The organism is Amaricoccus macauensis, from assembly GCF_049800915.1.
In the GTDB taxonomy this organism is placed as follows: Bacteria; Pseudomonadota; Alphaproteobacteria; order Rhodobacterales; family Rhodobacteraceae; genus Amaricoccus; species Amaricoccus macauensis_A.
Map to the genome: position 1 here is coordinate 114,518 of NZ_JBNAFY010000006.1, position 55,665 is coordinate 170,182.

Below are 55,665 nucleotides of genomic sequence, written 5' to 3' on the forward strand. Positions count from 1 at the left end.
AATGCTAGGCGGTATCCTGTCAGAAGCCCTCTGGGCGTTGGGTCCACTGTTCCTTATCCCGATTGCCGCAGTGATCGTGAGCCTCGTCGCCCAACGGGCGGTGGTGTTCTCAGGCGACAAGATCAAACCAAAACTCTCTAAGATCTCTGTTCTGAAGAACGCAAAGCAGAAATTCGGGCCCACGGGCCTCATGGAATTCTTCAAGCAGTTCGTGAAGCTGAGCGCGATTTCATTGACGCTCTACATCTTCATGAAAGGCGATCTCGACCGGATGATCGGCGCGGCCAGAACGGACGCACGGGTTACTGTGACGCTGATGCTCGACTCCCTGAAGATCATCTTGAGCGCGATTTGCATAATGGCGGCGGTCATCGCGGCACTCGATCTTTTCTGGCAACGGTATGATCACGCGCGCAAGCTGCGCATGTCCTACCAGGATCTCAAGGAAGAGCTGAAGCGATCGGAGGGCGATCCGCACATGAAGGCCCAGCGGCGTCAGCGTGCCCAATCCATCGCAACAAACCGGATGCTGCTCGATGTGCCAAAGGCAGATGTCATCATCGTCAACCCAACCCATTTTGCGGTGGCTCTGAAGTGGTCACGAGAAAAAGGGTCGGCACCGGAATGCATAGCGAAGGGCGAAGACGAGATCGCACTCAGAATTCGCGAAATCGCCGAAACTGCGAAGATCCCGATACACAGCGATCCACCTACCGCAAGAGCACTCTTCGCTTCGGTCGAAATCGGACAGCAGATCTCGACGGAACACTACCGTGCCGTTGCTGCCGCGATTCGCTTCGCTGACCACGCCCGCAAGAGCGCCAGGGAAAGGGGAGATCTATGAAACCCAAACAGCTGCGCCAATTGACCGCGCTCGCCGAGGCACGCAGATCGCGGGATCTCGCGGCATTGGAAGCGGCAATGAATGAGGATCGTCGTTTAGCCCAAGCCATCGACCACTACGCGAAGTCGCCGGCACTGGACCTCAGAGAAGACGGAGGTGCTTTCCAGTTCAATCAGATGGCCCTGCGACAGCAATGGGCTGACCGCAACATCGCTCTGGCGCGTCAGCAGCGGGTCGAACTTGCCAAACGAATTGCCGGATTGAGGAAGAAGGCAGCTTCCAGTCTCGGCAAGCACGAAGCTCTCGAGAAACTGACCGAGCAGGCGAACAAGTCGCAGGCAGAGACAGAGCGCACACGGACCGAACGCGAAGCACCCGTGCCGCAGCCCCAGAAAGGCTGGGGCGAGACGTACTAATAGAATGGGTGGCAAGAAGCGCGGACGGATACGAACGCTAAACGTCCTGCCGGTTGATCTCTGTGATCAGGACCTCAGTCACCAGTTCGCTCCCCATAACCGACTGTGCGGCACGCAGAAGTGCTGTCTTTAGATCTTCAATCTTGCGACCGGCGGTGAAGCTGCCGCTGAACCCACCCGTATTCGAATGCTGGAACATTGCATCAAGAAGCCGATCGCGCAGCCGCGGTTCCATGGCAAGTACAAGGTCGGGGTTTTCGACAGTCGCAGCGACCGAGAGTGAAACCACCACCATCGAGACCACTTTTTCTCCAGACGAGAAAACGGGAATGACAAAAGGCTTCTCGAGAGGCACGTAGATTGCCTCTGCCTCGTCCTCATCATGGTTGCCTGCATCATCGGGCTCGAAGGGATCGACACCTGCCACGTCTGTGCAATCTTCGACGGAAACGGGTCCATGATCGCCGTCTGACTCCATCTCCGCGGCGCCATCACCTTCATGAAGCGCGTCGCCACAAGCCGCAAGGGCGTGTTCGCCTTCCGGTGGTGGTGGCTTCAGTGCGAAGCCCGCCCCGACGCCCGCACCCAATCCAACCAACGCCAGTGCAATGGGAACCAGCAGTTTCATAGGCAAGCGCTCCTTAGTACGGAATGACTTGGTCGATCACCTGTTGCCCCCAGCGCGGCTGCTGGACATTGGTGATCTGGCCGCGGCCGCCATATGAGATACGTGCACCGGCGATCCGGTCGTAGCTGATCTCATTGTAGCGGGAGATGTCCTCGGGCCGCACGATTCCCGCGACCAGAAGGTTGCGCAACTCGTTGTTGACCCGTACTTCCTGGTCGCCCTGTATGACGAGATGACCGTTGGGCAGCACATCGACTACAGTCGCCGCAACCCTCAAGGAGATGCTCTCGTCCCGGGAAACCGAACCGGAGCCGCTGAAGTTCGAGTTTGACCCCATCTCCAGGTCGGGTGTGAAGGAACCCACATCGGGGCCAAGCTTCGGGCCGATCCCGAAGAACGCTCCGACGGATGCGCTTTCGCTTCCGGAGCGAGAACGATCTGTTTCGTTGTTGATTTCAGCCTCGTCGTCGATCTCGATCGTGACCGTGAGAATATCACCCAGCTTCCGGGCACGCTTGTCCCCCAAAAGACCGCTCGGGCTTGTACTCCATAGAGAGCCACTCTGATAGGCGAATCTTGCGGGTTCCGGCGCCGGCACTGCCAATGCGGCACGATCAGCCGACATCATTCCATTTGCGGCATCGTAGTCCGATCCGATCTCACTCAGTTCGGGCGGTTTGCCGATAGGTGTGCAGGCGATCAAACCACAAGAGAGCGCGGCACATGCGAAGGAATGGAAGCGGCGGCGCATCATCTTGCAACCCTTATGGTTCCGTTGGGGGCTACTGATCCCGTCACGACCTGACGGGAAGAGAGGTTCATCACACGGATCTGATCTCCGGGACCGCCACGATCGAGCGAGCGACCGTCGGTCGCGATATTGAGGGGACCTTCGGCATAGATCATTTTGACGAGCTGATTCCGCTCGACAATTGCCGGAGCGCCGATCTGCCCCTTCAGAATAGGTCGACCGGGATAAAGCGAGACCTTTGCCTCCTGGCCGACGACCGCTGAAGCGTCGTGATACGCACCCGGGGCATCCTTGTCTTCCGCAATCGCTACGTCTTCCGGACCGATCACCTGCGCTCCGCGAATTGCCCGGATCGGCACAACAGCCTGAGCCAGGGCAAATTCAACTGGCAGCGCGGCGGCCATCAGGACCGCCAGCGCCGCATTCGCGCAGTTCCGGAGCGTCAGTGGCATGATTTACCTGATCTGAACCGTCGAAGAGAGCATCTGGTCAGCTGCAGTGATGACCTTGGCGTTGAGCTCGTAGCCCCTCTGCGCCTCGATCAGATCCGTGAGTTCCTTCACCGCGTCGACACTCGAGTCTTCCAGATAGCCCTGACGGAAGATCCCGCGTCCGTCCTCCCCGGGAGCACCGACATTGGGTTGGCCGGAAGCTTCGGTTTCCCGGTAGAGATTCGAGCCAAGAGCCTCGAGGCCCTTGTCATTGGAGAAGGTCACGATGTCGAACTGGCCGATCAGTTGTGCCTCGATCTGATCCCGGAAATAGACATAGACTTCGCCATCAGCATTGATTGCAATTTCAATTGCCTCTTCAGGGACCGTCACACCAGCACCAACCTGAAAGCCATCCGAAGTCACGATCAGCCCGTCGCCGTTGCGCTTGAGTGCGCCATCGCGGGTATAGGCCTGCTCGCCGCCAGGGAGGGCAATCTCGATATACCCACCGCCATCAATCGCAAGATCCAGCGAAGCGCCGGTTTCGGACAACGACCCTTGCATGACATCCATGGATACGGCCGCGGTTCGGACACCGAGACCAAGCTGCACGCCGGCCGGGATCACGGTCCCCTCTGCCGAACTGATGGAACCGGGCTGAACCGCCTGCTGATAGTGCAGGTCGGCAAATTCCGCGCGGCGGGCGTTATACCCCGTGGTATTCATGTTCGCGAGGTTGTTGGAGATCACCTCGACGCGGCGCTGCTGGGCTGACATACCGGTTGCCGCAATACTCAAAGCACGCATTTTACTAACTCTCCCAATACTTCAGGGTGTGTGGGGCTCAACTACCCTGGCCGAGAACCTGTACGACCTGCTTGATCCGCTCATCCTCTTGCTCGACTAGTTTCTGACCAAATTCGTAGGCCCGCTGAACCTCGATCAGTTGGGTCATCTCCCAGACCGCATTGACGTTTGACTGCTCGACGAAACCCTGCACGATATTGGACGCACCAGGCTCCACGGGTGCCACGTTTCCGTCGACTCGGAAGAGTGTGCCTCCTTCACGAAAGACGGTTGTGGGATCCTCGGGCACGACAAGCCCAAGCTGGGCAATCGGCTGACCATCACCCGAAAGCGTCCCATCTGGCGAAAGGTTGATGCTGGCGATCTCAAAGGGGATCAGGACCGGACCACCGCCTTCGTCAAGCAGTTGATGGCCATCCATGTTGACGACCTGGCCATTTGCATCACGTGTGAAAGCTCCTGCGCGTGTAAGGCGCTCTCCCGCCGGGGTCATGACGGTAAAGTAGCCCTCTCCTTCAATCGCAAAGTCGAGAGACCCGCCCGTGGGCGACAGTGCTCCCTGAAGAAGGTCGGTATAGCGTCCCCGTGCATCCGTCATGGCGACACTGCCGCCTTCAACCGGAAGCATCTCGACCATTTCCGCGAATACCACGCCTTCTCGCTGGTATCCGGTCGTGGAAACGTTCGCGATATTGTTGGCGACCGTCTGCATCGCTTTCTGGAGTCCCGCCTGGCGGGTCAAAGAGACATAGCCTGCAAGATCCATCGACTTCTCCGCTTTCTGCGCCTGGCTGCCCGGGAGATACCGGTGCAGGACGCAACTTGAACCGCCTTGGTAAAGATTCAGTCAAAGACGGAAATTCACTGCTTTGTTTAGGCAAACGCGCTGCAGACAGCGCATTCATTGCCATTGGGCCTCTAGAATCACCCGGCGTCAGGCACCCGTGATCAGAGGGATGATCTTTTCCTGGAAGAGGCGCACAAGCATTTGGCTCGCAAAGCTCATCGAAAACCAATAGGCGGCCAGAATTGCAGCCAGCTTAGGCACGAAGGTGAGAGTCAGCTCTTGGACGGACGTAAGAGCCTGCAGAAGGCCGATGACCAAACCCACAATCAGAGCGACACCCAGAATGGGCAAAGCAATGATCAAAGCGGTCCAGAGGCTCTCCCGCAGGATATCTAGCATGACAGGCTCAGTCAGCATGACCGCACCATTTGGAGCCCTCTTCCGTCATTAGACGGGCATTCGCAGAATTTCCTGATAGGCTTCGACAACCTTGTTGCGGACCGCGACGGCCGTCTGAACAGCGAGATCGGTCGCGGCCATCGCTTCGACGACAGCCTGCGGATCGGCCCGACCTGCAAGTCCTGCCTTTACCGTTTCCTCGCCTGCACGGAGCGTTTGCATGAAGTCTTCGGTGGTTGTCTGAAAGACCTCGCCCGCAGTCTTGGCTTCAGCCTCACGGGGCTCGGGCCGCGCAGCCATCTGCGCCTTGTTGTAGAGTTGGGAGGCGAGCGTTGCGTTGACGTCCATGACTAGGGATCCCTTTTTCATCTACGTAGCAGTTCGAGAAGCGACGAGTTCATGTCTCGCGCTTGCTCGAACATCCTCAGGTTTGCCTGGTAGCTACGGTTCGCTTCCCGCGAGTCCGCGACCTCTACCATCAGCTGTACATTGGAACCCTCGACGAAGCCCTGTTCATCGGCCAGCGGATGATTGGGTTGTAGGGTTCGCTCGACCGGTGACTCGTCGAGCCGGACGCGGCCGGTAGCTACCGCGCGCGTCTCGTTGGTGTGGTCATAGACTTCTTCAAATGAAACGACTTTCCGCTGATAGCCCGGTGTGTCGACATTGGCGATATTCTCTGCCGATAGCCGGATCCGCGCCGCCTGAGCACGCATGCCACTCGCGGACGCCGCCATAGTACGCATCAACTCATCCATCTGGCTTACCTCGTAGCTCAGCGCCCAAGTGAGGTGCGCATGATTTCCATAGATTTCTGGTAGACGCCGAGCGCGAGCTTGTGATGCTCACGCACATCGGTCGAACGCATCATCTGATCTTCAAGCGAAACGGTATTGCCGTTCGGCGATTCAGCACCAAAAGCCGTCAACTCGAACGGCCTATAGTTTGGATTGTCGGCGCCGAAGGCGATATGGCCCGGTCGTGTGGTCTTTGCCTCGAAATGGGGAACACTGTTGTTCAGTGTTTCCTCAAAACTGGCAATGTCGCGCGCCCGATAGCCAGGTGTATCCGCATGGGCTATGTTCTCCGCAATGACCTGCTGCCGGGCGGCGGAGTGCGTTGCAAGCCCGCTTGCGAGACGCAAAACATTCAGGTTCATATCCATGAGCCGGCTTCTCCCGCGTGATACGACGAAACCTGCTCTTAACCTACTCATGGTTTACAAACTGTAACCGCAGGTAGCGAGGATAGGCCCGATGCTCACTGATTTTTCCGCGCTCAGCACGGAAATCTCCCGTATTTCAAATACGCGACGAGTCGGACGCGTCGTTGCCGTCAGCACCGATTCGCTTGAGATCGCCGGACTGGTTCATCAGGCACGAATTGGCGATCAGATCGCGATTATGCTGAAGAATGGAACGGAACTCGGAGGCGAAATAGTGGGCGTATCGGAAAGCCGAGCGCGCGCCATGACCTATGCTCCTCTTGATGGGGCAGCCATCGGCAATCCGGTAACGCTGCTTGGTCCCGCTGGAGTTCATCCAGATGTCAGTTGGATGGGCCGGATCGTCGATGCGTTCGGACACCCAATGGATGGACGGCCGCTCTCCCAAGGTACGGCAAGTGCGAGCCTGCGCCAACCACCGCCCGAACCCGCCCTTCGAAAGGCCATGGGCGCGCGCGTCTCGACGGGGTTGGCAGCTTTCAATTCCGTCCTGCCACTCGCACGTGGACAGCGTATCGGCGTCTTTTCCGGTTCGGGTGTTGGCAAGTCCACACTGCTTGCCGATCTAGCGCGCGGGATCGAGGCCGATATCGTTGTGCTTGCCCTGATTGGTGAACGCGGTCGCGAGTTGCGCGACTTCGTCGACAATGTGTTGGGGCCCGAAGGCATGGCACGGTCAGTGGTCGTCGCGGCAACTTCAGATCAGGCTCCATTAATCAAGCGCCGTGCGGCATGGATGGCGATGGCATCTGCAGAAGTATTTCGCGACCAGGGCCATCATGTCCTCCTTCTAATCGATTCGCTGACACGCTTTGCGGAAGCCCATCGGGAGATCGCGCTGACGGCTGGAGAATCGGCTACGCTCCGCGGCTTCCCGCCCTCAGTATCCAATCTTATCGCTTCACTCTGCGAGCGGGCTGGCCCCGGCACTTTCGGCAAGGGCGACATTACCGGAGTTTTCAGCGTACTCGTTGCCGGTTCGGATATGGAAGAACCCATCGCGGATATTACCCGCGGCGTGCTCGACGGCCATGTCGTTTTGGACAGAGAGATAGCGGAGCGCGGTCGCTTCCCGGCAGTGGATGTCCGCCGGTCTGTGTCCCGCTCCCTGCCGGGCGTTGCCACCGAGGCCGAGAATGCAATGATCGGAAAGGTTCGACGCGTTTTGACGGCCTACGAGAATTCAGCACTCATGATCCAGACCGGCCTCTATGCAAAGGGCAGTGACCCGGCAATTGACGAGGCTATCAACCTATGGCCGAAACTTGATGCATTCTTCGCGGAACGTGCGGAAGATGGAATCGAGGCAACCTTCGAAAGGCTTGCCTCGTTGCTGGAAACCGCACCCGGCCAAGCCGGCGGTTACTCGTCGATTCCGTAGAGCAGATTGATAATTCCGTAGGACGCCGAAGAATGGTTGCCCTGTAGTATCTTGAGCGCGTTGGCACCGGGACCCTGCGGATTGTTCCAGCCTTCTTCGATCTGCTGAAATGCCAGGAAGCGCGTGATGAGCTTGTCGACATTGGCCTCATCTTCCAGCGCCGAAAGACTCCCATCGCCGAGAAACTGCTCGGCCTTCCGTTCCATCATCCGGGCCTGCTGGTCGATGTCGAGGTTAACGAACTGCGACGGCAATCCGAACGCACCCTCGAAGAATGTGCGCAGATCCTCATCTCCGAGCACAGTGTACCAGGATTTCGCCTTGGCCTCCTCGTCGCCCTCGGCCGCTGCCTCGGCCCCGGTCAGCATGTCGATGCTGCGCTCGAACGCCATGACCGTTCCCAGATAGTCCTTTTCCTCGGAGACGGCGGTCTCGAATTTCCGCTCTTTGAAAGCGGAAATGATCTTGTCCGCGAAACCCTCGGTCGCGGTCTGCACTCCGGTCTCGTTGCCGAAGCCGAAATCTTCCGCCATCTCCTTGTACCCGTTCACCGTTATACGATTGGCAAGCGAGTCTTCGTCGTCCGTACCGCCCTCCAGAACTGTACGAACGAGCGCCTTCTTGTAGGTGTCATCTTCAAGGCCATAGGCCGTCAGGGCGAATTCCAGAAGTCGGTAGTCGCCGATGAGATCTTCAGCGGTCTCGACCTTACCGATGTTCTCCTTGAAGTAGGCAATCTCCCGCTGCATGAGCGCATCGTTTTCGAAAGTTGCCTTCTGCGCTTCCTGAGTGCGCTCCAAGTAGCGCCACCCGGCAATGCCCGACAAAGGAACCTGTACCTGGTATGCCATGACCTCTCTCCTGCCCTATTGCCCCGAGGCAACGGCCATCAGTCGGGTTTCGCGCGGAAGAAGACACCGTAGCGCCTTCAGCGCCTGGTAGAACCGGCCTTCGATCACCGAATCGGTCGCGGCGACGAGATGGTCTCGGCTATCTTGGTCGAGGAAAACCTGGCTGAGCTGCTCAATACCGTTCAGAAGCTGCGGTCGCGCATCTTCCGGATCGGCCTCGCCCGCAAGAACGAGCTGGGCGATGTAGCAAACCCGCTTGACCGGTGTGTTGGCCTCGTTGGGATGGATCGCATCACGAAGACGGAGCACATTCGCATCCGGTGTCATGATGTTGATGCGGGTCCGACGATCACCGTTTTCCATGACAACGCCGTTGATCATGATACGCTCGCGCGGACCAAGCTTGAGAACAAGACCGCTCATGCCGCCACCTCGACCGATCCTCTCAGACCACGCATGATCGAGGTATTGATGTCGATGAGCGGCTCAATGCTTTCCCTGCCACGAAGCACTGCCTTGCTGTGCTTCTGAACGAAGTCAGCCAAGGAAAGCAGCTGAACCCGCAAATCCATTGGGAGTGAATTCCCGTCCTCACGCAGATCCTGCGAGAGGATCGCCCAAAGTCTCTGATTGACAAAAACCGCTTCCGCGAGTGCCGGGAATGCAGACTTGTCGCTCTCGTCGACGGCCTTGAGGGAACTGGTTACACGAGCGAATGCTGCATACTCAGCACCCCGGTCGGTCCGGACGGGTGCGGCGGCAGCGGCATATCCGCTTAGGGCGTTCTTACTATTGCTCATCGGAAACCTCAGGAATCACATACGGCGACTTCGTCCGCGGCCGGGGAGGTCAGGACAATTCTTGCTACCCGGAAAAACGGGGCGGGATATTTCCCGCCCCGCTCAGGTCCATTACTGGAACAGCGACAGGATTGCCTGCGGTGCCTGGTTGGCGATCGACAGAGCCTGCGTGCCAAGCTGCTGCTGCGTCTGAAGAGCGGTCAGACGGGCAGAAGCTTCTTCCATGTCAGCGTCGACGAGCGCGCTCACACCGTTGGTCAGTGCGTCCGACTGCTTGGACAGGTAGGAAGACTGGGTCTCGATGCGAGCCTGCGCGGCACCGAAGGCAGCTGCGGCTGCGTTCACGGTGTCGAGTTCGGCATCAACCGCATCCATGTCGGCCTGCGAACCATCGAAAGCAAGGCCGGTCAGGGCCGATGCAACGGCTTCGAGGTCAACCATAGCGATGGTCATGGTATCGACCGTTGCCAGGGTGCCCGAAGCATCGCGAACAACAGCCATCGTCACCGTCTGGCTTGCGCCGTTCGTGCCGTTGGTGAGGCTCGCGCCGTTGAACTGGGACGACAGAGCAATCGAGCTGATCGTCGCAGCCAGAGCTTCGATTTCGGTCTGCAGGGTAGCCTGTTCTTCAGCGGTCGCACCAGCGGCCTGAACAACCTTTTCCTGAGCCTGGATGAGCAGGTCAGCAACCTGTTCCGTTGCAGAACGGGCTACGCCAACCATCGCGTCAGCCTTGTCGAGGTTCTCGACAAGTTTGTCGAAGATGGCGACGTCTTCCTTCATGGTCGAAGCAATCGACCAAGTCGCAGCGTTATCCTTCGAGTTGGAAACCTTGAGGCCGGTCGAAACTTCGTTCTGAACGCCCGCGAGGTCATTGTTGATCCCCTTGAGGGTCTGGAGAGCAACCATTGCGGAGGAGTTGGTGAGAATGCTGGACATAAGTCAGTTCCTTGATACAAGCGGTGCCTTCGACACCGCGTAGGGTTTACAGGCCCCGCACCACACGGGACCGCTACTCGCCATTCTGACTTTGCGACTACTGGTCAGTTCCCAACCTCGCCGCGCCGGCTCATCGCCGCATGCAACGGACATACAGCGAACACGGTTGCGCAAATCCTAACGGGGCCCCGAAATCGGCTCGGCAAACCCCTGAGAATGCTTAGATTTTTTCGGGAATTTAATTAAGTCACGGGTGCATCTTCATGCGAGAAATCGTCATCCCCTTGAAAATGCAAGCTTGCTTCCGGGCGAAGCCCTGCGATTTTCTGATTGTTTCATCTGTCCATCACGGAGTTCAGCTAGGGTCTGATCGGCAATTTTACGGCTTTCTGGGTACCTTGCGGCAGTACAGCTCCAACCTGTGATGCACGATTTCATATCCCAGCTCGGCCGCGATCTCCTTCTGGAGCGCCTCGATGCGATCGGAAGCAAACTCGATCACATCCCCTGTTTCCAAGTCAATCAGGTGATCGTGGTGGTCCGAATGCGCATTCTCGAACCTGGCCGGTCCCCCGCCAAACGCGTGGCGCTGGATTGCACCTGATTCTTCAAGGACCCGCATGGTCCGATAGACGGTTGCCAGAGAAATACGGCTGTCCTGCAATGAGGCACGGCGATGAATCTCACCCGCGTCCGGATGCCCGCCGATCGAATGCAGGATCTCCAGAATGATGCGTCGCTGACGAGTCATCCGCAGCCCTGCCGAACGGAGCAGTTCTTCAGACTCATCAATCGCGGTCATATCGTTCATGGTCCGAACCATACACCGAAGCTTCCCGGCTTGGGAAGCTCTTGATGCAAATGATTTGCAATTGCATTGACAGCTAGCTTTCGATTGCTAATCTCCGCCTCGACTTGTTCCAAAAGGGTAGGTGTTCCATGCGCCGAATCGGCACTCTTCTGATTTCAATGATTGCGGTCAGCACCGCGCTGCCGGCCTTAGCCGATGAGAAACTGAAAGTAGCAACGACATTCACGATCATCGCCGACATGGCCCGAAACGTCGGAGGTGAAGCAGTCGAGGTCGAATCGCTGACGAAACCGGGCGCCGAGATCCATTACTATCAGCCGACACCGGGCGATATCATCCGGGCACGAGACGCCGACATGGTGCTGCTTAATGGGTTGAACCTTGAGCAATGGTTCGAGCGGTTTCTGAGGAACCTGGGCGATATCCCCTCTGTAACGGTCACGGAAGGAATCGAGCCACTGAGTATCGTGGAGGGACCGTACGAAGGCAAACCCAACCCCCACGCGTGGATGTCCCCGGATGCGGCGATCACATATGTGGAGAATATTCGCGCGGCCTTCGCAGAAGCGGATCCTGAGAATGCCGAACTCTACGCAGAAAATGCCGCCGCATACTCTGACCAGATCCGAGCCCTGACCGATCCGATCCGGAAGTCCTTCGCCGACATTCCCGAAGAGCAACGCTGGCTCGTCACCTCTGAAGGGGCATTCAGTTATCTGGCGCGCGACTTCGACCTGCGGGAACTCTACATTTGGCCGATCAATGCAGACCAGCAGGGGACCCCCCAGCAGGTACGCAATGTCATCGATACAGTTCGAGAAAACAACATTCCGGTCGTGTTCAGCGAAAGCACTGTCCCCCCCGACGCCGCAGAACAGATTGCACGGGAAACTGGCGCTGAATACGGTGGCGTGCTTTACGTTGACAGTCTCTCGGAAGCGAACGGGCCTGTCCCGACCTATATCGAACTGATGCGAGTGACGACTGGAACTATTGCGGAGGGGCTTCTGCGTTGAAGGATACTTCAGCCCATGAAGAAGGGCTCCATCTTACCGATGTGAGTGTCACGTATCGATCTGGTCTGACGGCGATCGAGGGCGCAAGTTTTTCGATTCCACGCGGATCGATCACGGCGCTCGTGGGTGTAAACGGATCGGGCAAATCGACCCTCTTTAAGTCGATCATGGGATTTGTCCCACTCTCCGCGGGACAGGTCGATATCCTCGGCCGCCCAGCCCGTGCCGCTCTCTCTGACAACTTGGTGGCATACGTTCCCCAGGCAGAGGAAGTGGACTGGTCCTTTCCCGTTCTTGTCGAAGACGTGGTGATGATGGGCCGATATGGTCACATGAACTGGCTGCGGCGTCCAAAGGCCCGCGATCACGACCTCGTCGCATCATCACTCGCACGGGTAAATATGCTCGAGTTCCGCAAGCGACAGATCGGTGAGCTCTCGGGCGGGCAGAAGAAGCGCGTCTTCCTCGCCCGTGCACTGGCGCAGGAGAGTCAGGTAATTCTACTTGACGAACCTTTCACGGGCGTCGACGTCACGACCGAGGACCAGATCGTTCAACTCCTGAAGGACCTTCGCGAGGAGGGACGTGTGATGCTCGTTTCGACCCACAACCTCGGGTCGGTGACGGAATATTGCGATCGAGCCGTAGTGATCAATCGTCGGGTGCTCGCTGCCGGTCTGACGGAAGAGGTCTTCACGCAGGCAAATCTGGAAGAAGCCTTTGGCGGCAAGCTCAGGCACTTCGTGCTCGGAGGGGCTGACCTGCACCACGACGACGAGGATCGTCGGCGCGTTACGGTTCTCACTGATGATGAACGACCCTTTGTCATCTACAGTGAGGACGAAGCCGATTCAGAACTCCGGCGCCAAGCCACCGCGGAAGGCAATGGATGACGTTTCTGCTGGAGCCTCTCGACTACAACTACATGGTCAACGCCATATGGGTGAGCGGCTTGGTTGGTTGTGTATGCGGCTTCCTTTCTGCGTTCCTCATGCTGAAGGGCTGGTCGCTGATCGGTGACGCGCTCAGCCACGCGATCATTCCTGGTGTAGCTGGCGCCTACATGCTGGGTCTGCCCTTCGCGGCTGGTGCGTTCATTTCCGGCGGTCTGGCTGCGGCAGCGATCCTCTCGCTTTCATCGATCACTCGACTGAAGCAGGATGCGGTAATCGGCATTATCTTCACATCCTTCTTCGCGCTCGGCCTCTTCATGGTGTCACTGAACCCGACATCGGTGAATGTGCAGACGATCGTAATGGGCAACATTCTTGCCGTCACACCGGCAGACACGGTTCAGCTCGTCATAATCTCCGTTGTCACGCTGGCCATCCTGCTGGCGAAATGGAAAGATCTGATGGTGGTTTTCTTTGACGAGGCTCATGCGCGCTCCGTCGGGCTGCCTGCCACGACGCTCAAGATCGTATTCTTCACCCTCCTTGCAGCGGCAACCGTCGCAGCGCTCCAGACCGTCGGCGCGTTTCTCGTCATCGCAATGGTGGTAACACCCGGCGCCACGGCCTATCTCCTCACGGATCGGTTTGATCGACTGATCATGCTCAGCGCGGCCATCGGGCTGCTCACCTCGGTTGTGGGGGGCTATGGAAGCTATTTTCTCGATGGTGCGACTGGAGGCATCGTGGTTGTTCTGCAAACACTCGTGTTCCTCGCGGCATTTGTCCTGGCACCGAAACACGGGATGCTCGCGGCAAGAAGGCGGGCTCGGCAGGGAGATAGCTGAGAATGGAACTCGTATTCCTGCCCTTCCAACTCGACTTCATGCAACGCGCCTTCTTGGTGACAGCGCTTGTTGCACTGCCAATGTCGCTTCTTTCCTGCTTTCTCGTGTTGCGTGGCTGGTCGTTGATGGGAGATGCAATCAGTCACGCCGTCCTGCCGGGCATCGTCGTGGCCTACTGGTTTGCGATACCACTGGCTATCGGGGCCTTTCTCGCCGGCATGCTATGCGCATTGGCCACCGGCTTCGTGAAAGACCACAGCCGGATCAAGGAAGACACCGCCATGGGCATCGTCTTTTCCGGCATGTTTGCGCTCGGGATCGTACTCTATATATGGACACCCACTGACGTACACCTCGATCACATCCTCTTCGGTGATCCACTTGGCATCAGCTGGGACGATCTATGGAAAACCGCGCTGCTCGTCCTGCCGATCACGGCTGTTGTACTTGCCGCGCGTCGAGGTCTTCTCGTTCATGCATTCGACGCCCAACACGCCCGCGCCATCGGTTTGCCCACTGGCTGGCTGCACTACGGTCTCTTGGCACTGGTATCCCTGACTGTCGTCGCGGCACTTCAGGCCGTGGGGATTATCCTCGCCATTGCATTCCTCATCACGCCCGGCGCCATCGCGTCTCTCTGGGTAAAGCGTTTTGGACCGATGCTGGTTCTGGCCTGCGCGGTTGCGCTCGTTTCAACTCTTGTCGGGGTTTATGCCAGCTTCTGGCTGGATAGCGCGCCAGCTCCCACGACAGTGCTGGCCATGATGATCGCTTTCGTAGGAAGCCTCATGGTGCCGGGGCGAGAACGCGCAACACAACAGAGCCAGAAAGCCTAGCCTACTCTGCCGCGGCGAAATCGCGCGGTGGCCCAAGCGCGGAAAGGGCCATGAAGGCTGCTACGACGAATAGTCCTGCCTCAATGGCGAATACGATCCCATATGCCAGATGCTGCTGCTCGAAGACCAGACGCATCGTATCGGCACCAGCCGCGCCGATTAGCCCGCCAAGCCCGGCCGCAACCGCCTGAGCCCCACCCCAGACGCCCATTCGGGCACCTTCCCGGCCCCCTTCACGACCCCCGGCCAGTTGCATCATCGCTCCAATGGCGGAGACGGCGAAGACGCCATTCGCAAACCCAAGGAAAAACACAGGCACAAGGAGGAGTGTGCCAGATCCCGTCGCCCCTACTACGGCGATTGCGGCAAGCGCGCATGCCGACCCGATACAACCGACGGACGTCCAGAAGCGCAAGGAGCCGATCCCGAACCCTGTCGACAATCCGCCAACCGCGATGACCCCAAGCAAGACCGCGCCGTTCTGCATACCGGCCATGGAGGTCGAACTACCCGGCGAAAAACCGAAGACGTGACCCGCATATGGTTCAAGGATCAGTTCCTGCATCGAATAAGCAATCATCGAGAGGAACACAAAGAGCGCAAAGCGCCGTGACGACGGTTCTGACCAGATTTCGGCAAGGGCCACGCGAAAGGGCGTACGCGAAGGCTCATGCTCCTTTTGGGTGCCTGCCTCAGTTTCGAGACGGGCAATCGAAAGAACGGAAACCGCCAGAGAAAGGGCGCAGACCACAGCCACGATCCGAAGAAGCCGCCCCGGCGAGTAGGGATCCAGAAACTGTCCCATCAATGTCGCAGTAAGGGCTATTCCGCCGATCATCATGAGCCAGGTGATCGTTGCGGCCGCAGCTCTCCGTTCAGGTTGGGTCAGGACGGCAAGCAGCGCAAGCAATGTAGTGGCCGCCGCACCTGCTCCCGCACCGATGAGCGCAAAACCCAGTGCCGCAAGGGCCAGACCTGCGCCGATTTGCGTCCCCGCAAGAACGGTGCCGAATGTAGCCAGCATCCCGCCTGCGGCAAGAACCGCCACGCCGCCAATGATCCATGGCACCCGACGCCGACCGGAGTCCGAACGAAAGCCCCAGTAGGGCCTCGACAGCTGAAGGGCATAGTAAAGCGCCACCAGCAAACCAGGCACGACGGCAGCCAGGTCAAGCTCCACAACCATGATGCGGTTGAGTGTCGAAGTCGTCATCGCGATCACGGAACCGATCGCCATCTGAACAAGTCCGAGGCGAATGATGCCGGTCCACGACAAGCCAGCAGAGCCGTCGGGCCCGTATGTCACGAGAACTCTCCTCCTGACGATTCGCCATGGGTCGGCGGCCTGGCCGGAAAATTGAGCCGTACTTGACCGAAATCAAACGGCGAGTCGCTTGGCGACGTCAGTATGCACCTCTGTTTCGGAGCGAATGCAAGACCAATGGCGTAGAGCCAGTCCAGTAAAAATTCTGGCAAGACGGGGCTTGTTCCCTAGAATGCATGTCGCTTCATTCGATATAAGACACCGACGGGTGGACATGGCGGCCAACAGATGTCATTTCCTCCTGACCCTGAACCCACGCCTGTCCCCTTCTGGTGGACAGGGGCACGAAGGCAAAAGGTTAGACTGATGGACTATGATGCCCTGTTCCGCCAGCATCTGAATCAGCTACAGGACGAGGGCAACTACCGTGTCTTCGCTGAACTGGAACGGGAGAGGGGTTCTTTTCCCCGCGCGCGGCGCCACTCCGATGGCACCGTCAGTGATGTGACGGTCTGGTGTTCGAACGACTATCTCGGCATGGGACAGCATCCTAACGTGGTGGCTGCGATGCATGAGGCCGTGGACCGCTGCGGTGTTGGAGCGGGCGGAACCCGGAACATCTCGGGCACCAATCACGATCATGTCCTGCTCGAAGCCGAACTCGCCGACCTTCATCAGAAGGAAGCGGCGCTGCTCTTTACCTCCGGATACGTGTCGAACTGGGCGTCACTTGGCACATTGGGGGCCAAGCTGGATGGATGCGTCATTCTTTCTGACGCTTTGAACCATGCCAGCATGATTGAAGGTATTCGTCACTCCCGCGCTGAAAAACGCATCTGGAAGCACAACGATCCCGAGGATCTCGACAGGAAGCTGTCTCAGATCGACCCCGACCGACCGAAAGTGGTAGCATTCGAGAGCGTCTACTCGATGGACGGCGATATCGCACCCATCGAGGAAATCTGCGATGTGGCAGATGCCCATGGGGCAATGACCTACCTCGACGAGGTCCATGCTGTCGGTCTCTACGGCCCGCGCGGCGGCGGGGTTGCGGAAGAGCGTGGCCTGATGGACCGCGTGACACTCATCGAGGGCACGCTCGGGAAGGCTTTCGGAGTCGTTGGCGGCTACATCACCGGTTCGGCACCCCTGATCGATTTCATCCGTTCGTTTGCAAGTGGCTTCATCTTCACCACCGCGCTTCCGCCGGCAGTCGCGGCCGCGGCTCGTGCCAGCATCAGCCACCTCAAGACCAGTCAGATCGAGCGGATGCGCCAGCGCCGCAACGTGGAGAAGCTCCGCGCACGACTCGATGCCATCGGAATTCCGCATCTTCCAAACCCGAGCCACATCGTGCCGGTGATGGTGAAAGACCCGGTCAAATGCAAAATGATCTCCGATATCCTGCTGAATGATTTCGGAATCTATGTTCAGCCGATCAACTATCCCACAGTGCCGAAGGGGACGGAGCGCCTGCGGTTTACTCCGTCGCCCGTGCATACGGATGAGGATCTCGATCGGCTGATGGCGGCCCTGACCTCGCTCTGGAGTCAATGCGCCCTCGCGCGCGCCGTTGCCTGACCGCCACATCCCTTCCTACGTTCACGCGCCAGTTGTCTGCCGCGCTTTGGCGTGACACTCTTGCGCGGGGAAAACGGAGGGGAACATGATCAGATTAAACGTGCCTTGCGCAGTCGCCACCTTGCTGGCGGTTGTGCCTTGCGTAACCGTGGCACAGGAGGCACGGCTGGTGCGCATGGCGACCGGCAGCCCGGCCGGCGTCTATTTTCCAGTCGGGCTCTCCCTTTGCCGTCTGGTCAATGAGAATCGCTCGGAACACAAAATTCGATGCGCTGCGGAAACGAGCGAAGGTTCACTGGACAACCTCGAGAAACTGAGAGCGAAGGATGTCGATCTTGCAATCGTACAATCCGACGTTCAGGCTGCGGCTTCGACTGGCGACAACGCCTTTGACACCATGCGCGCTGTCATGTCGCTCTACCCGGAAACGGTAACGATCGTGGCGGGATCCGACACCGACATCGACAGCCTTGCGGCACTTGAAGGCAAACGCATCAGTGCCGGACCCATGGGATCAGCCCAACGTGCCATGTGGAACACGCTCATGGCGGCCGAAGGCTGGACCGAGGAGAGCTTCGCCGACCTGCTGGATCTGTCGCCCGCGGATCAGGCATCTAGCTTATGCGAAGGACAGATTGACGCCTTCGTGACGACAATCGGACATCCGGCGCTTACGGTGCAGGAGGCTACTCTGGGCTGCGACGCGGAGATCGTCCCGGTGGAAAGCCCCGAGATCGAACAGTTCGTGTCTGAGAGTTCCGCGCTTGTGCAGGCCGAGATCCCCGGCGGACTCTATGCCGGACATGCGGAACCAATACCGAGCTTTGGCGTCACGGCGACGGTCATCACCCGAACCAATGTTTCGGAAGAGATCGTCTATACCTTCGTTTCGGCCGCGTTAATCAACCTGGACCGGCTTCGGCTTTTTGATCCAGCGCTGGCGGATCTTGAGATAGAGACCATGGCAAGCGCCGGCCTCTCCGTCCCCCTACATGACGGAGCCGCACAGGCCTTCGATGCAGCGGCGAACCCCGTTCCCGCCAACTGACTAATTTAGGGCCTAAACGGTGACACTCTGGGGTTCTTCCCGTGTTTCGTGAACGTTGCGATCGAGACGAAGGCGCCCGCGGGCAGCCTGCTCGACCAGACCGTCCATGGCGAGTGCGGCGGCCCCGCGCGCCCAGATGCGTTCGCCCCATTTGTGTATCTGGATCTCGGGGCGGGAACGCTCCGGCACCACAGTCAAGCTCTGCATCTGCTCAAGAACATTCTGGCTGTAGAGATAATCATACTGCATCCGTTCTCCGGAAAAGATGATCAGGCTCGGATCGAAGACATTGACGAGATTGGCCAGACCAAGAGCAAAGAGACTGCCTGCACGCTCGAACACACCGCGCGCCACGGGATTGCCCGCCATCGCTTCCTGATAGAGCAGATCGAGTTCGGTTCTGGGCGTGACATCGTGCGAAAGATCCCGCCCCAAAGCCACTCCAGCTTCACGCGCGATCGCGTAGTCAGCGACATAAGCCTCGAGACAACCACGCTGCCCGCAGCGGCAGAGCATTCCGCCATGCTGAATCTTGGTGTGCGCGAATTCGGTTCCGATCCCCCGAGCCCCCCTGAAGATCTTGCCATCCAGCACGATACCGAGGCCAATCCCCTGCTCGATCGTCAGCACGATAAAATTGTCGATGCCCCGCCCGTGACCAAACCATTTCTCCGCGAGAGCGACGAGGTTTGCATCATTGTCGAGCGCCACGGGACAGGAAAATCGCCGCTCGATCAGGTCTCCGAACGGAGCATTCCGATCCCCGAAACATGCGCTCCAATGGATGACACCGGTATTCGAGTCCACGAAACCTGGAACCCCCACACCAAGCGAAGCGAGTTCTTCTTCCCGTCTTCCGCAAAGCGCTAGCGCCTCGAGAACCGTGTCGCGAAGCAGGTCCGCGACATCGCCTGCTGTCCTCGACAGGGGAGCCGCCAGTTCGCTAACGACGTATGACAGTTCTTCTCCGGCAAAATCGGTCAATGTAACCGTGATCTTTTCGGCAGAGATTTTCGCGCCCCCGATCAGAAACGCATCGGGGCGCACCTGCAACAGCACCCGGGGCCGACCGCGACTGCCCGCACGCACGTGCTCAGGATCAACGGTCTCCTCGACAAGCCCCTCAGCAACGAGATCCGCAGTGATAGACGTCACCGTTGCGGCGCTTATGCCGGTCTCGCGCGCGATATCCACGCGGGCGATGCGACTGTGGTTGCGGATTGCAGCCATTATCGCGCGACGGTTCTGCGCACGCAGACCTTGGACCTGTGTCAACTGAACTGGCAAGGTTTCGTCCCTGTGAGAGCAATTGTTCAGATGGCACTACAAATATTCAGAGCCCACCAAGCGCCGACCTGCAAATTTTTTGCTCACTATAGCTTGCAGTTGCAGTGCCAATTTGTCTCATAAATTAATCACTGGATGACAAATTTGTCAAACTAAATTCATTTCGAGAATTATTTACTGTCAAAAACCGGCAAATTGCCATTCAGCACGCAGGGACCTCCGAGCAAACTAGCGTGTTCGGGTTCCACGGCGGGGTGACAGAACGTTCGATCTGGGATAAACAACCTTTACTCATTTTGGAGGTCGTCATGGAAAACACCCGGATACCACGCTGGTTCTGACCAGGCCGGACAGGCCCGCCGGGCCATATTCCATGCAATTCCCGCTGCCAATATCCTCCAATCGAGTGCTTTTTCATGTTTGCCTTCTTCGAATCGCTCGTCGATCCGTATCAGCGTTACACTGAGGATGAGACGCCCTCCCGGCGCCTGATACCGTATATCGCTTCCTTTCTGAGGCCCGCCCGCGGCGTGATGTTCATGGCGTTTCTCGCGGTCATGACGATCAGCCTCATCGAGGTCTGGCTCATCCGATATACCGGGCAGGTCGTGGATAGCCTGTCGGAAACCGGTGCCGAAGGTGTATGGCAGGCCCATGGGCTCGAGTTGCTTGGGGTCGCGGTCTTCATCCTGCTGGTTCGCCCCGTGGTACAATTCATTGCGGATGCGCTGCTCAACCAGTCCCTGATGCCCAACATAGGTGCGATGGTCCGCTGGCGGAGCCACCGGCACCTCCTCCGCCAGTCGGTCGGCTGGTTCCAGAACGATTTTGCGGGGCGTATCGCCAATCGGGTGATGCAGACCGCGCCGGCCGTTTCGGAGGCGACCTTTCAGACCTTCGATGCCATTGTCTACTCGACCGTCTACCTCACCGGTGCGATCTGGCTCCTGTCCGAAACCGATCCGCGACTCGCCATCCCGCTCGTGTTCTGGTTCGGTCTCTATGTCGCGCTGATGGCGTGGATCGTGCCTCAGGTCGGACGTGCTTCCAAGGCGGCCGCAGACGCTCGTTCTCAGGTGACGGGCCGCATCGTCGACAGCTACACGAACATTCAGTCCGTGAAGCTCTTCGCCCATGGCCGGGTCGAGGAAGCCTATGCCGGTGATGCGATCGAGGCTGCCCGCAAGACCTTTCAGGGCCAGATGCGGCTCATCACCAAGATGGAATTAGGGCTGACGCTTCTGAACGGCATTCTTGTCGTCTCGGTCGTCGGACTGGCAATCCATCTCTGGCATGGAGGCTATGCCACGATCGGCACCGTCGCCGCCGCCACAGCCCTTACTTTGCGGCTTTCCGCAATGACGGGTTGGATCATGTGGGCGCTCTCGGAGCTGTTCGAGAACATCGGCACAATCCGGGAGGGCATGGAGACCATCGCGCAGCCCGTTGACCTGCCCGATACGGAGGGCGCCACGGCACTTGTTGTGGACAAGGGCGAGGTTATGTTCGATCGGGTGAGCCATCATTATGGAAAGGGCGAAGGCGGCCTGCGCAGGGTGTCGCTCTCCATCGCCCCAGGCGAACGCATCGGGCTCGTGGGGCGTTCGGGGGCGGGGAAATCGACCCTTGTGAACCTTCTCCTGCGCTTCTTCGATGCCGAAACCGGCACGATCCGGATCGACGGGCAGGATATCCGTGCGGTTACGCAGGACAGTCTGAGGCGCAACATTGGCATGGTGACGCAGGATCCTTCCCTGCTTCACCGCTCCGTCCGCGACAATCTGCTCTATGGAAAGCCGGAGGCGAGCGAAGCGGAAATGATCGCCGCCGCGAAACGGGCCGAAGCCCATGACTTCATCCTCGGTCTGCGCGATGCCGCCGGCAACACGGGATATGACGCCATGGTCGGAGAACGGGGAGTCAAGCTTTCGGGCGGGCAACGGCAAAGGATTGCGCTGGCACGCGTGATCCTGAAAAATGCGCCCATCCTGGTGCTGGATGAGGCAACCTCCGCACTCGACAGCGAAATCGAGGCCGCGATCCAGACCAGCCTCTACGGACTGATGGAAGGAAAGACCGTGATCGCCATTGCGCACCGCCTGTCGACAATTGCTCATATGGACCGGATAGTCGTTCTGGAGGATGGCGCTATCGCGGAGCAGGGCAGCCACAAGGAGCTTCTGGCGCGGGGCCGGTCCTATGCAGCCTTTTGGCAGCGGCAATCGGGCGGCTTCCTTGCCACCGAACCGGAACCGGAGGGGGCCGAGTGAAATTCCTTTCGGACATCATTTATGCCTTCCGTCATGCGGATGGCCCGCCACCGGACCGGCTCCTGCCCTTCCTGCGATGGGCGCTCGACGGCGCTTTTCCGGCCATTTTCCTCATGCTGGGCCTCAGCATCGCCACCGGCCTGACGGAAGTGGCGGGCGCGGCGATCATTGGCTGGGTGATAGATGCGGCGCTGGCGCGCGGACCGGAGGGTCTGTTTCCGGGAATCCTGCCAGGACTTCTGGGCGTGGTGGCATTCTTCCTGATTCTGCGGCCCTTCGTGATGGGTGGAGGTGCTGCCGTCACGGCGCTGACATTGCAGCCCAACATCTATCCCCTCGTTCTTTCACGGATAAACCGTCATGTGCTCGGTCATTCCCTGAGTTATTTCGACGATGACTTTGCCGGGCGCATTGCCCAGAAGGCGCAACAGACCTCGCGCGCCACGACAGAGGTCGTGACCGAGATCTGCAACACCTTCGGCTTCGCGATCAGCGCCGTAATCGGGGCCGCCACGGTCATGGCCCTGGTGAGTTGGCAACTTGGCGTGATACTGGCGCTCTGGGTAGTGGGATATGTCTTCCTGATCCAGTACTTCCTGCCGCGCATCCGATCCCGCTCGAAGGCCCGGGCTGCGGCGCGCGCCGTGGTGACCGGCCAGATCGTCGATACGGTCTCGAACATCGCGACCGTCAAGCTCTTCGCCCATGGCGCCTTCGAGGATCGCGCGGCGCTCGATGCGCTTTCGGGGTATCGCGACAGCGCCATCGGGTTCGGGCGCGTTGCAACCGGGTTCCGGTTCCTCCTGATGACCCTCGCGGGGCTACTGCCCGTCGCGCTGATATCGGCTTCGCTGTGGTTCTGGTCCCAAGGTACCGCGAGCGCGGGCGACATCGCAGCGGCGGGGCTCATCTCGACCCGTCTCGCGCAGATGTCGGGATGGGTGAGCATGGTGGCCATGGGGGTCTTCGCCAATATCGGCGAGATTGAGGATGGCATCCGCACGCTCAGTCCCCCGCATCGGGTGGTCGACCGGCCTGATGCGCAGCCGATCGAGCGCGCGCGCGGTGCGGTGAACTTCGAGCACGTGCGCTTCGGATACGGGCGCAAGGAAGCCGCCATCGAGGATCTCTCGCTCCATGTCTCACCTGGCGAGAAGGTCGCGCTGGTCGGTCGGTCGGGGGCCGGAAAGTCGACGCTCGTTTCGCTGCTCCTGCGGCTCTACGATACCGAAGCCGGGCGGATCACTCTCGACGGCACCGATATTCGCGACCTGACCCAGGATGGACTTCGGGCACAGATCGGCATGGTCCGGCAAGAGACCTCGATGTTCAACCGCTCGGCATTGGAGAACATCCGCTATGGCCGACCCAACGCCACGGACGAGGAAGTTATTGCCGCGGCCAAGCGTGCGGAAGCCCATGATTTCATCCTCGGAATGCGGGACTTTCTTGGTCGCGAAGGCTACGACGCGCATCTCGGAGAGCGCGGGGTCAAACTCTCTGGCGGGCAGCGGCAGCGGATCGCGCTGGCCCGCGTGATCCTCAAGAACGCGCCGGTTCTGGTGCTCGATGAAGCCACATCCGCGCTTGACAGCGAGGTCGAGGCCGCGATCCAAGGCACACTCGAGACGGTGATGGAAGGCAAGACCGTAATCGCCATCGCGCACCGGCTTTCGACCATCGCCCGGATGGACAGGATCGTGGTGCTCGATGGCGGCAGGATCGCGGAAGAAGGCAGCCATGCCGAGTTACTTGATCAGGGCGGGCTCTACGCCGGCTTCTGGGATCATCAGTCGGGCGGGTTCATCAACCTTGCGGCGGAGTGACGCGGGCCATGCCGCGGCTCGATCAGGCGCTTGTCGAGGCGGGGCTGGCGGAAAGCCGGGCGCGGGCGCAGGCTCTGATCGCCGCGGGTGTGGTCGAGATTGACGGCAGGCCGGCAGCAAAACCGGCGCAGAAGGTCGGCCCCGATAGCAGGGTCAGGCTCACCGAAGATCCCCTGCCCTATGTTTCGCGCGCTGCCCTGAAGCTCAAACATGCGCTGGACACGTTCGGGCTCGATCCCGGTGGCGCGGGGGCGCTTGATCTCGGCGCCTCGACTGGAGGGTTCACCCAGGTGCTTCTCGAAGCGGGCGCGGCACAGGTCTGGGCCATTGATGTGGGCCATGGGCAGCTTCACAAGAAGCTTCGAGGCGACCCGCGCGTGCAGGTCATCGAAGGTTTGAACGTGCGGGATCTGACCCCGGAGCAAGTGCCCCCACCCGACTGGATCGTTTCGGATCTTTCCTTCATTTCGCTCGAGAAGGCACTGCCGCCCGCACTCGACATGGCTGGGCCCGGCGCGACGCTGGTTTGCCTTGTGAAGCCACAATTCGAAGTGGGTCGCGCGCATGTCGGCAAGGGTGGAATCGTGCGCGATCACGGCGCGATAGAGGCCGCGCGCGAGCGAATCCGTCGGTTCATCGAACGATCGGGCTGGACCGTGATCGGAGAGTGCGAAAGCCCGATCCGTGGCGGTGACGGAAACGTGGAGTTCCTCCTCGCGGCCCACAAATCAACTCCAGACCGCTAGACCGAAATCCGGACCACCCAGGCTCCAGGCGTTCCGAATGCCAGTCACGGTGCGGTGACGAGACCGTCACGTCCGGGATGTTCTCTTGTGGATCATCACCGTCACGAGGAGCTTGTGATGAACATGCCGCAGAGAAAATTCGAGCTGCAAGCCAATGCGAGCCGGCTCACGCTCGCCACCCGGATGAGGCCGGAAGCCGCGATGGGTCTGGCCACGGCGCGCCTCATGGTTCACCCGGCGTTTGCCCGCGCGCCCTTCGGGCATATCGCCCGCGCGCTAGCCGGGCAGGTCAACCGAGGACACTATGCCTTCGCCATGCGAAGCGGACAGCCGGTGGGGTTCGTGGGCTATGGCCTTGTTTCGGAAGCCGTCGGCGAGGGCTGGCTCGCGGGGAACCGCGCCATCGGCACCGCGGAGGCCGTGGGCGGCGATTGCCTGCTGCTCAATTTCTGGCAGGCGGATGATGCCGAGGTTGGGGCTTTCCTTCGTTCAGCCCTCCGCATGACCCTGCCCGCTATCCGCCGCATTTATGCCAAACGTCACTACCCGGACGGCCGCACCCGGCCCGTGCGGCTCGAACTCGCCTGATTTCCTGAGAATTTTCCCTGAGAACAGCGAAATGGATGTTCCATCATGACCCGAGTCAATGCGGCCCTCGCGCGGGAAGGCGTCACATTTCTTGACGGAAGTTTCGACTATGAAAGACATGCGTTTGATGACTTCCGTTATCCAAACAGCTCACGAAATTCTGGAGGGGGAACGAGCTGGAACGAATATTTCTGGTTCGACAAGGAAGAAAACATCGTCAGTGCATTCGGGCATGACATGTATATCCTCAATTCATACCCAGGCGGATTTGTAGACCGGCTCGAAATCGCATTCGACAAGAATGACCATGTCATTCGAGATGACGGCGACCCTGACACAAACGATTTATATCTGCGCCCTGATGTCACCATCGACAAGCTCACGCCAAAGGATCTTGCCGGCGAAGAGGGCGAAGCCATCTTTTATGAAATTACTGGCCACCAGAGCGATGGAAGCTTCCACAATTATCTCATGAGCCATGATGATGAGATCACCGGAAGCGACTATGACGACGCAATCAAGGCCGGGGGTGGGGCGGACGACCTTTGGCTGCGGGATGGCGATGACCTTGGCATTGGGGGTGAAGGCGACGATTTCATCACCGGAGGGCTGGGAGATGACTGGCTCGAGGGTGACACTGGCAACGACCAGCTTCATGGCGAATTCGGTAAAGACACGCTCAGTGGCGGCAGTGGCAATGATACCCTCACCGGTGGCAGCAACAACGACACACTCAGCGGCGGATCTGGCAACGATACGCTCAGTGGCGACGGCGGCAACGATACGCTCAACGGCGGGGCAGGCAATGATGACCTGACCGGTGGAGCCGGTGCCGACCTGATGAATGGCGGAACGGGAAGTGACCGCTTCATTTTCGAGGCCGTTTCGGACTCAACCAGCCGCAAACCGGACATCATTCGCGATTTCGATTTTGACGGATTCGAGCGAGACAAGATCGACCTGAGCGAACTCGGTGTAACCGGCTTAACGTCCCTTGGCTCATTCGGTGGTCCGGGCGCGTATTTGGTCGGGGCACGGAATGTCGGAACGGATACCCATCTGCTGGTCAACACGGATTCCGATGCGACTGTCGAGATGAAAATCATCGTTCGGGACGGGTTCGTCACGGCACAAGACTGGTCCGAAAGCGATTTCATCCTGGCCTGACCGGCGGCCAGGCATTTTTAAATCCCCCTTTGAAATTCGATCATCAGGAGGTGACGAATGACCAGAGTAAACGCACATGACGCGAGAGAGGGCTTGAATTTGACGCCCGGAAGCTTCGCCTTCGCGGGACGGTATGTTTCGATTTCCGGGCAGAAGTCCACATGGCTCGATGAGGACATAAACCACATCACCGCCACCGGTTCGGAGCTGAATTCGAACGGAACCCAACCCAGTCACGGTTTTGTCGAGCGCCTTGAAATCGACCTCTCCTGGAACGACACCAGCGATCCGGATGTCACGATCAGCGGGATCACGCCGGACCATGCCGAAGGGCGTCTGGCCCCCGCGAGCCTTGCGGATCTCACCGCACCGGATCACGGAGCGTTTTTTGACGAACTGATGGCCTTCGACGACAACGTCATCGGGAGCGGCCACGACGACGTGATAAAAGCCGGAGGTGGCGCGGATACATTGTCTCTGGGCTGGGGGGATGACCTCGCCTACGGACAAGAAGGCAACGACCGGATCACCGGGTCCGGAGGCCGTGATACGCTCTATGGCGGGGCTGGCGATGACAGCCTGTTCGGGGATGCCCCGAGCCCCGCTAGCGATATTAATGGAATTGGTGGTGACAGTCTCTATGGCGGGAGCGGGAATGATCTGCTCGACGGCGGACTTGGGCTCGATCTGCTCGACGGCGGCGGCGGCAACGATTTGCTGATCGGCGACCGCGGAGGGCCATGGTTCGAACCGTACTCGAGCTTCGCAACAGACACGCTGCTCGGCGGGGCAGGAAACGACATTCTGATCGGAGGTTATGGCGCAGACATCCTAACCGGCGGCACGGGCAGAGATACCTTTGTTTTTGAGCGTGAGACAGATTCAACACTCTACAATCCGGATATCATTTCGGACTGGAGCGCAAACGACCGGATCGACCTGAGCGACCTCGGCGTAAGGGAGCTCATCCATCCGGACGAGCCTTGGGCACCTGGCGGACACAGGGTTGTTGCGCGCGACGTGGGAACCGAAACACACCTTTACGTCAATACCGACACCGATCTGTTCGCCGAGATGAAGATCGTTCTCCAGGATGGCGACAGCACAGCGCGCGATCTCAGCTACGATAACTTCATTCTGGCCTGATCGGGGCCGTTAATGGCCGCCCCTTTCCGTAGAAAAATATTGGTTTCCGGGCGGGCGCTTTATCTGCCTCCCGGCACGACCTCGCCCCCTGGGGCGAGAATTTTCCCTGAAATCAGAGATAAAGGAAGTATTTCATGACGAGCGTAAATGCGAGCAATTCGACAGAAGGCGTCAGCTTTGCGATCGGGAACTATGCCTTTTTCAGGCAAGATTTTGCATTGAGTTCAAGTGAATACTCCTGGATCGATCGGCAAGGCCACGACATCAGTGCGCATGGCAGCTTTATCGATACAGAGGGAGCGCCGCCCAGCTCCGGCTTTATCACCGAGATCGAAATTGATCTTTCCAATAACGATTTCAGCGATCCCGATGTACTGATTACCGACATTACCGCGGACGACGGCTTCGGCGGTCTGTTAAGTGCGCGGCTCGCCGACCTGACCAGTTCGGATGCCGGTGCGTTCTTCAACGAACTGATGACATTCAACGATGACATCACCGGAAGCGCCTACAGCGACACCATGAAGGCCGGTGGCGGCGCCGATGAACTGGACCTCGGGGGCGGAAACGATTTCGGATATGGCGACGCCGGAAACGACACGCTGCGGGGCGGCAATGGCAATGACATGCTGTTTGGCGACAGCATTGAGCTTTTCGGCCCCAGCGGCACGGGTGGAAACGATGAGCTCTTCGGCGGAAACGGCCAAGACACGCTGAACGGCGGCGGCGGAAATGACGACCTCAATGGCGGAGCAAACAATGATCTGCTGATCGGCGGTGCCGGAAGGGACATCATGACAGGCGGGGGCGGTAGCGACGTTTTTGAGTTCCGAAGAGTGACCGATTCTACCAACTCCAACCCCGATACCATCTCGGGTTGGAACGCAAATGACCGGATCGACCTGAGCGACCTCGGCGTGACCGATTTCACGGTTCTGGGCGCGGGCGCGACACCGGGCGCGCATACGGTCGGGGCTCGGGGAATGGGGCAGGATACCCACTTGCTGGTGAACACCGACGGCGATGCGGCGGTGGAGATGACCCTAATCGTCCAGGACGGTTCCGTGCGAGCGGTGGACTGGAACGCAGGCGATTTCATCCTCGCCTGATGGGCGGTTGGCGGAGAGCGGGGCGCAGCATGCGCTCCGCTTTTTCGGGCGCGAAACGCGGTATGGAAACGATATGGATTCCGTATGGTTTGCGTATGGTTTCGGTATGGCTACCTTTTAACAGTTTGATCACCATTTCAGGCAGATCGAGAGGGCCGATGGCGCCCCGCAGCTTACCCTTGCCCACACCGGAGGGTTCGGCGGAACCACCGTGCTGTGCGCCTGAACAGGGTATGGAACCGGACGGCTGCACAAGCATTACGCATGGATACTACTATAACGCGTAATGTGTAGCGTCGCGAGTTGCTAATCGTATTGAGTGTACCCAAGCTTGGGTTGGCCTGGCGGTGCCTTGGGCGTTCGGGTCGCAGCTACATTTATTGAAACACGGGAGTGGTGTCGGACTTACGGGTCCATGAAACAGCGCTCCGCCCTGCTCCCGTGAAACCAACAGACGGGGGTCAATCACATGTCAGGCGAAAGCAAGTTCGAACGCGTGATCGGGAGCCGCGATGTCATCGCACTGGCTTTCGGCGCGATGATCGGCTGGGGATGGGTCGTCCTTGCGGGGTCGTGGCTCAGCAATGCCGGGACATTCGGCGCGGTGACCGCCTTTGCAGTTGGTGGCGTTGCGGTCGTGCTCATTGGGCTCACCTATGCGGAACTGGCATCCGCCATGCCGCTGACCGGCGGGGAACATGTCTATTCCCACAGAGCGCTGGGGGAGGTCGGCTCTTTCATTTGCACCTGGGCGATCATATTCGGATACGTATCTGTGGTCGCGTTCGAAGCGGTCGCGCTTCCCACGGTGGTCGAGCAACTGATCCCGGTCTACAAGCAGGTCCACCTCTATTCCGTTGCCGGTTCCGATGTGTACCTCACCTGGGCGATGCTCGGTAGCGCCGCTGCAGTCTTCATCACCTGGATCAACATTCGCGGCATCAAGACCTGTGCCCTTCTGCAGCGAACCGTTCTGCTGCTGATCTTTCTCGGCGGGGCCGCACTCTTCAGCGGCAGCCTCTTCGATGGCAGCCAGGCAAATGCGGAACCGCTCTTCACCGGCGGGGCCGGCGGCATCTTCGCAGTGCTGGTGATGGTGCCCTTTCTCTTCGTCGGTTTCGACGTCATTCCGCAGGCCGCGGAGGAGATCAATCTGCCCCCGCGCAAGATCGGCACCTTGCTCATCTTCTCGGTGGTTCTGGCCGTTGTTTGGTATATGCTTGTTGCCGTTTCGGCCGGTCGCGCTCTCGACGAGGAGGCCCGCGCAGCGAGCGGGCTGGTCGCGGCTGATGCCGCCACGGCGGTTCTCGGGGGCGAATGGGGCGGCATGCTGGTCATCCTCGCCGGAATCGGCGGGATCATCACGAGCTGGAACGCTTTCCTGATCGGCGGCAGCCGTGCGATCTACGCGATGGCGGAGGCCCGAATGCTGCCGGCATTCCTCGCGAAGCTACATCCTGTTTACAAGACGCCGGTCAATGCGATCTTGCTCGTCGGCACGCTTTCGGTTTTCGCGCCGCTGCTGGGTCGTGGAGCATTGGTCTGGTTCGTCGATGGCGGCGGGCTCGGCATCATCGTTGCCTATGCGATGGTCGCGCTTTCGTTCATCGTGTTGAGGCGCCGGGAACCGGACATGCCTCGGCCCTTCCGCGCCGGAAAGGGCCCCTGGGTTGGCTACGCCGCACTCGTCCTTTCGATCGGACTGACGCTGCTCTACCTGCCGGGTTCGCCCGCAGCACTGGTTTGGCCGGTCGAATGGGGCATCGTCGCCTTCTGGTCCGTGCTAGGCGCGGTCTTCTACGCCTATTCGCGGTTCACCTACGGCCGCGCCGTCATGGAGCACTGATCCCGCGGCATTCACGTCTCAGCCAGTAGCGCGCGCAGGTCGAGCGGGCGGGTGACCATCGAGAGGTTCCCGTCCGCATCGTGCGGCCAATCCGCGCGCGGACGATCCCAGTAAAGCTCGACGCCGTTCTGGTCCGGGTCGCGCAGATAGAGCGCCTCGGAGACCCCGTGATCGGAGGCGCCGTCGAGCGGTATGCCGGCCGCCTGAAGCCGCCGATAGGCATCCGCGAGATCCCGGCGCTCGGGATAGAGAAACGCAGTGTGGAAGAGACCGGTATGACCGGGAGGCGGCGGGGTCGCGCCCGCACTTTCCCATGTGTTCAGCCCGATATGATGGTGATACCCTCCTGCCGAGAGGAAAGCGGCTTCGCGGCCATAGTATTGCTGGACCTCGAACCCCAGAACGCCGGAATAGAAGGCGACGGCGCGGTCGAGATCCGCGACCTTGAGGTGGACATGACCTACACGGGCACCGGAGGCGATTGGTTTGCTCATAACATTTTCCGTTTGTTGCTAAAATTAGTATAATGGATGTTATGGCTGAAATAAGGTGCCAATTTGGAAACTGAAGGTTTCTCCGATGCATGATGCCCAGGGCATTCTGATTGAACGGCTTGGCCAGGATGGCGACGGTATTGCGGGAGAGACGCGCATACCCGGTGCGCTGCCGGGAGAGGTCTGGTCGATCGAGCCGCCAGCGCTCCTGCGCGGCGCATCGCAGGCGCGAGTGGAACCGAAATGCCCGCTCTTCGGCTCATGCGGCGGATGCAGCCTGCAACATGCGAGCCCGTCCTTTCTCGCGGCGTGGAAGGGCGATGTGATCGCGCGCGCCCTTCTGGCACATGGGCTTGAAACGGAGATCCAGCCGACGCGAATGTCTCTGCCCTGGTCCCGGCGCCGGGCCGGGCTGTCCGCACGGCGAACGAAGAAGACCGTGCGCGTCGGGTTTCATGCCCGTCGCTCGGAGGAAATCGTGCCGCTGACCACCTGCGAGGTGGTGGAACCCGCGATCCTTGCCTCGATCCCGGTGCTGGAGCGGCTGACGGTGATCGCGGCTCCCCGCGCGCGGGAGATCCGCATTCAGGTCACGCATGGCCCGGCAGGGCTCGATGTGGATCTGCGCGAGACGAAGGAACTGGACGGAAAGGCACGGGCCGATCTGGCGGCGCTTGCGCGGGACGCAGGGATCGCGCGGCTGAGCCTCGCGGGCGAGACGCTTTTCCTCGCCCATCCGCCAATCCAGCAGATCGGTCGGGCGCGGGTGGTGCCGCCCCCCGGCGCGTTCCTTCAGGCGACGCAGCAGGGGGAAGCCGCCCTGACGGATGCGGTTCGGGAGATTGTCGGAGAGGCCAGGCGGGTCGTGGACCTGTTTTCCGGCTGCGGGACCTTCGCGCTGCCACTGGCCGAAGGGGCTGAGGTTCATGCGGTGGAAGGGGCCGCGGATCTGACCGGCGCGCTCGATCGAGCCTGGCGCGGCGCGACAGGGCTCAAGCGTGTGACCACCGAGGTGCGGGATCTCTTCCGCCGCCCTCTCATGGCCGATGAACTGGACCGGTTCGATGCCGTCGTCATGGATCCGCCGCGCGCCGGTGCCGAGGCACAAAGCGCTGAGATCGCGCGGAGTCGGCTGTCTACGCTGGCCTATGTTTCCTGCAATCCGGCGACATTTGCCCGCGATGCGGCGGTGCTTGTCGCATCGGGTTTCCGGCTCGAGTGGGTGCGCCCGGTGGACCAGTTTCTCTGGTCGGGGCACGTGGAACTGGTCGCGCATCTTGTGCGATAGCGACCTGACGCCCTGCCCCTCGAAAGATTTGAGACAAAATCCGGCGGCATGTGATGCAGGTTTTGCCTTGCCTGCTTGACTTTTTCCTTCGCAAGCGGCGGCTTCTCTGGCATAGTTCGCGCGACGTGCAATCAAAAAAGACACGCGAGCAGTGAAATGACAGGCAAGAAACGCGTGCGGCGTTTCGTTCTCCTGGGCTTTGTATTGGCCTTGAGTGCGTGTGGAGGGACCAAGAAGCCGCCCTCGACCGTGGTAGACGCATGCCGCATGAAATCCGAAAGACCCCAGTGGTTCCGGGCGATGGAGCAGACCGAGCGGAAATACGGCGTGCCCGTTTCCGTCCAGATGGCGACAATCGCGCGAGAGTCGAGTTTCCGGCATGATGCCCGCCCGATGAAACGGGTCGGCAGCAGCATCTTCGCCCGCGAGGTGCCGCGCTCCAGCGCCTACGGCTATTCGCAGGCGCTCGACGGGACTTGGGAGTGGTACAAGAACGAGACGGGACGGAGCCGGGCAAGCCGGACCAACTTCTCGGATTCCTCCGATTTCATCGGTTGGTACATGACCCAGAACGCCCGCGCGAACGGCGTTTCCCAGCAGGACGCATATCGGCAATATCTGGCCTATCATGACGGGATTACCGGCTATGCCCGTGGTTCCTATAGGAAAAAATCCTGGCTGCCGGCCGTGGCGCGCGACGTTGAGGCCTGGGCGGCGCGTTATGACAGCCAACTTAAGAACTGTCGGTAACTGTAGATTTTGACGATGGCCGCAGAACTCGCCTATCGTCGCAGCGCAACAGGTCAGGAACGCGCTGATGGACAGGCTGGCGGAAATGGAGGCCTTCGTGACGGTGGTCGATGCGGGCGGCTTCACCGAGGCCGCGCGCAAGCTCGAGGTGTCCAAGTCCGCGATTTCCAAGAGTGTTTCGGCACTTGAGGGGCGGCTTGGCGTGCGCCTACTCAATCGGACCACGCGGCGGGTGAACCCGACGGATGTGGGCCTGGCCTACTACGATCGCGCGCGTGCGGTGATCCGCGATGCACGCGATGCGGACAGCATGGTCACGGCGATGCAGGACATGCCCAAGGGCTCGCTGCGCATTTCGGTGCCGGTGAGCTTCGGTATCGGCGGGTTCTCCAAGGTCATTGCCGGGTTCCTCGCTGCCTACCCCGAGGTCGAGATCGACATGGTGCTCGACGACCGGTTCGTGGAGCTGGTCGCGGAGGGTTATGATCTCGCGATCCGCATTGGCACGCTGGCCGACAGTTCGCTGAAGGCGCGCAAGATCGCGGAGGCGCGCATTCATCTCGTGGCCTCGCCCGAGTATCTCGCGGCTCATGGGACGCCGATCACGATCGAGGCGCTGAACCAGCACGATCTCCTGCATTATTCCTATCTTTCGACCGGAAATTTCTGGCGGCTGCGCAGTTCGTCAGGTCAGGAGCGGCAGATACGCGCTGGCGGGCGGTTGACGGTCAACAATGCCAACTCCCTGCGCAAGGCGGCGGAGACCGGGATCGGCATTGCCTGGATTCCGAATTTTGCGCTCGGCGACAGCCTCACTTCCGGCCGACTGGTGGAGATCCTGCCGGAGACCGCGAGCGAGCCCTTCGGGGTCTATGCGGTCTATCCGCCGGGGCCGTTTCCACAGCCGAAGCTCCGGGCGCTCATCGACTATCTCGTGGAGCATTATCGCGGCCAGGGCCCCGATCAGTGGGAGGGATAGGCCCTCACGCTCTTTCGCGATAGTGGTAGCGACCGATTTCGACAAAACCGAGGCCAGAATAGAGGGCGATTGCGGGTTCGTTGGAGGCGCGCACCGCGAGGGCCAGGGTATCAGCGCCTTGCGCTGCAGCCCAGCTTGCCGCGGCACGGGTAATGCGTGCGCCGAGCCCGTGGCGGCGGGCCGAGGCGCGCACTTCCAGCGCGTGGAGCATGGCAGTGGAGCCACTGACCGCCACGAAAGCCGCGCCCTCCGGTCGGTCGCCAGCGCGGCCCATGATCCAGATCTTGGGCAGCTGCACCCGATCCATGATCCGGAGTTCGGCCGGACGCGATCCCGCGTCGCGCCAGATTTCCTCCAGGGCCATCAGCGGACCGGCGCAGAAGATGGTGCGTTCGTCGCAGCGGTCGAGAGCGAGGCTGCGCACGGGCGCCTCGACCAGAATGGCCGGGTCGCCTACCGCGTAGCCCTTCCCTGCAAGCTCCGTATCGAGTGCCGCGTGTTCCGGCCAGATCTGGAAACAGGGGCTCTGGCCCCACCCCGTCATCGCCGCTTCGGCCTCTTGCACCGACCAGTCAAGGGATTGCAGCAGCGCCGAGGAGACCCGCCGTCCGCCGCCCAGGCCCTGACGGATGAGGAACCCGCCCGCGCTTGCCGTTGCGGCCGGTGGCCAGGTTGCGTTGAGGTCGAGGGCGTGGCTCACGTCGTCTCTTCGGCTGCGCTGATTGCGGGAGAGACGATCACAGTTTCGGGTCGGATGGTAGAGGTGTCTCGCCTCAGTGCAGGCTCAGGAGCACCTCGATGTCGCGCTGGCCCAGCGGTTCCATCAGCGCGCGTTCCTCGGCATTGAGATGGGCGCCGCCAGCGATGTAGCTGCGCATCTGCCGCGCGATCTCGCTGGCCGACTGATAGTAGAGGTCGGGGTATTCCCGGCTCAGCTCCGTGATCAGCCGCTGGAGCAGCTTCTTCCGCTTTTCGGCGTCAAGGTCTTCCCGCTTTTCCTGCAACATTGCCCGGTGCGCTTTCCCGTCTACTTCATCCTTTGACAAGATAGGGGGCGCGGACGCCGCGTCGAGGCCCCCTACGGGCATTCGGCGGGCAATCGACTGGCAGGGAAGGACAGGCGACGGATGATCGGGAGGTTCGCATCGCTTCTGGGGCGCGGTCGGTCAGCGGGGGAGCAGGAAGCGGGCACGGTTTCGGCCCCGGCTGTGCCCTTCGCCGAGCGGGTGCGGGCGCTCGACCGGGATCCCTACTTGATGGTCGCGGATGCGGACCTCAGGGTGATCTCGGTCTTCGACGATCTGAGATACGACCGGGCCGATCTGGACATTCTCACGGGGTCGATGCGGGCGCGCGCGCTGAAGCGCCTCGTGCCGCTGGGATTCCGGCAGGTTTCGGGCTCGGTGTTCGAGAACCGGGTGGAGGACATTCGCTTTCTGCTGCCGAAATTCCATGCGCTCGGAGCATCACCCTTCGACGCCACGCGCTACGCGACCCGGCGGGAGCAGGACTACTTCATCCTGACGCCGACGCAGTGCGCCTGCCTGATGGTCGATAGCTATCCGGTGGAGGAGGCCGTGGACCGGATAAAGGCGCTGATCGTGCGGCACCCAATCAATCTCTACCGCATTCTCGATTTCCTGGAACGAAAGCCCGTGCATCAAACCTTCGAGGGGGCTATCGGCCATCTGAAGTTTGTCCAGCGCGAGGCAGTCGAGAGCGAGCCGCTGAAGAGCCGTCGCGCCCTGGGGTGAGCGTGCGCCGATCTAGTAGAGCTGAGACGAATGCTCGACGGTGCGGACGAAGACATCGTTGTCGGCACAAAGCTGGGTGATGGTGCGGGGCGGGGCGATGTCGGTGAAGAAGCCGTTGAGTTCGGCCAGAGAGGCGATGCGCACGGGTGCGGCCATGCGGAACTTGGAGTTGTCCGCCACGAGGTAGCTCTTGCGGGCGTTCTTGATGATGGCCTGTGCCACCCGGACCTCGCGGAAATCATAGTCCAGCAGCGAGCCGTCGGGATCGACCGCCGCCGAGCCGATGATCGCGTAGTCCACCTTGAACTGGCCGATGAACTCGGCGGTCACTTCCCCAACCAGTGCCCCATCCGAGCGGCGCAGCATCCCGCCGGTGACGATGACCTCGCAGTTGGGCGAGGTGGCGAGGATGTTGGCCACGTTGAGGTTGTTGGTGACCACCATCAGGTTCCGGTGCTTGAGGAGCGCGCGGGCCACGGCTTCGGTCGTCGTGCCGATGTTCATGAAAATCGAGACGCCATCGGGGATCTGCTCGGCGACCATGCGCGCCATCATTTCCTTGGCGTCGGATGCCAGCGAGCGGCGATCCTCGTACCCCAGCGCGATGACACCCGAGGGTATCGTGGCGCCGCCATGGACACGGGTGAGCTGGCCGATGTCGCACAGCTCGGCCAGATCCCGGCGGATGGTCTGGGCGGTCACGTTGAACTTCGCCGCCAGTCCCTCGACCGTGACCTTGCCTGACTCCCGCGCCATGGCCAGGATCTCGGAGTGACGGAAATTCTGCGCCATATGGGTAGGGTCCTCTTTTGGCTATTTAATCCGCGGTCCGGCCTGCTTGCAACAACTCGCATGGGTTCTGTCTTCGAACCACCGCCAGACCCGCGAAACCGGATCCGTCGAGCTCAAATCGCCCCTTGGCGTGTGCCATGGCTTGCAGGGACGCGGAAGGGGCGTTATCCCGAACAGGCTTAATTCACGAATGGCCCGATCCGGGACATCTCCCCGCGGGTTCCAGCGTGTAGGACGCAAATGCATTTCCTGCTGCAGGTCGGCAACGGGCCGGTCACTGCAGTCTGAGTAGACAGGCGTTATGGAAGGGGGAACTCAATGGCAGTCAAGGTAGCCATCAACGGCTTCGGCCGCATCGGGCGGAACGTGCTGCGGGCGATCGTCGAATCGGGACGTGACGACATCGAGGTCGTGGCGATCAACGATCTCGGCCCCGTCGAAACCAACGCCCACCTGGTGCGCTACGACAGCGTGCACGGCAAGTTCCCGGGTACGGTGACAGTCGATGGCGACACGATCGACGTCGGTCGCGGTCCGATCAAGGTGACCGCCGAGCGCGATCCGAAGGCGCTTCCCTGGGGTGACGTGGATATCGCGCTGGAGTGCACCGGCATCTTCACCGCCCGCGACAAGGCGGCCTTCCACCTCGAGAACGGCTCCAAGCGCGTGATCGTCTCGGCACCGGCCAGCGGCGCGGACAAGACCATCGTCTACGGCGTGAACCATGATGCGCTGACCAAGGACGACCTGGTGATCTCCAACGCGTCCTGCACCACGAACTGCCTCGCCCCTGTCGCCTATGTGCTCAACAACGCCATCGGGATCGAGAAGGGTTTCATGACCACGATCCACAGCTACACGGGCGACCAGCCGACGCTCGACACGATGCACAAGGATCTCTACCGCGCCCGTGCCGCCGCACTTTCGATGATCCCGACCTCGACCGGTGCCGCGAAGGCCGTGGGCCTCGTGCTGCCAGAGCTCAACGGCAAGCTTGACGGTGTCGCGATCCGCGTTCCCACCCCGAACGTTTCGGTCGTGGACTTCAAGTTCATCGCGAAGAAGTCGACCACCGTCGAAGAAATCAACGCCGCGATCGAGGAAGCTGCGGAAGGCCCGCTCAAGGGCATCCTTGGCTACACCAAGGAAAAGAACGTCTCGACCGACTTCAACCACGACCCGCATTCCTCCATGTTCCACATGGATCAGACCAAGGTCATGGACGGCACGCTTGTCCGCATCATGTCCTGGTATGACAACGAGTGGGGCTTCTCGAACCGCATGGCCGACACCTCGGTCGCCTTCGCGAAGCTGATCTGATCCCTGCCGGCCCATTGGCCGGAATCCAATGCTTCAAGGCCGCGCCGATTTCTCTGCGCGGCCTTTTTTCGTGAGCGCAAGGCGGATGGAACGGCGGGAATGGCAGGGTGCAGGAATGGCCCCCGGCTGTTATACTTGCATCGAAGAACCATGTACCCGCGGCGCAACAATCTCGTGCTGCATTGCGATATGAGCATTTTTTGCTTACGCGAGCAATTGCTCAGGTATAGAGGGAGCCATCATAGAAAAGCAGGGGGATGGATGCATGAAGCCACGGATACTCATTCTCGGCGGCGGGTTTGCCGGCATGTTTGCGGCCAAGGAACTCTCCAAGACCCTTGGGGATCGGGCCGACCTCGAGCTGATCAACGGCACCAATCACTTCGTTTTTCAGCCGCTCCTGCCGGAGGTGGCTGCGGGTTCCATCACCACCCGTGACGCGATCGCGCCGCTGCGGCTGCTGCTGCCGAACGTCAAGATCCGTCAGGCGCAGATCTACGACGTGGACACCGAGAAGAAGATCGTGACCATCTTCCAAGGCCAGCAGCGGCGCTATACCGAGGTGAGCTATGATCATCTCGTGGTCTCGCTCGGCCAGGAGGTGGATCTCTCGCGTTTTCCGGGGCTGAGCGATCATGCGATCACCATGAAGAACGTGAGCGACGCCTTTCGGCTGCGCAATCACGTCATCGACAAGCTCGAACATGCGGACATCACCGCCATGCCGGAGGTCAAGCGCGAGTTGCTGACCTTCACGGTGATCGGCGCGGGCTTCTCGGGGATCGAGACCGTGGGCGAGATGAAGGAGCTGATCGACCGGTCGCTGAAATTCTATCCCAATATCGATCCGGGCGAGATCCGGGTGGTGGTGCTCGAATTCGCCGATCGAGTGCTGGCGGAACTGCCCGAGAGCCTGGCTCAATACGCGCATGGCGCGCTGGAGAAGCGCGGGATCGAGATCAAGCTCAAGACAGGTGTGGCGCGGGCGACGGGCACCTGTGTCGTTACCTCCGATGGCGAAAAGATCGGCACGCGCACCATCGTCGCCACGATCGGGAACGCCCCTGCCCCGCTTCTGGGCAAGATCGGCCTGGAGACGGCCCATGGGCGTCTTGCGGTGGATCGGACGCTCAAGGCACGCGGCGCGGAGAATGTCTGGTCGCTGGGAGACTGCGCGCTCATTCCCATGAAGGAGGACGCCAAGGACCGACGAGATTTCGCGCCACCCACGGCGCAGTTCGCCGTGCGCGAGGCCCGGTTGCTCGCCAAGAACCTTGCCGCCAGCATCAGCGGCGCCAATCTCGTGCCGTTCGACTACACGTCGAAAGGGTCTCTGGCCTCGCTCGGTGGGCGACGCGGTGTGGCGGAAGTCTACGGGATGCGGCTCACGGGGTTCGCGGCCTGGCTCCTCTGGAGGGCCTATTATCTCGGCTTCCTGCCGGGCTTCGGGACCAAGCTGCGCGTCCTGCTCAACTGGCTGAGCGACACCGTGCTCTCGCGCAACACCGTGCAGGTAAAGACCCATCTGCAGGGCGGGTCGGAATACGTTCATTACCTGGCGGGTGACCGGATCTTCGAACGGGGCAGCAGGGCGGATGGCTTCTACACGGTGATCGAGGGAAAGGTGGAGCAGCGCATTCCCGGAGCAGACGGCGAGGAAATCGTGCGAGTTCTCGGACCGGGCGATCATTTCGGCGAACGAGTGCTGCTTGGCAGCGGCCTGCGGACCGGCACCGTGCGGGCCATCGAGGATACCAAGGTCATGGTATTGGCGGCCGATGACTTCCAGCGGCTCACGAGCGCCTTCCCGGCCCTGAAGGTCTATTTCGACAAGCATGTCGAAAAGATGACGCGGGTGCGTGCGTCCGGTGGCGAGACGGAAGTGAAGCCCGTGGAAACGCAGGGCGCCAGCGAAAAGAGCGCGGTCTAGACCGGACCCGTTTCAGACGGGCTTGCCGTCTGAATGAGCGATAGGCAGGAGCATTCCGACGGCTTCGGGGCGGCGGCGCGTCGCCCCGAAGCCGTCTCATCCTCTTGCCGGACCTCTCAGCGGCACTTCGCGGTCGAGCAATCCCCGAGCCGGGCCATCAGGATGTCGAGCGGCGGCATGACCGGGCTGTAGCTCGGGTGGAAGAAATCGGCGTAGAATTGCGGGAACGGGTAGCCGCTCTCGCACTCCGGATCCGAAAGTTCCTGGATCGCCTGCTCGACGCCTTCCCTTTCGGGCAGCTGGATCACAAGGGTTTCCTCGTCGCCCTGCGCAAATTCCAGGCGGGTGATCCGCTCCGGAATCTCGGCGATGCCGCGCAGCTCCTTGCGGAGATCCTGCACCGTTTCCGGCCGGTTGCGCTGCCCGGTGGCCCAGTCCGTCACGAGCCGGCCCATTTCGACATGGTCGATGATCCGGATCGCCTCTTCATGCGAATCCGTATTTGCTACGCGATGGTCAAACATACTCTTCCCTCCTTCGGTATGCCGACTGCCTGCCCCCCCAGTATTCACGGCGTGCAGTCTTGCCCCATCTGCAAACCCGTAGTGGCTTTGCAGATATTCGATCATGGTGCCGATCTCCTCCGGCACTCGCCCTCCGAAGACGCGGCAGCGCAGCGCCTCGAAGGCATCGTTTCGTTCCGCGGGAACCAGTGCCGCGGATATCGTTTCGCCCATGATCAGTGATCCGAGCGCGCCGAGGCTGCGCCCGCCCGCATCCGCTTCTGCCTCGAGCATGAGGAAGAGCGGCAGCGGGGGATCCTCGGCCAGTCTCTTGAGTTGCGCCCCCGCAAATCCCGCGTTCACGAGCCAGGATTTCAGCGCCCGCCGCCATACGGTGTCCTTTCCAGCAAAACGGCCCGCGACCAGTTCGGGATGATGCTCCCGCGCCAGACGGGTGAGCGAGGCGACCGAACGGACACTTCCGCTCGATGCGGCGATGAGGTCATTCAGGACCAGGTATTCGGGCGTGCCCGCGCGCATCAGACCGCCCCAAGCGGCGAAGGCCCGTGGAACATGGGGCCCGATCGGCGCGGCCTGTTGCGGCGTGGAGCCCGCCACAGCGAAGAAGTTCGAGAAATCCGCAAGCCAGTCTTCGGTCAGCGGCATATCCGATGGGCGGCCCGTGCTGGTATGGCGCAGGATGTCCCGCAGCGACACCGCGCCACGCCGGGCGTTGATCCGGTAGCTGTCGCGCGGAATGCAATGGCGCAGCGGCGCGACCCCGGCCAGGAACTCCGGCGATGCGACCTGTCCGGCTTGTGCGCCCCAGGGTTCGAAATCGCGGCCCTCGAGTGCCTTGTAGACGACCGGCAGCATCCAGGCGCGGAGCAGGTCGCGGGTCAGGACGTCGCGATAGATGCTTCGGGTGATTCTGCGGGCGAACATGAAGGCCGGGCCGTAGGGATCGGCCCCAGGCTCTTCAACCGGAGATTGCTGCTTCTGAATCGCGACCAGTGTCGCGGCGATAGCATTGTGCAACATCACCCAGAGCGTTTGGGTCTGGCCCAGGAGCAAATTTGAATCGGACAGCGGGGAAGGAAACAGCGCGTCGCGGCCGGGATGGGCTCCCGTCAGTTCACGCTGCGGGCGGGTCATGCGCGGCAGATCCCTGTCCGCACCCCATGGCGGGGCGGTATCCGAAATCCGGGTCCGGTTGAGCAGCAGCAGGTAACGCGGATTTCCCGGCGCGGCCGGACCCTGGTAATATTCCTGATCGACCAGCGGACCGTTGCCGTAGATCAGCGCGAGATCGAGGCGGTTTGCCCCGGTTGGCGTATCCTCGCCGGAAAACAGCAGATCATGGAAGGCGAATTGGGTGAGATAGGTGATGCCGGCGGGAATGGACGAGTCCCGTAAGGGGCGTGATGTACCTCCGATGGCTTCGGCAATGCGCCGGAGGCAGGCGTAGGCTCCGCCCTTTTCGTCGGGTCTGTCCGGGTTGATGAGAACAGCGCGCGCCATCTCTTCGGGGGAGGGATTTCCCCAGAGATTGGTCGGCCCGGCCTGCGTGTCAAATCTCATGTCTGCCCTGGGTTCTGCGGTGCGTTGAACGGTTAATTTTCAGATAAACAAAGTCAGCGTTACAGCAGCGTGACTCGCGTTCGCACGTGCGGGAGCGGCAGGTCTAATCGTATTACGCCTGACAGACCGCAGCCAGGGGCGTGACGGGCCGAGGCGGTTCACGTAACGGATGACGGGCCTTCCGAAACGCAGGACGGGTCTAGTTTTTCGGGTGCTACGCGATCAGTTGGTAGAAATCACGAGATCGGCCAGCCACGCCTGCGCGGTGGTTCCGGTATCGTCACTGTCGGCGGAAACGGCGATTCCGACCAGCGGACCGGGTTCACGCCCGAAGGCACGACGAAAATCCCCGCGCAGGTCCGCCGTTTCGGAGATCCACCGTCCGGACGGACCCGCGGCCGGCTGAGCGACGATCATCTGGCCGCGACCGCGCATCCAGGGGCTCTGAATGATGCTTCCGCGCGCATCGTCTCCGCCCCAGACATATATCAGTGCCCGGCCCCGGCGCATGGCTGCGCGCAGCGAGTCCGGGGGATTTTCCGCCGCGCGCGCATCATCCGCAAAGAGAAAGTAGAGGGCCAGCGAGCGGTCGTCCTCGCCACGGCGCGCCAGATCGGTTGCGGGTACGCCCGGTGCGACCTGCCAACTCCAGCTTGCGGTGGAACCGGCCGCGTAGTCAGAGCCAAGGGGTTTCCAGATCAGGGACACCGCACTCTTCGATGTTGCTCGAAGGGTCCCTGTTCCTTCCGCGACGTAGTCGACCGGCACCTGGTTGCGGAAGGTCAGATCCTGCCAGCCGGATGCATCGAGGTTCGGGCCGAAGCTGACAGGCCCCAGCGCGAACGCGGGGGCGACGGCAAGGGCCAAGCCGGCGAGAAGGGGCGTGAGGAGACGTTTCATGCCGGGTCTTTCTTGGAGCAACTGTCCCGCCATGAAATCGGCAAAACGCGGAAAACATCAAATCGCGTCCGATCACAAGGCCGCGTGCGGCGCAGTCGGCTTTGCGGAAGCTATCTCGTCCTGGCAGAGCGGATGATCGTGTAGACCCCGGCGGAGAGGATCATTGCCGTTCCCGCGATAGTCCAGGTATCGGGTCGCTCGCCGAAGATGCTGACGCCGATGATGCTCACGAAGACGAGCTGGAAATAGGCGAAGGGCTGGATCGCGCCGGCCTCGGAGTATTCGTAGGCCTTGATCATCAGGAAGTGGCCAAGCAGTCCCGCAAAGCTCAGGGAGAGCATGAGCGTCCAGTCGAGCCAGCCGTGGATCGGGTCCCAGAAGAACGGTCCGATGACCGTGACCGCCGCCGCGCCCGCAACCCCGGTATAGAAGAAGCTGGTGGCCGCACTGTCGGCCCGGCTGACGAAGCGGGTGAGAAGGGCATAGAGCGCGAACATCAGGGCCGCGACGAAGGGTATCAGCGCTACGGGACTGAAGACGCCGCCACCGGGGCGAAGGATGATGAGCACGCCGACAAGCCCGACAAGGATCGCCGCCGCCCGGCGCCAGCCGACGTATTCCCCCAGCACCGGCCCCGCGAGGGCCGCGACGAGCAGCGGGTAGACCGCGAAGATCGCATGGCTTTCGATCAAGCCCAGGGCGACGAACCCGATAACGATGACCATGATCTCGAACACCAGCAGCACGCCACGCAGGATCTGCCACCGGAGCGCGCCGCTCCTCGCCACCTGCGCGAGACCGCCGGGCTGGCGCTTGAAGAAGAGGATCACGAAAGCACCGAAGACCCAGAAGCGGATCATCACCACCGTCATCACATGGTAGTGCTCGGCCAGATAACGCGACAGACCGTCCTGGATGGCGAAAACCGCCATGGCCAGGATCATGAGGATGATCCCGAGCTTCGGATTGCTTGTCTGGGACATGGCTAGGGCTGTCGGCCCCGCGTCATGTGGCGTTTCCTGCCGAATCCCGGCACGCGTTCGACCTCGAAGCCGGCGGCGCTCAGACGGTTTCGCACGGCGCTGGCGGCGGAATAGGTCGCGAAGGTTCCGCCCGGCGGGGTGTGGGCGGCCACATCGGCAAGCAGCGCCTCCTCCCAGAGCTCGGGATTGCGCGATGGGCTGAAGCCGTCGAGGAACCACGCATCTGCCCGGCCGGTCCAATGGGTCAGCATCTCGCGTGCATCCCCTTCGACGACGGTGAGCCTGAGACCGAGAAGTTCGATGAAGCGGGCCCCCGCACCCCAGGCGCGGACGAGCGGTTCGGCGAGAGGCGCAAGTTCGGGCCAGACCGACAGCGCGCGTTCCATTTCGCGGGCACCGATCGGAAAGGCCTCGAAGCTGGTGTAGTTCAGGTGGCCGCTCTGGCCGCTTTCGTTCCACGCCTGGGCCGCGGCGAGCGCGTTGAGCCCCGTGCCGAAGCCAAGTTCCGCGATCTGGAAGCCGGGACGGAACCTCTCAGGCAGGTCATTGCCGGCGAGAAAGACATGGCGGGTTTCAGCGAGCCCGTTTCCCAGCGCGAAATACGGATCGGCAAAGCGCACCGAGACAGGCACATCGCCCTCCTGCCACGTTACTTCCGCCTTTTGCGCACCGCAGGCAAACATGATCTATCCCCAACTGAAGATCGGGGCAGGATAGGCAGGCAGCGCAACATGGAAAAGGGCAGGACGGGCGAATCCGTCGATGTCGCCGTCATCGGCGCGGGAATCTTCGGTCTGAGTTGCGCCTATGCCGCAGTTCGGGCCGGATTGAGCGTCTGTCTCCTGGAGGCGGAGCGGCCGGGAGCGGGGGCAAGTGGCGGAATCGTCGGGGCGCTCTCGCCGCATCTGCCGCTGGGCTGGAACGAGAAGAAGCAGGTTCAACTCGATTCGCTGGCGAGCGCGGAGGATTTCTGGGCCGAAATCGAAGCCGTAGGCGGTGCCTCGGCCGGCTATGGACGGATCGGGCGCTACCTGCCGATCGGCAGCGAGACCGAGCGCGCGAAGATGCAAGCGCAGGTGGAGGGCGCGCGGGAGAACTGGCGCGGTCGCTTTTGTTGGGATCTGGTCGAGGCAAGTCGCCTGCCGGATTGGCTCGATCCCATGTCCTGCCCGTTCGGGGCCGTGCGGGAAACACTCTCTGCGCGGTTGCATCCACGGCGGGCTGTCGATGCGCTTGTCGCTGCCCTGCACGGCTCCGGGGCGGAGCTGCGCCATCCCGCGCCGGTTCGCGCCGTCGCCTCGGGGCGCGTGGAACTCGACAGCGGGGCAATGTCGGCGGACGCGATCGTGCTGGCGGCGGGAACCGGGGGCGAGGCACTGGCGCCCGGAACGCTCGGGCGGGGCGTGAAGGGTCAGGCCGCACTTCTCGCGCCGCGCGCGGCACCCGATGCCATGGTCTTTGCCGACGGGGTCTATATCGTGCCCCATGCCCATGGCACGGTGGCCGTGGGCTCGACCAGCGAGAAGGTGTTTGACGATCCTTGCGGCACGGACGGACAACTCGATGACGTGATCGCGCGGGCAGCGCGGATTGTCCCGGCGCTTGCAGATGCGGAGGTGCTCGAACGCTGGGCAGGCGTACGGCCCAGGGGACCGAAACCCGATCCGGTCGTGGGCCCATTGCCGGGCCAACCGGGCCTCTATCTTGCGAATGGGGGGTTCAAGACCGGTTTCGGCTTCGCGCCCGTTGTCGGCAATGCGATGGTGGAGATGATGGCAGGGCGGTCGCACGGGCTCCCCGAACGGTTCCTTCCCTGATAGACGGGATGCTGCACGAAGACGGAGACCGGCATGGAAAATCTTTCACTGCTGATCGATCTGCACCTGGGCGGAGCGAGACAGGGCCCGGGCAGCGATGCCATGACGCGGCGAGCCATCGGGCTTGCCGGGCTTGGGGCCCATACGGGGCTCAGAATCGCGGATATCGGCTGCGGGACCGGCGCATCGACGCTCGTTCTGGCGCAAGAGCTGGACGCCGAGATCACGGCAGTGGATTTTCTGCCCGATTTCCTGCGAGCGCTGGAGGACCGGGCCGACGCCGCCGGCGTGCGCGAGAGGATCACGACGCTCGAAGCCTCGATGGAGGCGCTGGATTTCCGGGTGGGGTCGTTCGATGCGATCTGGTCGGAGGGGGCGATCTACAACATCGGGTTCGCAGCGGGCGTGCGGCGCTGGCGGGATTTTCTCAAACCCGGTGGTGTTCTGGCGGTCTCGGAGCTGACCTGGCTCACGAAAGAGCGCCCGCGTGACCTGCACGAACACTGGGTCTCGCAGTACGCCGAGGTCGCGACAGCGGCGGAAAAGATGGCGCAATTGGAAGCGGCGGGCTACGCGCCGCTGGGGTATTTCCCGCTGCCCGAGTCTTGTTGGCTGGAGACCTATTACCGGCCTCTGGAGGGCAGGTTTGACGATTTCCTGGCCCGGCATCGGGGCGATCCGGCAGCGGAGGCGATTGTCGAGGCCGAACGCGCGGAAATTGCGCTTTACGAGCAGAACAGCGCCTATTTCAGCTATGGCTTCTATATCGCCCGCAAGCTGCCGGAATAGCCCCGCCTACTCCGCCGCGATGCGCAGTGCCTCCACCAGCGGGATGCCGGTGCGCTCGGACATGCGATCCCGGTAGGCGGCGACTTCGGCCGGCAGGTTGAGCTGCGGCACGATCGAGAGGCTGCGCAGGATCGGGAAGAGCAGGATGTCCTCGATGGAAGCGCCTTCCGGGTCGGGCAAGATCGGTGCGAGCTCTGCGAGGCCGGTTTCCATTTCCGCCGTGAGGCGGTCCGTCTCGGCGATCAGATCATCGAACCTGCCGAAATCCGCCTCCTTCTTGCGGGTGAAATAGGCGCGCGCGGATGCCGTCCGGAATTCTGGGAAGACCGGATCGGGCGTGCGCGGAATGACAAGACCGTTAACGGTGGAATTCCACTGGCTGAGCCAGTCTCTGAGGTCCTGACGCGGCTCGCCGTCGAAAAGGCGCGTGCCCTTCAGGCCATCCACCTTGTGGACGATATCGAGGCTTTCGCCCATGAAGCCGTCTGCGTCCTCGAGAATCGGCAGCATCTTGGCACCGATCATCGAGATCGGGGTCTCTTCGTCATCATTTGCCTGGAAGCACAATTCGAAGGGAATGTCCTTCAGGCCGAAAGGCATGCGTGCCCGGACGCAGAACGGACAATGGTCGTAGACATAGAGCTTCATCCACTCACTCCTCGTGTTCGGCCCTGAGCGCAACGATTCGGGCGCCATTCATCGGGCAGGCCTGTTCGGAAGACACAAGCGGAATTCGACAATCCTCGGCGCGGGAATGCAAGAGGGCGCGCCTGGATTTCCCCAGGCGCAAAGGCGTTGTTCAGCCCAGGCAGGCCAGCTTTTCCGAAAGCCGGAAATCCCCCGTCGCGCGATCCTGATCATAGGAGCCGGAGGGGCCGTGGGTGACGATGCAATCAAGAGCTTCGGCCAGCGCATCCACATCGTCGGTCGTGTTGTAGGCCCCGAAGCTTGCGCGGACGAGCCCCGGTACCTGACGCCGGTCGCCCTGCGCGATCCGGGACCTGATCGCCGAAACGTCCTGTTCCCCCAGCCCGAGCAGATGGACGAGGTAGGGGTGTGCGCAGAAGCAGCCATTGCGCACGCCGATGCCGAATTCCTGGGAGAGGATGGCTGCGACAAGCCCGTGGTGCATGCCTGCGACATTGAAGGGAATCACCCCGAGGCGGGTGCCCGCGCCGCGTGGATTGGGATCGCCATAGATGTCGATGCCCGGAATACGGCCCAGCCGGGCGAGCGCATAGGCGGTGAGCTCCTCTTCGTGGGCGGCCACGGTGTCCATGCCGATGGCCTCGAGCGCGTCGATTGCCGCGGCGAAGGCGATCGCGCCAATGACATTGGGACTGCCGGCCTCGTCGCGTTCCGGGCCTTCCGCCCAGGCAATGCCGTCGAGGCCGACAAAATCGACGGTGCCGCCGCCAGAGTATTCCGGGGCACCTTCGGCAAACGTGTCGGCCCGACCCACGAGTGCGCCGGACCCGAAGGGCGCATACAGCTTGTGGGCGGAAAGCGCGACATAGTCGAGATGCGCAGGATCCGCGAGCAGGCCCATCTCGATCCGCCTGTGAGGGGCAAGCTGCGCACAGTCGACAAGGATCTGCGCGCCCGCGGCATGGGCCTTCGCCGCCAGCCAATGGATGCGCGGCATGAATCCGGTCACGTTCGATCCGCCGGTGACGGCAACGAGGCGGACATGGCCCGCATGTTGCTGCAGAAGCTCCTGATAGTGGTCTTCATCGAGCCGGCCAGCGGCATCGGCGCGGATGTGTTCGACGCGCGCCCGTCGCCGCCAGGGCAGGTCGTTGCTGTGATGTTCGAGCATCGAGACCAGTACGACATCGTCCTCGCCGAGCGGCAGGCGGTGCGCGAGCTTGTTGATGGCCTCTGTGGCGTTCTTGCCGAAGATGGTGACGTGCTCGCGCGCATTGCCGCCGACAAACCGGCGCACGGTTTCGCGCGCGGCCTCATAAGCCTCGGTCGAGACCTGGCTCTTGAAGCCCGCGCCGCGATGAACCGAGGAATACCAGTTGAGGAAGGTGCTCACCACGTCCCGAACCTCGCGGAGAGCGGGTGTGCTCGCGGCATTGTCGAGATTGACGTAGGCGCGGCGCGATCCGTCGAGCAGGGGCACGAGGCTCTCGGTTCCGACCATGCGATCGGGAGAAAACGGCAGCTTGACCCGAAACGTCATGTTCATGGCGCTTCTCCCGGTCGGGGCGCGGAGATGGCGCAGTCGCCGTGGGTGCAGACCTCGAACTCCGGATCGGGTTCTGCCCAGCCGCGGCGCACGATGAGCCGGTGGATTTCGCAGCCGACGCAGATCCCGAGGACGGCCTCGAGCCACATCAGCGCGAGACAAAGCAGGCAAATGAGGAGCGTCGGTGGTCCGAGATTGCCACTCAATGCAACGATCAGCATGGCAGATGACATCACCAGACCGATGCTCCAGGCGAAACGCTTGGGCCGCGCGGACACCCAGTGTGGCGAAATGCGGCGGGTCATCAGGCGCGCGATCCGGCCGAAAGGGCTTCTGTGCAGGCCGAGGGTGATGCGGATCAGGAACTCGGCGAAGAAGACCGCGACGACGATCTGGATCGGCAGGAAGTTCCTGTCGAAATAGGCATGTGCGAGTCCGATCCCGCCGATGGCCATCATGATGCCGGCCGCGGCGCGGACCTCGTTCTCGTTGAACACGCCTGCCTTAAAGCGCGCGCCATGTTGTGCGGAAGGATCGAGCCGTTGACCGTAGAATGGCCGCTTGGTGCCGGGTTCGCGATGAAGGGTTTGAAGTATGGAGCCGTCCAATGCCTTGTCCTCCGTGCGTGCGAAAGCAGTGCAGGCAAGCCTCCGGAAGCAGATCTCGGGCGTCTTGCCCCCAATTTACCAGTATTCACTCAGTAAGCTGCATTCGCGGGTGAAACGAATTCGATGCGTTGAAAATACTATGCGGCCTTTGTGCGGGCCTGTGGCAATGAACACAGTATTCCACAAATACCATCTGAATTGAACTAGGCCATTGGCAAAAAAAAAGGTGCACGGACCGAAACCCGCGCACCCATGAAATTTCAAATCCGAGATCGGATCAGTCGAGACGACCCAGAAGCGCGTCGACGGAAGCCTTAGCGTCGCCGTAGTACATCCGCGTGTTGTCCTTGTAGAACAGCGGGTTCTCGATGCCCGAGTAGCCCGTTCCCTGGCCACGCTTGGAGACGAAGACCTGCTTTGCCTTCCAGACCTCGAGCACCGGCATGCCAGCGATCGGCGAGTTCGGGTCTTCCTGTGCCGCGGGGTTCACGATGTCGTTCGAGCCGATCACGATCACCACGTCGGTGGAGGGGAAGTCCTCGTTTATCTCGTCCATTTCCAGCACGATGTCGTAGGGCACCTTGGCCTCGGCCAGAAGCACGTTCATGTGGCCAGGCAGACGGCCCGCGACCGGGTGGATCGCGAAACGCACTTCCTTGCCCGCCGCACGAAGCTTGCGCGTGAGCTCGGAGACGGAGTTCTGCGCCTGCGCGACGGCCATGCCGTAACCCGGAACGATGATGACCGAATCCGCATCCTTCAGCGCATCGGCCACGGCTTCGGTGTCGGTTGCGATCATCTCGCCCTCGACTTCCATCGCCGGACCTGACGTGTTGCCGAAACCGCCCAGGATCACCGAGATGAAGCTGCGGTTCATGGCCTTGCACATGATGTAGGACAGGATCGCACCCGAGGAGCCGACCAGTGCCCCGACCACGATCAGCAGGTCGTTTCCGAGCGAGAAGCCGATGGCCGCCGCGGCCCAGCCCGAGTAGCTGTTCAGCATCGACACGACGACCGGCATGTCGGCGCCGCCGATGCCCATGATGAGGTGGTAGCCGATGAAGAAGGCGAGCAGCGTCATCAGGAGAAGCGCCCACATTCCGCCACCCATGAGGTAGACGAAGAGCAGGATCAGCGAGAGACCGGCGGCAGACGCATTGAGGATATGACCACCGGGCAGTTTCTCGGCCTTGGAGGTGACCTTGCCGGCGAGCTTGCCGAAGGCCACGACGGAGCCGGTGAAAGTCACGGCCCCGATGAAGACACCGAGGAAGACCTCGACCCGAAGGATCGACTGCTCGACCGGGCTCTTGTGAGCGAGAACGCCCGCAAAGCCGGTGAGCGCCTCACGCGCCGTCTCGTCCATGGCCAGCACGCGGCCAAGCTCGAGATGGGCGTTGTAGCCGACGAAGACCGCCGCCAGGCCGACCAGCGAGTGCATGGCCGCGACAAGCTGCGGCATCTCGGTCATCTGGACGCGCTTGGCGACGACCACACCGATGGCACCGCCTGCGGCAATCAGGATGACGGAGAGCAGCCAGAGGCCCGAGCCCGGGCCGATCAGCGTGGCAAAGACCGCCAGCGCCATGCCGGCGATGCCGTACCAGACCGCGCGTTTGGCGCTTTCCTGGCCCGACAGACCGCCGAGCGACAGGATGAAGAGGACAGCCGCGACCACATAGGCCGCTGTCGTGAATCCGAATTCCATTGTGCTACCCCCCGATTACGATTTCTGGAACATGGCGAGCATGCGCCGCGTCACCAGGAAGCCGCCGAAAATGTTCACCCCGGCCATGAAGATCGAAACCGCCGCCAGCAGGATCACCAGGAACGAGCCCGAACCCACCTGCATGAGCGCGCCGAGGATGATGATCGACGAGATCGCGTTCGTCACCGCCATGAGCGGCGTGTGCAGGCTGTGAGAGACATTCCAGATCACCTGGAAACCGACGAAGACCGACAGGACGAAGACGATGAAGTGCTGCATGAATGACGCGGGCGCCACGAGGCCCACGGCCAGTAGCAGGATCGCACCCACGGCGATGAGCGTGACCTGGTTCTTGGTCTGTGCCTTGAAGGCGGCGACTTCCTGCGCGCGCTTTTCCTCCGGCGTCAGCTCCTTCGGCTTTTCCTTCGGCTTCTGCGCCGCAATGGCCTGAACCTTGGGCGGTGGCGGCGGGAAGGTGATCTCGTTCTCGTGGGTGACCGTTGCGCCGCGGATCACGTCGTCTTCCATGTTGATGAAAGGCGTGCCGTCCTTCTCGGGCGTGAGGTCGTCCATCATGTGACGGATGTTGTTGGCGTAGAGCGTGGAGCTCTGGGTCGCCATCCGGCTGGGGAAATCGGTGTAGCCGACGATGGTGACGCCCGGCTCGACCACGACCTTCTCGTTCGGGACGGTGAGATCGCAGTTGCCGCCGCGCTCGGCCGCAAGATCGATCACGACTGAGCCCGGCTTCATGGCGCGGACCATGTCCTCGGTCCAGAGCTTCGGGGCGTCGCGACCCGGAATGAGCGCGGTGGTGATCACCACGTCCATCTCGGGGGCGAGCTCGCGGAACTTCTCGAGCTGCTTCTCGCGAAACTCGGGGCTTGAGGGAGCCGCGTAGCCGCCGGTGGCTGCGCCGTCCTGGGCCTGCTCCTCGAAATCGAGGAAGACGAATTCCGCACCCATGGATTCGATCTGCTCTGCCACTTCGGGCCGCACGTCGAAGGCGTAGGTGATGGCGCCCAGCGAGGTTGCCGTGCCGATGGCCGCGAGACCCGCAACGCCAGCGCCCACGACGAGCACCTTGGCAGGCGGCACCTTGCCCGCGGCGGTCACCTGACCGGTGAAGAAGCGGCCGAAGTTGTTGCCAGCCTCGATCACTGCGCGGTAGCCCGCGATGTTGGCCATGGAAGACAGCGCGTCCATCTTCTGCGCGCGGGAGATGCGCGGCACCATGTCCATGGCAAGTGCCGTGACGCCCTTGGCCTTGAGGCTTTCCAGAAGATCGGAGTTCTGCGCCGGGTAGACGAAGCTGATGAGCACCTGGCCCGCGCGTGCCATTTCGACTTCCGCAGGCTCCGGGGGCCGCACCTTCACCACCACGTCGGCGCGGCTCCAGAGGTCCGCCGCCGAGGGCACCACCTCCACGCCGGCTTCGGCATAGGCTTCATCGGTAAATCGGGCAGCGCCACCCGCACCGCTCTCCACAATACAATCGTATCCCAGTTTCTTGAGAAGCTGGGCCGACTGCGGGGACAGCGCGACACGCGCCTCACCCTCCAGTATCTCCTTGGGAGCACCAATTATCACGGATTCATGTCCTCTTCCATCACGCCGGGCATCAACTCGTCTCGCCGTTCACAAGACAGTCACCTGATCGTTATCGGGCAAACTGTCTAGGTTGGAGCCTTTTTCGAGTCAAACTGCGTCCGGACCCACTTCCCCCCGGTCTGGGGTCTTAGCAGACTAATCCCGCGAGGTCTTGAAACAATTGGGGCCCTTCCACCGATAATTAGTGGAATGAGCGGGTTTCCCTCGTGGATGCTCGCGCTACGATGATCCACGTCTTTCTCGGGAGTTCACATGTTTCGGCCCTTTGCATCTGTCCTGTTTCTCGGAGCGCTCCTTGCCGGGGCACCATCCACGGCGGAAACCGGAGCGCCGGACCCCGCGGACTGGGAGAGCGTTCTGGAGGCGGCGCAGGGGCAGGAGGTCTATTTCCACGCCTGGGGCGGGGACCCGCGGCGCAACGACTATATCTCCTGGGCGGCGGAGGAGGTCGAGGATCGCTACGGCGTTCGCGTCACGCAGGTTAAGCTTGCCGATACCGGGGAGGCCGTGGCAAGGGTCGCGGCGGAGAAGGCGGCGGGGCGTGACGAGGGCGGGGCCGTGGATCTCATCTGGATCAACGGCCCCAACTTTGCGGCGATGAAGCGCGAGGGGTTGCTCTTTGGTCCCTGGGCGGAGGATCTGCCGAACTGGAAATTTGTCGACGTCGAGGGAAAACCTACAGTCGTCAATGACTTCACGGTTCCGACGGACGGTTACGAAGCTCCCTGGGGCATGGCACAGATCATCTTCTACCATGATACGGAACGGCTCGCCGAGCCCCCGCGATCCATTGCGGCGCTGGGAGATTGGGCCGCGGAGAATCCGGGCCGTTTCGCCTATCCGCAGCCGCCGGATTTCCTCGGTGTGAGCTTTCTGAAACAGGCCGCGGTCGAACTGGTGACGGAGCCCGAAGCCCTTCAGCAGCCGGTGGACCGAACGGCGTATGACGCAATGACCGCGCCGCTGTGGGACTGGCTTGACGCACTGCAGCCCAATCTCTGGCGCAGCGGACGCGCCTATCCGGCCACCGGCACCACGCTCAAACAGCTCCTGGCGGACGGGGAAATCGAACTGGCCTATTCGTTCAACCAGTCCGAAGCGAGTGCCGCGATCGCCAACGGTGAATTGCCCGGGAGCGTCCGCTCCTACGTGTTCGACGAGGGCACGATCGGTAACGCGAACTTCGTCGCCATCCCCTTCAATGCCAACGCCAAAGCCGGGGCGATGGTTTTCGCGAATTTCCTCATGTCGCCGGAAGCACAGGCATATGCGCAGGATCCTGCGATATTGGGAAATTTCACCGTGCTCGACGTCGCGAATCTGCCTGACGCGGAGCGTGCGCGATTCGAGGCGCTCGACCTCGGTGTCGCCACGCTTTCACCCCAGGAGCTGGGGGAAAGCCTGCCTGAACCGCATCCGAGCTGGATGGAGCGGCTGTCCGAGGATTGGGCACGCCGCTACGGGCTGGGAAACTGACGCATGAACCCTCAACAATCGGGCCCCGACACCGTGCCGAGCAGCCAGCCTGCGCGGCTCGGCGGTAGGGGACATGGGCGCCCTGCCCATGGCTGAAGCCTTCCGCCCACTTGCCTGGGCGCCGAGGGCAACGCTGGCCGCACTCGCCCTGCCCGTCGCGGCGGGGCTGGCCGGAACGATTCTTCCCGGTCTAGGCTGGATGCCGGCACTCGGCGGCGAACGGCTGGACCTTGCCCCCTGGCACGCGTTGCTCGGCACGCCGGGCATCGCACGATCGGCGGGCCTGAGTCTTGCCACGGGCCTGATCGCGACGCTTCTTTCGCTCGGTTGCGTCGTGCTCATCATGGCGTCTCTCTCCGGCACGCGGGCCTTCGATGTCGTGCGCCATGCGATCTCCCCCATCCTTTCGGTCCCCCATGCGGCGGCCGCTTTCGGACTGGCCTTCCTGATCGCGCCATCGGGCTGGATCGTGCGGGCGCTTTCGCCCTGGGCCACCGGCTGGGAGCGCCCGCCAGATTGGCTCGTTCCCGGAGATCCGATGGGGCTGACGCTCATCGCCGGGCTGGCCACAAAGGAAATCCCGTTCCTGATGCTGATGGCCATAGCGGCATTGCCCCAGACCGATGCGGAGCGAAGCCTGCGCGTGGCGCTCACGCTGGGATACGGGCGGGTCGCCGCCTGGGTGGCTTGCGTCTTTCCGCGGATCTATGCCCAGATCCGGCTGCCGGTCTATGCGGTGCTGGCCTATTCGCTGTCGAATGTCGAAACCGCGCTGATCCTCGGGCCGAGCACCCCGCCGACACTGGCCGTTCGGCTCACGGCCTGGATGCGCGATCCCGATCTGGCGGTCTGGCTCAAGGCATCCGCGGGCGCGACATTGCAGCTGGTGCTGGTGCTGGTGGCTTTCGCGCTTTGGGTCGCGGGTGAGCGCGCGGCGATCCTGATCGGCCGACGCTGGATCCTTCGGGGCGGCCGCGCGCCACGGGACGGGCTCGCGCGCGGTTTCGGTGTCGTGATGGCCGGAATGGTATCGCTCCCGGTCTTCCTCGGGCTTGCGGGGCTCGCGATCTGGTCGGTGGCAGGGTTCTGGCGATTTCCCGATCTGCTGCCGGGCAGCTTCACCCTGACCGGTTGGACCCGCGCGGGCCCGGATCTGCTCGATCTTGCCGCAACGACGATCCTGATTGCCGGGGGAGCGGTTGTCGCGGGCCTCACCCTGGTTCTGGCCTGTCTCGAACATGGCGCACGCAGCGGAGCACGGCCCGGCACCGCCGCGCTCCTGCTTCTCTACCTTCCGCTGCTCATCCCCCAGATCTCCTTTCTCTTCGGACTGCAGATCCTCGGGCTCTGGTCCGGGTTCGATGGAACCCTCTGGGCGGTGATCTTCGCGCATGGGGTCTTCGTGCTGCCCTATCTCTACCTGTCTCTGGCCGATCCCTGGGACGCGCTCGATCCGCGCCTCGCGGTCGCGGCGGCAACACTGGGCGCCGGGCCGAACCGGGTGTTCTGGCGCGTTCGCCTGCCGATGATGCTCGGTCCGATCCTGACGGCGGGCGCCGTGGGACTGGCGGTTTCGATCGGGCTCTACCTGCCCACGCTGCTGGTCGGAGCGGGGCGCGTTCCCACCCTCACCACGGAAGCGGT

56 protein-coding genes (2 of these 56 only partly in view) are annotated in these 55,665 nt (G+C 61.6%); 27 read left to right on the plus strand and 29 right to left on the minus strand.

The features are described from left to right. Together flhB and ACP15W_RS15660 are read left to right on the plus strand one after the other, a co-directional pair. Positions 1-844, plus strand: partial view of a flagellar type III secretion system protein FlhB gene (flhB, locus tag ACP15W_RS15655; RefSeq protein WP_424933856.1) — the 3' portion only. 251 nt of this gene lie to the left of the window's left edge; the window shows 844 of its 1,095 coding nt (coding positions 252-1,095); its start codon lies off the left edge, out of view; it ends in the stop codon at positions 842-844. After that, entirely contained in the window at positions 841-1,260 is a 420-nt protein-coding gene (locus tag ACP15W_RS15660; protein WP_424933857.1) for a hypothetical protein, read from the plus strand. The genes flhB and ACP15W_RS15660 overlap by 4 nt, the downstream gene beginning before the upstream one ends. Before the next feature lie 37 nt (positions 1,261-1,297). On the opposite strand, the gene ACP15W_RS15665 is transcribed toward ACP15W_RS15660, so the two are convergent. The 9 genes from ACP15W_RS15665 to ACP15W_RS15705 form a co-directional block, all read right to left on the minus strand. Then, on the minus strand, positions 1,298-1,888 hold the full coding sequence (locus tag ACP15W_RS15665; protein WP_424933858.1) for a flagellar basal body-associated FliL family protein: 591 nt from the start codon (positions 1,886-1,888) through the stop codon (positions 1,298-1,300). Positions 1,889-1,901: 13 nt separating this feature from the next. Continuing rightward, the gene (gene flgH / locus ACP15W_RS15670; protein WP_424934052.1) at positions 1,902-2,639 is read right to left on the minus strand and encodes a flagellar basal body L-ring protein FlgH; all 738 of its coding nucleotides are present in this window, start codon (positions 2,637-2,639) and stop codon (positions 1,902-1,904) included. Next, positions 2,639-3,091 (minus strand): flagellar basal body P-ring formation chaperone FlgA, encoded by a 453-nt coding sequence (gene flgA / locus ACP15W_RS15675; protein WP_424933859.1) that lies wholly within the window; start codon positions 3,089-3,091, stop codon positions 2,639-2,641. The genes flgH and flgA overlap by 1 nt, the downstream gene beginning before the upstream one ends. A 3-nt stretch (positions 3,092-3,094) precedes the next feature. Then, on the minus strand, positions 3,095-3,880 hold the full coding sequence (gene flgG / locus ACP15W_RS15680; protein ID WP_424933860.1) for a flagellar basal-body rod protein FlgG: 786 nt from the start codon (positions 3,878-3,880) through the stop codon (positions 3,095-3,097). A 37-nt stretch (positions 3,881-3,917) separates the two neighbouring features. Next, complete coding sequence (locus ACP15W_RS15685) at positions 3,918-4,646, minus strand: flagellar hook-basal body complex protein (protein ID WP_424933861.1); 729 nt, start codon at positions 4,644-4,646, stop codon at positions 3,918-3,920. Between the two features lie 168 nt (positions 4,647-4,814). Then, entirely contained in the window at positions 4,815-5,084 is a 270-nt protein-coding gene (locus ACP15W_RS15690; protein ID WP_424933862.1) for a flagellar biosynthetic protein FliQ, read from the minus strand. A gap of 30 nt (positions 5,085-5,114) precedes the next feature. Further along, positions 5,115-5,414, minus strand: coding sequence for a flagellar hook-basal body complex protein FliE (gene fliE, locus ACP15W_RS15695; RefSeq protein WP_424933863.1), 300 nt, complete (start codon positions 5,412-5,414; stop codon positions 5,115-5,117). Positions 5,415-5,431: 17 nt separating this feature from the next. Further along, positions 5,432-5,824, minus strand: a complete 393-nt coding sequence (flgC, locus tag ACP15W_RS15700; protein WP_424933864.1) for a flagellar basal body rod protein FlgC — start codon at positions 5,822-5,824, stop codon at positions 5,432-5,434. 17 nt (positions 5,825-5,841) lie between these two features. Beyond that, positions 5,842-6,231: a FlgB family protein gene (locus ACP15W_RS15705; RefSeq protein ID WP_424933865.1), complete on the minus strand. Its 390-nt coding sequence runs from the start codon at positions 6,229-6,231 to the stop codon at positions 5,842-5,844. A 91-nt stretch (positions 6,232-6,322) separates the two neighbouring features. Here ACP15W_RS15705 and ACP15W_RS15710 point away from each other — a divergent pair, with 91 nt between their 5' ends. Next, positions 6,323-7,672, plus strand: a complete 1,350-nt coding sequence (locus ACP15W_RS15710; RefSeq protein WP_424933866.1) for a FliI/YscN family ATPase — start codon at positions 6,323-6,325, stop codon at positions 7,670-7,672. Here ACP15W_RS15710 and ACP15W_RS15715 read toward each other — a convergent pair. The 5 genes from ACP15W_RS15715 to ACP15W_RS15735 all read right to left on the minus strand — a co-directional run bounded on the left by ACP15W_RS15715 (position 7,654) and on the right by ACP15W_RS15735 (position 11,064). Continuing rightward, on the minus strand, positions 7,654-8,523 hold the full coding sequence (locus ACP15W_RS15715; protein WP_424933867.1) for a DUF1217 domain-containing protein: 870 nt from the start codon (positions 8,521-8,523) through the stop codon (positions 7,654-7,656). The two genes, ACP15W_RS15710 and ACP15W_RS15715, sit on opposite strands and share 19 nt — an antisense overlap. A gap of 15 nt (positions 8,524-8,538) precedes the next feature. Next, positions 8,539-8,946: a flagellar biosynthesis repressor FlbT gene (flbT, locus tag ACP15W_RS15720; RefSeq protein WP_424933868.1), complete on the minus strand. Its 408-nt coding sequence runs from the start codon at positions 8,944-8,946 to the stop codon at positions 8,539-8,541. Next, positions 8,943-9,323 carry a flagellar biosynthesis regulator FlaF gene (gene flaF, locus ACP15W_RS15725; protein ID WP_424933869.1) on the minus strand — a complete coding sequence of 127 codons (381 nt, stop codon included), beginning with the start codon at positions 9,321-9,323 and terminating at the stop codon, positions 8,943-8,945. The genes flbT and flaF overlap by 4 nt, the downstream gene beginning before the upstream one ends. Before the next feature lie 111 nt (positions 9,324-9,434). Continuing rightward, positions 9,435-10,262 (minus strand): flagellin, encoded by an 828-nt coding sequence (locus ACP15W_RS15730; RefSeq protein ID WP_424933870.1) that lies wholly within the window; start codon positions 10,260-10,262, stop codon positions 9,435-9,437. A 379-nt stretch (positions 10,263-10,641) separates the two neighbouring features. Continuing rightward, the gene (locus ACP15W_RS15735; RefSeq protein WP_424934053.1) at positions 10,642-11,064 is read right to left on the minus strand and encodes a Fur family transcriptional regulator; all 423 of its coding nucleotides are present in this window, start codon (positions 11,062-11,064) and stop codon (positions 10,642-10,644) included. A 137-nt stretch (positions 11,065-11,201) separates the two neighbouring features. Here ACP15W_RS15735 and ACP15W_RS15740 point away from each other — a divergent pair, with 137 nt between their 5' ends. The 4 genes from ACP15W_RS15740 to ACP15W_RS15755 are packed head-to-tail and all read left to right on the plus strand — an operon-like array spanning position 11,202 to position 14,663. Then, positions 11,202-12,089, plus strand: coding sequence for a metal ABC transporter substrate-binding protein (locus ACP15W_RS15740; protein ID WP_424933871.1), 888 nt, complete (start codon positions 11,202-11,204; stop codon positions 12,087-12,089). After that, complete coding sequence (locus tag ACP15W_RS15745) at positions 12,086-12,982, plus strand: manganese/iron ABC transporter ATP-binding protein (protein ID WP_424933872.1); 897 nt, start codon at positions 12,086-12,088, stop codon at positions 12,980-12,982. Before ACP15W_RS15740 ends, ACP15W_RS15745 begins: the two co-directional genes overlap by 4 nt. Next, the gene (locus ACP15W_RS15750; protein ID WP_424933873.1) at positions 12,979-13,827 is read left to right on the plus strand and encodes a metal ABC transporter permease; all 849 of its coding nucleotides are present in this window, start codon (positions 12,979-12,981) and stop codon (positions 13,825-13,827) included. Before ACP15W_RS15745 ends, ACP15W_RS15750 begins: the two co-directional genes overlap by 4 nt. 2 nt (positions 13,828-13,829) lie before the next feature. Beyond that, positions 13,830-14,663 (plus strand): metal ABC transporter permease, encoded by an 834-nt coding sequence (locus tag ACP15W_RS15755; RefSeq protein ID WP_424933874.1) that lies wholly within the window; start codon positions 13,830-13,832, stop codon positions 14,661-14,663. A 1-nt stretch (position 14,664) separates the two neighbouring features. On the opposite strand, the gene ACP15W_RS15760 is transcribed toward ACP15W_RS15755, so the two are convergent. Further along, a complete protein-coding gene (locus ACP15W_RS15760) occupies positions 14,665-15,900 on the minus strand; it encodes a BCD family MFS transporter (RefSeq protein WP_424934054.1) in 1,236 nt (411 codons plus the stop codon). Between the two features lie 393 nt (positions 15,901-16,293). On the opposite strand from ACP15W_RS15760, the gene hemA reads away from it, so the two are divergent. Next, positions 16,294-17,508: a 5-aminolevulinate synthase gene (gene hemA / locus ACP15W_RS15765; protein WP_424933875.1), complete on the plus strand. Its 1,215-nt coding sequence runs from the start codon at positions 16,294-16,296 to the stop codon at positions 17,506-17,508. Between the two features lie 85 nt (positions 17,509-17,593). Further along, entirely contained in the window at positions 17,594-18,556 is a 963-nt protein-coding gene (locus ACP15W_RS15770) for a TAXI family TRAP transporter solute-binding subunit (RefSeq protein WP_424933876.1), read from the plus strand. Between the two features lie 12 nt (positions 18,557-18,568). Here ACP15W_RS15770 and ACP15W_RS15775 read toward each other — a convergent pair whose 3' ends face one another. After that, positions 18,569-19,843: an ROK family protein gene (locus tag ACP15W_RS15775; RefSeq protein ID WP_424933877.1), complete on the minus strand. Its 1,275-nt coding sequence runs from the start codon at positions 19,841-19,843 to the stop codon at positions 18,569-18,571. Between the two features lie 416 nt (positions 19,844-20,259). On the opposite strand from ACP15W_RS15775, the gene ACP15W_RS15780 reads away from it, so the two are divergent. From ACP15W_RS15780 to ACP15W_RS15815, 8 genes are all read left to right on the plus strand, one after another. Beyond that, a complete protein-coding gene (locus tag ACP15W_RS15780) occupies positions 20,260-22,113 on the plus strand; it encodes an ABC transporter ATP-binding protein (protein ID WP_424933878.1) in 1,854 nt (617 codons plus the stop codon). Continuing rightward, on the plus strand, positions 22,110-23,939 hold the full coding sequence (locus ACP15W_RS15785) for an ABC transporter ATP-binding protein (RefSeq protein ID WP_424933879.1): 1,830 nt from the start codon (positions 22,110-22,112) through the stop codon (positions 23,937-23,939). The genes ACP15W_RS15780 and ACP15W_RS15785 overlap by 4 nt, the downstream gene beginning before the upstream one ends. Positions 23,940-23,947: 8 nt before the next feature. Next, positions 23,948-24,685 carry a TlyA family RNA methyltransferase gene (locus ACP15W_RS15790; RefSeq protein WP_424933880.1) on the plus strand — a complete coding sequence of 246 codons (738 nt, stop codon included), beginning with the start codon at positions 23,948-23,950 and terminating at the stop codon, positions 24,683-24,685. 117 nt (positions 24,686-24,802) lie between these two features. Further along, a complete protein-coding gene (locus ACP15W_RS15795; RefSeq protein ID WP_424933881.1) occupies positions 24,803-25,273 on the plus strand; it encodes a hypothetical protein in 471 nt (156 codons plus the stop codon). A 45-nt stretch (positions 25,274-25,318) separates the two neighbouring features. After that, on the plus strand, positions 25,319-26,440 hold the full coding sequence (locus ACP15W_RS15800; RefSeq protein WP_424933882.1) for a calcium-binding protein: 1,122 nt from the start codon (positions 25,319-25,321) through the stop codon (positions 26,438-26,440). 57 nt (positions 26,441-26,497) lie between these two features. Beyond that, on the plus strand, positions 26,498-27,586 hold the full coding sequence (locus ACP15W_RS15805; protein ID WP_424933883.1) for a calcium-binding protein: 1,089 nt from the start codon (positions 26,498-26,500) through the stop codon (positions 27,584-27,586). A 134-nt stretch (positions 27,587-27,720) separates the two neighbouring features. Continuing rightward, positions 27,721-28,695 carry a calcium-binding protein gene (locus ACP15W_RS15810; protein ID WP_424933884.1) on the plus strand — a complete coding sequence of 325 codons (975 nt, stop codon included), beginning with the start codon at positions 27,721-27,723 and terminating at the stop codon, positions 28,693-28,695. A gap of 469 nt (positions 28,696-29,164) precedes the next feature. Next, positions 29,165-30,541 carry an APC family permease gene (locus ACP15W_RS15815; protein ID WP_424933885.1) on the plus strand — a complete coding sequence of 459 codons (1,377 nt, stop codon included), beginning with the start codon at positions 29,165-29,167 and terminating at the stop codon, positions 30,539-30,541. A gap of 11 nt (positions 30,542-30,552) precedes the next feature. On the opposite strand, the gene ACP15W_RS15820 is transcribed toward ACP15W_RS15815, so the two are convergent. Continuing rightward, a complete protein-coding gene (locus ACP15W_RS15820; RefSeq protein ID WP_424933886.1) occupies positions 30,553-31,035 on the minus strand; it encodes a VOC family protein in 483 nt (160 codons plus the stop codon). Positions 31,036-31,120: 85 nt separating this feature from the next. Between ACP15W_RS15820 and ACP15W_RS15825 the strand changes: the two genes are divergently transcribed. The 3 genes from ACP15W_RS15825 to ACP15W_RS15835 all read left to right on the plus strand — a co-directional run bounded on the left by ACP15W_RS15825 (position 31,121) and on the right by ACP15W_RS15835 (position 34,052). After that, positions 31,121-32,323 (plus strand): class I SAM-dependent RNA methyltransferase, encoded by a 1,203-nt coding sequence (locus ACP15W_RS15825; protein WP_424933887.1) that lies wholly within the window; start codon positions 31,121-31,123, stop codon positions 32,321-32,323. Positions 32,324-32,479: 156 nt separating this feature from the next. Beyond that, positions 32,480-33,073 (plus strand): lytic transglycosylase, encoded by a 594-nt coding sequence (locus ACP15W_RS15830; RefSeq protein WP_424933888.1) that lies wholly within the window; start codon positions 32,480-32,482, stop codon positions 33,071-33,073. A 67-nt stretch (positions 33,074-33,140) separates the two neighbouring features. Beyond that, the gene (locus tag ACP15W_RS15835) at positions 33,141-34,052 is read left to right on the plus strand and encodes a LysR family transcriptional regulator (protein ID WP_424933889.1); all 912 of its coding nucleotides are present in this window, start codon (positions 33,141-33,143) and stop codon (positions 34,050-34,052) included. Positions 34,053-34,056: 4 nt separating this feature from the next. On the opposite strand, the gene ACP15W_RS15840 is transcribed toward ACP15W_RS15835, so the two are convergent. Together ACP15W_RS15840 and ACP15W_RS15845 are read right to left on the minus strand one after the other, a co-directional pair. Continuing rightward, the gene (locus ACP15W_RS15840) at positions 34,057-34,752 is read right to left on the minus strand and encodes a GNAT family N-acetyltransferase (protein ID WP_424933890.1); all 696 of its coding nucleotides are present in this window, start codon (positions 34,750-34,752) and stop codon (positions 34,057-34,059) included. Between the two features lie 73 nt (positions 34,753-34,825). Continuing rightward, positions 34,826-35,059 carry a hypothetical protein gene (locus ACP15W_RS15845; protein WP_424933891.1) on the minus strand — a complete coding sequence of 78 codons (234 nt, stop codon included), beginning with the start codon at positions 35,057-35,059 and terminating at the stop codon, positions 34,826-34,828. Positions 35,060-35,179: 120 nt separating this feature from the next. Here ACP15W_RS15845 and ACP15W_RS15850 point away from each other — a divergent pair, with 120 nt between their 5' ends. Beyond that, complete coding sequence (locus tag ACP15W_RS15850; protein ID WP_424933892.1) at positions 35,180-35,806, plus strand: hypothetical protein; 627 nt, start codon at positions 35,180-35,182, stop codon at positions 35,804-35,806. A 12-nt stretch (positions 35,807-35,818) separates the two neighbouring features. Here ACP15W_RS15850 and ACP15W_RS15855 read toward each other — a convergent pair whose 3' ends face one another. Further along, the gene (locus ACP15W_RS15855) at positions 35,819-36,598 is read right to left on the minus strand and encodes a DeoR/GlpR family DNA-binding transcription regulator (RefSeq protein WP_424933893.1); all 780 of its coding nucleotides are present in this window, start codon (positions 36,596-36,598) and stop codon (positions 35,819-35,821) included. A 318-nt stretch (positions 36,599-36,916) separates the two neighbouring features. Here ACP15W_RS15855 and gap point away from each other — a divergent pair, with 318 nt between their 5' ends. Together gap and ACP15W_RS15865 are read left to right on the plus strand one after the other, a co-directional pair. Continuing rightward, the gene (gene gap, locus ACP15W_RS15860; RefSeq protein ID WP_424933894.1) at positions 36,917-37,918 is read left to right on the plus strand and encodes a type I glyceraldehyde-3-phosphate dehydrogenase; all 1,002 of its coding nucleotides are present in this window, start codon (positions 36,917-36,919) and stop codon (positions 37,916-37,918) included. 265 nt (positions 37,919-38,183) lie between these two features. After that, positions 38,184-39,848 (plus strand): FAD-dependent oxidoreductase, encoded by a 1,665-nt coding sequence (locus tag ACP15W_RS15865; RefSeq protein ID WP_424933895.1) that lies wholly within the window; start codon positions 38,184-38,186, stop codon positions 39,846-39,848. A 116-nt stretch (positions 39,849-39,964) separates the two neighbouring features. Here the strand turns inward: ACP15W_RS15865 and ACP15W_RS15870 are convergent, their stop codons facing one another. The 4 genes from ACP15W_RS15870 to mnmD form a co-directional block, all read right to left on the minus strand. Continuing rightward, positions 39,965-41,932 (minus strand): hypothetical protein, encoded by a 1,968-nt coding sequence (locus ACP15W_RS15870; protein ID WP_424933896.1) that lies wholly within the window; start codon positions 41,930-41,932, stop codon positions 39,965-39,967. A 222-nt stretch (positions 41,933-42,154) separates the two neighbouring features. Continuing rightward, positions 42,155-42,832 (minus strand): DUF3047 domain-containing protein, encoded by a 678-nt coding sequence (locus ACP15W_RS15875; protein WP_424933897.1) that lies wholly within the window; start codon positions 42,830-42,832, stop codon positions 42,155-42,157. Between the two features lie 110 nt (positions 42,833-42,942). Beyond that, positions 42,943-43,815, minus strand: a complete 873-nt coding sequence (locus tag ACP15W_RS15880; protein ID WP_424933898.1) for a DMT family transporter — start codon at positions 43,813-43,815, stop codon at positions 42,943-42,945. 2 nt (positions 43,816-43,817) lie between these two features. Next, complete coding sequence (gene mnmD / locus ACP15W_RS15885; RefSeq protein WP_424933899.1) at positions 43,818-44,498, minus strand: tRNA (5-methylaminomethyl-2-thiouridine)(34)-methyltransferase MnmD; 681 nt, start codon at positions 44,496-44,498, stop codon at positions 43,818-43,820. A 48-nt stretch (positions 44,499-44,546) separates the two neighbouring features. Between mnmD and ACP15W_RS15890 the strand changes: the two genes are divergently transcribed. Both ACP15W_RS15890 and ACP15W_RS15895 read left to right on the plus strand, forming a co-directional pair. Continuing rightward, positions 44,547-45,632 (plus strand): NAD(P)/FAD-dependent oxidoreductase, encoded by a 1,086-nt coding sequence (locus ACP15W_RS15890; protein WP_424933900.1) that lies wholly within the window; start codon positions 44,547-44,549, stop codon positions 45,630-45,632. Positions 45,633-45,665: 33 nt separating this feature from the next. Then, the gene (locus ACP15W_RS15895) at positions 45,666-46,421 is read left to right on the plus strand and encodes a class I SAM-dependent methyltransferase (protein WP_424933901.1); all 756 of its coding nucleotides are present in this window, start codon (positions 45,666-45,668) and stop codon (positions 46,419-46,421) included. Between the two features lie 6 nt (positions 46,422-46,427). Here the strand turns inward: ACP15W_RS15895 and grxB are convergent, their stop codons facing one another. The 5 genes from grxB to ACP15W_RS15920 all read right to left on the minus strand — a co-directional run bounded on the left by grxB (position 46,428) and on the right by ACP15W_RS15920 (position 52,524). Next, positions 46,428-47,069 (minus strand): glutaredoxin 2, encoded by a 642-nt coding sequence (gene grxB / locus ACP15W_RS15900; RefSeq protein ID WP_424933902.1) that lies wholly within the window; start codon positions 47,067-47,069, stop codon positions 46,428-46,430. 151 nt (positions 47,070-47,220) lie between these two features. Continuing rightward, on the minus strand, positions 47,221-48,615 hold the full coding sequence (locus ACP15W_RS15905; protein WP_424933903.1) for an aminotransferase class V-fold PLP-dependent enzyme: 1,395 nt from the start codon (positions 48,613-48,615) through the stop codon (positions 47,221-47,223). Continuing rightward, the gene (locus ACP15W_RS15910) at positions 48,612-49,223 is read right to left on the minus strand and encodes a DUF4395 domain-containing protein (protein WP_424933904.1); all 612 of its coding nucleotides are present in this window, start codon (positions 49,221-49,223) and stop codon (positions 48,612-48,614) included. The genes ACP15W_RS15905 and ACP15W_RS15910 overlap by 4 nt, the downstream gene beginning before the upstream one ends. A gap of 277 nt (positions 49,224-49,500) precedes the next feature. Beyond that, the gene (locus ACP15W_RS15915; RefSeq protein WP_424933905.1) at positions 49,501-50,934 is read right to left on the minus strand and encodes an NAD(P)(+) transhydrogenase (Re/Si-specific) subunit beta; all 1,434 of its coding nucleotides are present in this window, start codon (positions 50,932-50,934) and stop codon (positions 49,501-49,503) included. Positions 50,935-50,949: 15 nt separating this feature from the next. Further along, positions 50,950-52,524, minus strand: a complete 1,575-nt coding sequence (locus tag ACP15W_RS15920) for a Re/Si-specific NAD(P)(+) transhydrogenase subunit alpha (RefSeq protein WP_424933906.1) — start codon at positions 52,522-52,524, stop codon at positions 50,950-50,952. A 273-nt stretch (positions 52,525-52,797) separates the two neighbouring features. Here ACP15W_RS15920 and ACP15W_RS15925 point away from each other — a divergent pair, with 273 nt between their 5' ends. Both ACP15W_RS15925 and ACP15W_RS15930 read left to right on the plus strand, forming a co-directional pair. Then, on the plus strand, positions 52,798-54,021 hold the full coding sequence (locus tag ACP15W_RS15925; RefSeq protein WP_424933907.1) for an ABC transporter substrate-binding protein: 1,224 nt from the start codon (positions 52,798-52,800) through the stop codon (positions 54,019-54,021). Positions 54,022-54,109: 88 nt separating this feature from the next. Further along, a protein-coding gene (locus tag ACP15W_RS15930) for an ABC transporter permease (protein WP_424933908.1) crosses the window boundary here: on the plus strand, positions 54,110-55,665 show its 5' portion. Its footprint extends 145 nt past the window's final position; the window shows 1,556 of its 1,701 coding nt (coding positions 1-1,556); the start codon lies at positions 54,110-54,112; its stop codon lies beyond the right edge, outside the window.

Bases quoted from the DNA above. Each gene is read 5' to 3' on its own strand.
- ACP15W_RS15660 (WP_424933857.1), top strand. From the start codon at position 841: ATGAAACCCAAACAGCTGCGCCAATTGACCGCGCTCGCCGAGGCACGC.
- ACP15W_RS15665 (WP_424933858.1), bottom strand. From the start codon at position 1,888: ATGAAACTGCTGGTTCCCATTGCACTGGCGTTGGTTGGATTGGGTGCG.
- flgH (WP_424934052.1), bottom strand. From the start codon at position 2,639: ATGCGCCGCCGCTTCCATTCCTTCGCATGTGCCGCGCTCTCTTGTGGT.
- flgA (WP_424933859.1), bottom strand. From the start codon at position 3,091: ATGCCACTGACGCTCCGGAACTGCGCGAATGCGGCGCTGGCGGTCCTG.
- flgG (WP_424933860.1), bottom strand. From the start codon at position 3,880: ATGCGTGCTTTGAGTATTGCGGCAACCGGTATGTCAGCCCAGCAGCGC.
- ACP15W_RS15685 (WP_424933861.1), bottom strand. From the start codon at position 4,646: ATGGATCTTGCAGGCTATGTCTCTTTGACCCGCCAGGCGGGACTCCAG.
- ACP15W_RS15690 (WP_424933862.1), bottom strand. From the start codon at position 5,084: ATGCTGACTGAGCCTGTCATGCTAGATATCCTGCGGGAGAGCCTCTGG.
- fliE (WP_424933863.1), bottom strand. From the start codon at position 5,414: ATGGACGTCAACGCAACGCTCGCCTCCCAACTCTACAACAAGGCGCAG.
- flgC (WP_424933864.1), bottom strand. From the start codon at position 5,824: ATGGATGAGTTGATGCGTACTATGGCGGCGTCCGCGAGTGGCATGCGT.
- ACP15W_RS15705 (WP_424933865.1), bottom strand. From the start codon at position 6,231: ATGGATATGAACCTGAATGTTTTGCGTCTCGCAAGCGGGCTTGCAACG.
- ACP15W_RS15710 (WP_424933866.1), top strand. From the start codon at position 6,323: ATGCTCACTGATTTTTCCGCGCTCAGCACGGAAATCTCCCGTATTTCA.
- ACP15W_RS15715 (WP_424933867.1), bottom strand. From the start codon at position 8,523: ATGGCATACCAGGTACAGGTTCCTTTGTCGGGCATTGCCGGGTGGCGC.
- flbT (WP_424933868.1), bottom strand. From the start codon at position 8,946: ATGAGCGGTCTTGTTCTCAAGCTTGGTCCGCGCGAGCGTATCATGATC.
- flaF (WP_424933869.1), bottom strand. From the start codon at position 9,323: ATGAGCAATAGTAAGAACGCCCTAAGCGGATATGCCGCTGCCGCCGCA.
- ACP15W_RS15730 (WP_424933870.1), bottom strand. From the start codon at position 10,262: ATGTCCAGCATTCTCACCAACTCCTCCGCAATGGTTGCTCTCCAGACC.
- ACP15W_RS15735 (WP_424934053.1), bottom strand. From the start codon at position 11,064: ATGACCGCGATTGATGAGTCTGAAGAACTGCTCCGTTCGGCAGGGCTG.
- ACP15W_RS15740 (WP_424933871.1), top strand. From the start codon at position 11,202: ATGCGCCGAATCGGCACTCTTCTGATTTCAATGATTGCGGTCAGCACC.
- ACP15W_RS15750 (WP_424933873.1), top strand. From the start codon at position 12,979: ATGACGTTTCTGCTGGAGCCTCTCGACTACAACTACATGGTCAACGCC.
- ACP15W_RS15755 (WP_424933874.1), top strand. From the start codon at position 13,830: ATGGAACTCGTATTCCTGCCCTTCCAACTCGACTTCATGCAACGCGCC.
- ACP15W_RS15760 (WP_424934054.1), bottom strand. From the start codon at position 15,900: ATGGCGATCGGTTCCGTGATCGCGATGACGACTTCGACACTCAACCGC.
- hemA (WP_424933875.1), top strand. From the start codon at position 16,294: ATGGACTATGATGCCCTGTTCCGCCAGCATCTGAATCAGCTACAGGAC.
- ACP15W_RS15770 (WP_424933876.1), top strand. From the start codon at position 17,594: ATGATCAGATTAAACGTGCCTTGCGCAGTCGCCACCTTGCTGGCGGTT.
- ACP15W_RS15780 (WP_424933878.1), top strand. From the start codon at position 20,260: ATGTTTGCCTTCTTCGAATCGCTCGTCGATCCGTATCAGCGTTACACT.
- ACP15W_RS15790 (WP_424933880.1), top strand. From the start codon at position 23,948: ATGCCGCGGCTCGATCAGGCGCTTGTCGAGGCGGGGCTGGCGGAAAGC.
- ACP15W_RS15795 (WP_424933881.1), top strand. From the start codon at position 24,803: ATGAACATGCCGCAGAGAAAATTCGAGCTGCAAGCCAATGCGAGCCGG.
- ACP15W_RS15800 (WP_424933882.1), top strand. From the start codon at position 25,319: ATGACCCGAGTCAATGCGGCCCTCGCGCGGGAAGGCGTCACATTTCTT.
- ACP15W_RS15805 (WP_424933883.1), top strand. From the start codon at position 26,498: ATGACCAGAGTAAACGCACATGACGCGAGAGAGGGCTTGAATTTGACG.
- ACP15W_RS15810 (WP_424933884.1), top strand. From the start codon at position 27,721: ATGACGAGCGTAAATGCGAGCAATTCGACAGAAGGCGTCAGCTTTGCG.
- ACP15W_RS15815 (WP_424933885.1), top strand. From the start codon at position 29,165: ATGTCAGGCGAAAGCAAGTTCGAACGCGTGATCGGGAGCCGCGATGTC.
- ACP15W_RS15820 (WP_424933886.1), bottom strand. From the start codon at position 31,035: ATGAGCAAACCAATCGCCTCCGGTGCCCGTGTAGGTCATGTCCACCTC.
- ACP15W_RS15825 (WP_424933887.1), top strand. From the start codon at position 31,121: ATGCATGATGCCCAGGGCATTCTGATTGAACGGCTTGGCCAGGATGGC.
- ACP15W_RS15830 (WP_424933888.1), top strand. From the start codon at position 32,480: ATGACAGGCAAGAAACGCGTGCGGCGTTTCGTTCTCCTGGGCTTTGTA.
- ACP15W_RS15835 (WP_424933889.1), top strand. From the start codon at position 33,141: ATGGACAGGCTGGCGGAAATGGAGGCCTTCGTGACGGTGGTCGATGCG.
- ACP15W_RS15845 (WP_424933891.1), bottom strand. From the start codon at position 35,059: ATGTTGCAGGAAAAGCGGGAAGACCTTGACGCCGAAAAGCGGAAGAAG.
- ACP15W_RS15850 (WP_424933892.1), top strand. From the start codon at position 35,180: ATGATCGGGAGGTTCGCATCGCTTCTGGGGCGCGGTCGGTCAGCGGGG.
- ACP15W_RS15855 (WP_424933893.1), bottom strand. From the start codon at position 36,598: ATGGCGCAGAATTTCCGTCACTCCGAGATCCTGGCCATGGCGCGGGAG.
- gap (WP_424933894.1), top strand. From the start codon at position 36,917: ATGGCAGTCAAGGTAGCCATCAACGGCTTCGGCCGCATCGGGCGGAAC.
- ACP15W_RS15865 (WP_424933895.1), top strand. From the start codon at position 38,184: ATGAAGCCACGGATACTCATTCTCGGCGGCGGGTTTGCCGGCATGTTT.
- ACP15W_RS15870 (WP_424933896.1), bottom strand. From the start codon at position 41,932: ATGAGATTTGACACGCAGGCCGGGCCGACCAATCTCTGGGGAAATCCC.
- ACP15W_RS15875 (WP_424933897.1), bottom strand. From the start codon at position 42,832: ATGAAACGTCTCCTCACGCCCCTTCTCGCCGGCTTGGCCCTTGCCGTC.
- ACP15W_RS15880 (WP_424933898.1), bottom strand. From the start codon at position 43,815: ATGTCCCAGACAAGCAATCCGAAGCTCGGGATCATCCTCATGATCCTG.
- mnmD (WP_424933899.1), bottom strand. From the start codon at position 44,498: ATGTTTGCCTGCGGTGCGCAAAAGGCGGAAGTAACGTGGCAGGAGGGC.
- ACP15W_RS15890 (WP_424933900.1), top strand. From the start codon at position 44,547: ATGGAAAAGGGCAGGACGGGCGAATCCGTCGATGTCGCCGTCATCGGC.
- ACP15W_RS15895 (WP_424933901.1), top strand. From the start codon at position 45,666: ATGGAAAATCTTTCACTGCTGATCGATCTGCACCTGGGCGGAGCGAGA.
- grxB (WP_424933902.1), bottom strand. From the start codon at position 47,069: ATGAAGCTCTATGTCTACGACCATTGTCCGTTCTGCGTCCGGGCACGC.
- ACP15W_RS15905 (WP_424933903.1), bottom strand. From the start codon at position 48,615: ATGAACATGACGTTTCGGGTCAAGCTGCCGTTTTCTCCCGATCGCATG.
- ACP15W_RS15915 (WP_424933905.1), bottom strand. From the start codon at position 50,934: ATGGAATTCGGATTCACGACAGCGGCCTATGTGGTCGCGGCTGTCCTC.
- ACP15W_RS15925 (WP_424933907.1), top strand. From the start codon at position 52,798: ATGTTTCGGCCCTTTGCATCTGTCCTGTTTCTCGGAGCGCTCCTTGCC.